This window comes from Halomonas urumqiensis (genome assembly GCF_003028575.1).
Classification (GTDB): domain Bacteria; phylum Pseudomonadota; class Gammaproteobacteria; order Pseudomonadales; family Halomonadaceae; genus Halomonas; species Halomonas urumqiensis.
This window is the reverse complement of the sequence record NZ_PYUD01000001.1, coordinates 1496139-1551998: the sequence shown is the minus strand read 5'-3', so window position 1 is coordinate 1551998 and position 55860 is coordinate 1496139. Positions and strand designations below refer to the sequence as shown.

The window sequence follows — 55860 nt, the reverse complement described above, 5'->3', positions numbered from 1 at the left end:
CCCCCCAGATGGTATTGAGCGAGAACTGCATCTGCGCAAAGACCGTGGTGGCACCGACCATCAACGCACCGAAACCGAGCAGCGTCGGCAGTACCCCTGACTCCTGAATGCGCGACTGCGCCACGGCGCCTTCGATCGCCGCCGCCGCATCCGAACCCATGGTGCCTTGTAGTTGGGCCACGATCTGCCCTTGGGCTGCTTCCTCGCCAAGCACCAGGCCGATCACCGTGACAGCGATAATCACCGTGGGCGCGAGCGAAAACAGCGTGTAGAAGGCCAAGGAGCCGGCATAGCTGAAGGCATTGCGCTCCAGCCAGAGCTTGATGGCCCCCCGGACCACTCGCCACCAGAAGAACAGTTGTTGCTTGATCATGATCTCCCTCTCATGTCCCTGATCCGTCATGGGTTTGCGCTATATCCAAGGCCTCAGGATACGCCATGTGATCGCTTGGCGTCGCGCATCCCGGGTTGATGGGCAATGGTTGACGATACGGCCAGGGGGGTCATTGCACCGTCATGCCACGCTGCCCATAATGGGCGCCGCGCCCACCCAGACGCTCTCTGCCTTCCAGGATTTGCCATGACCGCAAGCCCAGACCAGCCACACGACAACGAGAATTTCGACTTCGATTGTCTGGTGTTCATTGGTCGCTTCCAGCCGCCGCACCTTGGCCATCTGGCGGTGATCCACGAGGCGCTGAAGCGTGCAAGGCAAGTGATCGTGCTGACCGGCTCGGCCTGGCAGGCATGCTCGTTGCGCAACCCCTGGCGTTTCGAGGAACGCCTGTCGATGTTGCGCAGCGCCTTTGATGACGACGATAACGCGCGACTCGCCGTGGTACCGCTGCTGGATGCGCTCTACAACAACGACGTCTGGGTGCGCGATGTGCAGCGCAAGGTGCGCGATATCTCCAGGCCGCATCACGCGCGTCTGCCGCGTATCGGGTTGATTGGCGCCAGTCGCGGCCAATCGAGCTACTACCTGACGCTGTTTCCCCAGTGGGAATCGGTGAGCGTGCCACTGGTGGAAGGGATTTCGGCAAGCCAGATACGGGAACGGCTGTTTCGCTCGGCTTCCTCGGCTGCCGATTACCTGAGCACCGGTGCGGCACATGACCTGCCTCCCGGTGTTCTCGACGCGGTGCATGAATTCAGCCATGGCGAGAAGTACCGGCTATTGATCGAGGAGCAGCAACTGCTCGATCAATACCGCTCGGCCTGGGCCCAGGCGCCCTATCCGCCGATCTTCGTCACCGTCAACGCCGTGGTGGTGCAGTCAGGCCATGTGTTGCTGGTCAGGCGCACCGCAGCGCCCGGCAAGGGGCTGCTCGCCCTGCCGGGAGGGTTCATCAACCCCCATGAGCGATTGCTGGATGCCTGCCTGCGCGAGTTGCGTGAACGGGTCCGGCTCAAGGTGCCGGAGCCGGTACTCAAGGGCTCGTTGCGCGGCCAGCGGTTGTTCGACGAACCGCATCGCAGCTGGCGTGGCCGTACCCTGGCCGAAGCCTTCTACTTCGCGCTTCGCCCGGACCAGCAACTCCCCCAGCTCAAGCCGGTCAAGGGCGGCGATCACGCCCGCTGGGTGGCGCTTGCCGACCTGGACCCGGAAAGCCTGTTCGAGGATCACTTCTTCATCATCCAGAACTTCCTGGGGCTGCCCGCCGATTTCAGCGGTTAGGTCCGCCAACGTCTGCCTGCCGGTCACCAGCGGATGTCGCCTGGTGGCGGGTTCCCGGAATCCCTCGGGAGATCGTCAAGCCGATGGTCAATATGAGACGCCATCGGTCTGTCCACAGCTCGCTTTTGCGAAGACCATTGATGCGTCATGGCTCAGCAGATAAAGTGTACGGATTTACCGTACCATTGAGGCAAGCCCTATGGACTCTGTCAGCGTGAATCGATTCAGAGACAACCTGAAAGCATTGCTTCACCAGAGCGCCGATGACTGGGAGCGGGAGCAGGAAACTCTCTATGTTCTCCAGAACTGCAGCTTGATGCGCCAGTTGGCGGAATCCGCAGCCACCCATAACCAAGGCAATGGATATATCCCCAAGGAAGAGGAAATCCATGAGATCACTCGTCTTTGAGGGCAGTACCTGGGCTACCTATGAGCAGCCCCGCGAAAAGGACAAGAAACTGCATAAAGCGCTTTGCAAGTTGCTAAAAGAAATGCTCCGCGCCGACCCAGCAATGGGCATGGGAAAGCCCGAGCAACTAAAGCATAGCCTTTCAGGTCTCTGGTCACGTCGAATCTCCCAAAAAGATCGTGTGATTTACAAATTTGACGATCACTACGTCTACATCTTTGCCATCGGGGGGCATTACGACCAAAAACCATAACGAGCTCTCATTCTTTCAATTGGGGTCTCTCCCCGACTTTCCGATTTCCCCCTGCCGGCTGCCTTCCTGACGAACTATCCGGAAATCCCGGATCGTTGCTTCACTCTCCAGTTCACCCTCGGAATAAACGTTCTGGACATGCTCGTTGACGGTCTGAACGTCCTTGCCAAACAGTTCGGCCATCTGCCGTTGGTTGAGCCAGACGGTCTCCTTGTCTGCGTCCAGACATACCTCGACGATCTTTCGGAGAGCGGGTCTGTCCCCGATTATCGGTTGAAGTATTCAACCTGGTAAGTCTTGCCAGCTGCGGCAGTTGTTGCATGTCTTGCAACAACTGCCTCCCGGTCCAGCTCCGCGCTCTGGAAAATGAGCGACATTGGGGTCTGTCCCGGATTATCACGCCTGAAGAAAGTCTCGCGGTAACTTCATCATCTGCCGCCACAGCTTCTCGACGCCGGGCTTGTGGACCAGCGAGCAACGGTAGAGGCGAATTTCCAGCGGTACATCCCACTGCTCGCCACCCGCGCGGACCAGTCGCCCTCCCGCCAGTTCCTCGCGGATGCAGAAGTCGGGAATCCAGGCCATGCCCATGCCCTGCAGCACCATGCCCTTGAGTCCTTCCGCCATGGCCGTTTCGTAGACGGTGCGCAGGCGCAGGCGCAGCGGGTCGTTCTTCAGCAGCATGCGCACGCTTCGCCCGAGAAAGGCGCCTTGGGTGTACGCCAGGTACGGCAGACTCTCCTTACTCTCGAGCGCAAAGCGGGCGTTACCGGCGTCGTCAGGCAGGCTTACCGGCACCATCTTGACCTGGCCGATGGAGAATGAGGGGAAGACCTCGGGGTCGAGTTGCATGCTGGCGTAAGGGTCGTAGTAGGCCAGCATAAGGTCGCAGTTGCCTTCGCGAAGTACATGGATCGCCTCGCCGACATTCATTGCCACCAGGCGGGTCGGCAGCTCACCGAGTCCCTGCTGGAGCCGCGAGATCCACGGCGGGTAGAAACTCAGCGCCAGGGAGTGCGCAGCCACGATATCCAGCGCCTCATTGGCCATTGCCAGGCCGCGCAGATGGCCGATGCTCTCATTGAGTTGTTCGACGAGATTGCGCGCGGTGACCAGGAACAACTGCCCTTCCGGGGTGAGATCCACCGGCGTGGTGGAACGGTCCACCAGAGTGGCCCCCACCGCCTGCTCCAGGGCGCGGATACGCCGGCTAAAGGCGGGCTGTGTGACATGGCGCTGACGCGCCGACGCGGAAAAACTGCGGGTACTGGCCAGGGCAACGAAGTCTTCCAGCCACTTGGTCTCGAGGTTCACCGCGACTCCCGAACGCTAGAGGTGAACGGCCGGGTCCATCCGGCCGCAAGGTAGTACCGGGCCGCATCGTCTGGCAGCGCCGATGCGACCCATGAATATGGCGCATAATGTATCACTGGACCGGCGACAACAGGTAGGCGGCGCGTGACACCAGCTTTCGCCACAGCGCGCGCTCGGTGATCTCCTCGAGGCTGACCAGGCGGCAGTCGGCGAAATCCTCGTCGAGCATCTGCTTCACCTGGGCGGCGAAATGCCGGTCGGGCAACATGGCGGTGATCTCGAAGTTGAGCCGAAATGAGCGATTATCGAGGTTCACGGTGCCGACACTGGCGGCGCTGTCATCAATCAACATCACCTTCTGGTGCAGAAAGCCCGGCTGATAGCGGTAGACCTTTACGCCTGCCCTGAGCATGTCCGGCAGGAACGAGAACGCTGACAGGAACACCAGCAGATGGTCGGGGCGTTCGGGAATCATGATGCGTACATCAACGCCGCGCATGGCGGCCAGTCGCAACGCGTCCTGTACACCCTGATCCGGCACGAAGTAGGGGCTGGTCACCCAGAAGCGTTCGTGGGCACTGTGGATGGCGTGCTGGACGAGCAGACTTGCGGTATCGATGCGATCCGCAGGCCCGGACGGCACGATCACCACGTTCTGGTTCTCTTCGCAGGTGACGTGTGGTTCCCAGTCGAGATTGATGACCTCGCCGGTGGCCCAATGCCAGTCCTCCCAGAACGCTTCCTGCAGGCCCAGTACGCTGGGACCATCGAGCTTGAGATGCGTGTCACGCCAGGCACCATGGCGGCGATGCTGGCCAAGATATTCCACGCCGACGTTGAAACCGCCCAGCCACCCTTCTCGGCCATCCACCACCAGCACCTTGCGATGGTTACGGAAGTTCAACTGGAAACGGTGACGAAAGCCGCGTGATGAGCGGAAGGCACTGACTTCGATCCCCCCATCGCTCAGGTCGCGCAGGAATCCCTCGTTGAGCTGGTGACTGCCGATCTCGTCATACAGAAAGTAGACCCGCACGCCGCGGCTGGCGGCGCGCTGCAGGTGGTGCTTGAGTTGGTGGCCAAGGGAATCGTCTCGGACGATGAAGAACTGGATGAGGATATATGCCTTGGCGCGATCGATGCCGGCGAACAGGCTCTCGAAGGTAGCCTCGCCGTCGACCAGAAGCTGGGCGTGGTTGCCGCCGGTCATCGGCATCTGGGCTAGGCGCTCCACCGCGCGCACGTCCGGGTCACCAGGCGTAGCGAGATACGGCGTGACATGTTCGCGATAGCGGGCCAGCACGCGGCGCAGCACGGTATCGCGCTCGCCACGTGCCGACACATAGCCATAGAAGCGCGGCCGGCCGAAGACCCAGTAAATGGGCACCGCGACATAGGGCAGCAGCAACAGGGAGAGAATCCAGGCGATGGCACCCTGAGAGGTACGGCTCGACATCAAGGCCAACACCGCCGAAACGACGCCAAGGAAATGCACCAGAAAAATCGCCAGCCCGATCAGCCAAGACGTCATGCTCGCTCCCTGAGAATTCATGCCTGGTTCAGCATACCGTGATACGAAACGACCCCGCCAGTGGGCGAGGTCGTGAGGGCAACTATGGAGATGACATCATGCGCGCTCGGCGATGATCTCCTTCCACTTGGCCGGACCGGTTTGATGCACTGAGGTGCCCGCGCTGTCGACGGCAACGGTCACTGGCATGTCTTCCACCTCGAACTCGTAGATCGCCTCCATGCCCAGGTCCTCGAAACCCACGACCCGTGATTTCTTGATGGCCTGGGCCACCAGGTAGGCCGAGCCGCCGACCCCCATCAGGTAGACGGCCTTGTTGTCGCGGATCGCCTCGATGGCGGACTCGCCACGCTCGGCCTTGCCGACCATGCCAAGCAGACCGGTTTCCTCGAGCATGGTACGGGTGAACTTGTCCATGCGGGTGGCGGTGGTCGGGCCAGCCGGGCCGACCACCTCGTCGCGCACCGGGTCTACCGGGCCAACGTAGTAGATGAAGCGACCCTGCATGTCCACTGGCAGCGGCTCGCCTTTGGCGAGCATGTCGACCATGCGCTTGTGCGCCGCGTCGCGGCCGGTCAACAACTTGCCGTTGAGCAGCAAGGTGTCGCCTGGTTGCCATGTCTGCACTTCGGCCGGCGTGACGGTATCCAGGTTGACGCGCTTGACGTTGTCACCCGCTTCGCGAGTGATCTCAGGCCAATCTTCGAGCTTCGGCGCCGGCAGCGCGGCGGCGCCGCTGCCATCCAGAGTGAAGTGCGCATGGCGGGTCGCCGCGCAGTTGGGGATGATCGCCACCGGCTTGTTGGCGGCATGGGTCGGGAAATCCTTGACCTTGATATCGAGCACCGTGGTCAACCCGCCCAGGCCCTGGGCGCCGATGCCGCTCTTGTTGACGCGATCGAAAAGCTCCAATCGCAACTCCTCGGCACGATTGGACGCTCCACGGGCCTGCAGATCCTGGATGTCGATGGGATCGAGCAGCGCTTCCTTGGCGATCTCCATGGCTTTCTCGGCGGTGCCACCGATGCCGATGCCCAGCATTCCCGGCGGGCACCAGCCGGCGCCCATCTTCGGCAACTGCTCCATGACCCAGTCGACCACGCTGTCGGAGGGGTTGAGCATGGCAAACTTGGATTTCGCTTCACTACCGCCGCCCTTCGCCGCCACATGCACCTCGACGGTGTTACCGGGCACCAGCTTGTGGTGGATCACCGCTGGCGTATTGTCGCCGGTGTTCTTGCGGGCACCATCGGGGTCGGCCAGCACCGAGGCACGCAGCACGTTGTCGGGCAGCTGATAGGCACGCCGCACGCCCTCGTTGATCATGTCGTCGAGACTCATGGTGGCATCGAAGCGCACATCCATGCCGACATGCACGAACACGGTGACGATGCCGGTGTCCTGGCAGATCGGACGGTGGCCCATGGCACACATTCGCGAGTTGATCAGGATCTGGGCAATGGCGTCCTTGGCGGCGGGATTCTCTTCCCGTTCGTAGGCTGCCGCCATGGCGTCGATGAAGTCCTTGGGGTGGTAATAGGAGATGTACTGCAGGGCATCGGCGACGCTCTGGATCAGATCGTCCTGGCGAATCACGGTCATGGGCAAGGGGCTCCTTGGCGTTGTCGGCATACCCGCTCATGGTATCTGTCGACGGCGGCGGGCTTGAACGGTGACGAATTATACCCCAGTGACGAAGCCACGACATTCACTGGGTACAGGGTCTAGGCTTAACTGATATTCTGCATAGCAAGATAACGGTATAAATATCCGATAGGCATCCATGCTGCGCGGTCTGCTCGCCACCCAGGCCTGCCGCCTACAAAGTCCCCAGCGCCAGTTGGCGCGCCTGGAGCTTGTGCAACTGGTCACGCAGTCGCGCGGCTTCTTCGAACTCGAGATTCTGGGCCGCTTCGAACATCGCATCCTCCACTCGCGATACCTCACGGGTAACCTCCTGGGGCGACAGAGTATCGAGGTCGTAGCTGCCCTCTTGTTCGGCCACCTTGCGTTCTCCCCGCTTACCCTTGCTGCTCTTGCGACCGGGCGCCTGAGCGGCTTCGAGGATATCGGCAACGGAGCGGGTCACGGTGGTCGGGGTGATGCCATGTTCGAGATTGTGAGCGATCTGCTTGGCCCGCCGGCGGTCGGTCTCCTCCATCGCGCGACGCATCGAATCGGTGGTCCGGTCGCCGTAGAGAATCGCCTTGCCATGGGCATTACGCGCCGCTCGGCCCATGGTCTGGATCAGTGAACGCTCGTTGCGCAGGAAGCCCTCCTTGTCGGCATCGAGGATCGCCACCAATGACACCTCGGGAATGTCGAGCCCCTCACGCAACAGGTTGATCCCCACCAGCACGTCGAACTTGCCAAGGCGCAGGTCGCGAATGATCTCGACCCGCTCCACGGTGTCGATGTCGGAGTGCAGGTAGCGCACGCGCACATCATGCTCCGCCAGGTATTCGGTGAGGTCTTCCGCCATGCGCTTGGTCAGTGTGGTGACCAGGACCCGTTCGCCGACGTCGCTACGCAGCCGAATCTCGGAGAGCAAATCGTCGACCTGGGTGCTGGCAGGCCGCACTTCGATTTCTGGATCGAGCAGTCCGGTGGGACGTACCACCTGCTCAACCACCTGGCCCGCGTGCTCGGCCTCGTAGTGACCGGGAGTCGCCGAGACGAAGATGGTCTGCGGGCAGATCGACTCCCATTCCTCGAATTTCATCGGCCGGTTGTCCAGCGCCGAAGGCAGGCGAAAACCGTATTCCACCAGGGTTTCCTTGCGCGAGCGGTCGCCCTTGTACATGCCCCCCACCTGGGGAACGCTGACGTGGGACTCGTCGATGAACAGCAGCGCGTCGGCCGGCAGGTAGTCGAAGAAAGTGGGAGGTGGCTCGCCCGGCGCTCGGCCGGATAGATAGCGTGAGTAGTTCTCGATGCCATTGCAGTAGCCAAGTTCGAGCATCATCTCGATATCGTAAAGCGTGCGTTGCTCGAGGCGTTGCGCTTCCACCAGGCGATCATGCTTGCGCAGCCAGTCGAGCCGCTCGACCAGTTCCGCCTTGATCGAATCGATGGCACCGAGGATGGTCTCGCGCGGCGTGACGTAATGCGACTTGGGGTAGATGGTCATGCGCGGCACCTTGCCCCGCACCTCGCCTGTCAAGGGATCGAACAGGCTGATGGTGTCGATTTCATCATCGAACAACTCGACCCTGACCGCCTCGTCTTCGGCATCGGCGGGGAATATATCGATCACGTCACCCCGCACCCGATAGGTGCCGCGCTTGAAGTCCATGTCGTTGCGGGTGTATTGCAGCTCGGCCAGGCGGCGCAGGAAACTGCGCTGGTCGATCAACTCTCCGCGGGTGAAGTGCAGGCGCATCTTGAGGTATTGATCGGGGTCGCCCAGACCGTAGATCGCCGACACCGAGACGACGATCAGCGCATCGCGACGCTCCAGCAGCGCCTTGGTGGCGGAGAGACGCATCTGCTCGATGTGGTCGTTGATCGAGGCGTCCTTCTCGATGAAGGTATCCGACGAAGGCACATAGGCCTCGGGCTGGTAATAGTCGTAGTAGGAGACGAAATACTCGATGGCGTTGTCGGGGAAGAACGCCTTGAACTCGCCATACAGCTGGGCCGCCAGGGTCTTGTTGGGGGCCATGACGATGGTCGGCCGCTGCAGATGCTGCACCACGTTCGCCATGGTGAAGGTCTTGCCCGAGCCTGTGACGCCAAGCAGGGTCTGATGCGCCAGACCGGACTCGAGCCCGCCGACCAGGTTGGCAATGGCCGTGGGCTGGTCGCCGGCGGGCTGAAATTTGGAGGCAAGGCGAAACGGCTTGCTCATGGTGTCTCCTGACGGATGGGCGCGAGTCTGACGCGGCCGGGGGGGATCGCTCAGCGCTAGGCGAGACGCGTGGTAATTTCCACGGTGGATGCGGTCATCAGCCGGTGTATCGGACACTTGTGACTGATCTCCTCGAGCCGTTGGCGCTGCTCGAAGTCGTCTATGCCATGGAAGGTCATGGCCACGTCGAGCCGGTAGACCCCCTTGCGCTCCTGGCTCTCATCGCGGCTCACGGTGACACTGACGCCGTCGAGGGGCCATCCCTTGCGCTTGGCATACATCTGCGCGGTGATCGCCTTGCAGGCACCCAGCGAAAGATCGAAGTAGTCGTGGGGGTCCGGGGCGCTGTTCTCGCCGCCAAACGCCTCGGGTACATCGACGAAAACATCCTCGAAGCCGTCGAGTTCGACCCGCTGGCGCAATAGCCGGTTCCGCTCGCTGTTGATGACAATGCTTTTCTTCATGGTGCGACCTCACGACATCCGATTCGATATGAGCAAACGAGACAAGGGAACGAGACAGGGCAAGACGCGGCAAAGGCGGGTTCACGACACCTTTATCGGCAGCTTCAGGGCCTGTATCGCCTTGATCAAGGCATCCCGTCGGGTGCGACCCTCGACCTCGGCGCCATGCCGACCGACCTCGACACTGTCGACCCCGTCGAGCATCATCAGCGCGGTAGTGATGCGGTTGATCTGGTCGGCGTTCTCGACGCCCTTGAAGCTAAGCGACTGGTGCGCCATGGGTGACTCCGGCTCGGACAGGGGGGATGAATGGCCATTGAGTCTAGCATGCCAATCAATGCCCGGCAGCGGTTGCAAAGTGGCTCGATGGCCCGCATAACCCATCATGATACCAACACGAGGAGAACTTGATGACAGAGTGGACCACCGCCTTGGGTGGGCAACGGCTGGATGACGAGCGGATCACCTTTGATACCGCCGAGCCTGCGCGCCTGGCCATTGAGTCGACCGTGGTGAGCCCACTGGTGCATCTGGGCGTGCTCGACGTCAGCGGCGCGGATGCCGAGAGGTTCCTGCAAGGCCAGGCCAGTGCCCAGATGACGCTGGCCGATGGCGACTTCGCGCCCCTCACCACTTTCTGCACCCCCAAGGGGCGCATGCTGGCCAACGCGCAATTGTTGCGGATTGCCCCTGGGCATTTCCGCATGATCATGCACCGAGGGCTCGTCGAATCCCTTGCCGAGCACCTACGCAAGTTCGCGGCCTTCTACAAGGCGGAACTGGAGGTCCGCGATGATCTCGCCTTGATCGGGATGATCGGCCACGACGCCGAGGCGCTGGCGGAGGTTCGCTTCGACCTGCTGCCACCGGCCGTTTGGCACCAGGCCGGTGATGCCGAGACCCAACTGCTGACCCATCCCGGCCCGCAGCCACGCTTGATGGCCTGCCTGCCCGCCGAACAGGCACCGGCGCTCTGGGAGCGGCTGCTGGCACAGGCCGAGCCAGTCGGCAACAGTGTGTGGCGGCTCCAGGATATCCAGGCGGGGCTTGCCTGGTTGACCCCGGCCCATCGCGATGCCCTGCTGCCGCAGATGATCAACTGGGAAGCGCTGGGTGGCATCAGCTTCAAGAAGGGCTGCTACACCGGCCAGGAAGTCGTGGCACGTGCCCATTTCCGTGGCCAGGTGAAAAAGCGCCTGGTGCGCGCCCAACTCGATGGCGGGCTACTGCCTGAGCTCGGCAGCGATATCGTCGACCAGGCCGAAAAAGTGGTCGGAGAAGTGATCGCCGCCGAACTGGATGCTTACGATGAGGCCGAGATTCTGGCGGTGATGAGCACCAAGGAGGACCTGGGTCCGCTGCGGGTAGCCGGCCAACGCGTCAAGCTCCTGAAACTGCCTTACCCGCTCGAACGCCTCGACCCGGAACAACTTGCCGCAACTGGCCAGTGAGCCAAGGTCACTGATCGATGCCAAGCAGTCGACGAGCACTGGCGGTGCTGCTGGCCGCCACCTGCGCTGGCGTCTGGCCTCTCAGCTCCGCCACCACCCGACACACCTCGGCGATCCGCGATGGCTCGTTACGTTCTCCCTGATGACCCGCCAGTGGCATGTCAGGGCTGTCGGTCTCCAGCATGAAAGCGTCATCGGGCAACGCGGCCACCGTGCGACGCAGGCGTTTTGCGCGCGGATGGGTCACCGCCCCGCCCAGGCCCAGGGTGAATCCCAGCGCCAGGAACCGTCTGGCTTGCTCGAGAGAGCCCGCGAAGGCGTGAATCAAGCCACCCGCCGGCATGTCGAGCTGCCTGAGCCGCTTGGCGATCTGGTCGTTGGCGCGGACGCAGTGAATCACCACCGGCAATGATCGCCGCTTGGCCAGGCGCAGTTGTGCATCGAACAGCACCCATTGCGCCTCGAGCGTCTCGGTAAAACGCCCATCGATGCCGCACTCCCCAAGGGCGACGATCTCGGGGTTCGCCTCGAGCGCCTGGGCAAGCGCCTCGATATCGCCATCCTGATGCTCGTCCATGAAATAGGGATGGAGCCCGAGACAGACGCTCACATCTGTCCTTTTCCCCAGCGCCAGCACATCCGGCCAGCGCAGGCGGGTAGTCCCCGGCACCACGAAACGCCCGACACCCACCGCCCGCGCACGCGCGAAGACCGCATCGCGGTCAGCATCGAAGGCGGGGAAATCCATATGGCAGTGAGCGTCGATTAGCATCGGTTGCATCTCCGCAGGGCTTCCCGTCGCGGAATTGCCGGAGCCAGGCCTGTTCGGGGGCGCTGTAAATACCTCCTTGTACGCTACTTTTTCCCTGCGGCGCTCTCGCATCCTGCTCCGCTTGCAGGGCCGGTACTGGCCATCCCTGGCCAGCCCGTTCGGAGCGATGCTCCTCACCCCTGGAAAAAGACCCCCTCCAGACCTTTCCCCGGCACCGCGCAGCTTGGCTTCACCCTTTCGGGCTTCGGGCTCGCAGCGATCAGTGCTCCCGCGTCGGCTGGAAGCGTATCTCCGGCCAGCGCTCCTGGGTCATCTGCAGATTGACGCGGGTCGGGGCGATATAGGTCAGATAGCCGCCGCCATCGATGGCCAGGTTGGTGCTGGCCTTGCGCTTGAACTCCTCGAGCTTCTTGGCGTCGTCACTGTAGATCCATCGTGCGGTATTGACGTTGACGCCTTCGTAGAGGCAGTCGACCTTGTACTCCTCCTTGAGCCGGTGGGCGACCACATCGAACTGCAGGGTGCCCACGGCGCCGAGGATCAGGTCGTTGTTGTCCAGCGGCATGAACACCTGGGTGGCGCCCTCCTCGGAAAGTTGCTGCAAGCCCTTCTGCAGCGCCTTCATCTTCAGCGGATCCTTCAGGCGCACGCGCTTGAACAGCTCCGGGGCGAAGTGCGGTATGCCGGTGAAGCGCATGTCCTCGCCCACCGTGAAGGTGTCGCCGATCTGGATGGTGCCGTGGTTATGCAAGCCGATGATATCGCCGGGCCACGCCTCTTCGACCTGAGAGCGATCCGAGGCCATGAAGGTCAGGGCATCGGCGATCTTGACGTCCTTGCCCAGCCGCACATGGCGCATCTTCATGTTCTTGTCGTACTTGCCGGAGCACACTCGCAGGAAGGCGATGCGATCGCGGTGGTTGGGATCCATGTTGGCCTGGATCTTGAAAACGAACCCGGTAAAGCGCTCGTCGTCAGCCTTGACCGTGCGGGTATCCGTCTCGCGGGGTTGGGGGGGCGGCGCGAACTCGACGAAGCCGTCCATCATCTCGCGCACACCGAAGTTACCCATGGCCGTCCCGAAATAGACCGGGGTGAGCGTGCCGTTGAGGTAGGCATCGTGATCGAATTCATGGGACGCACCCCGCACCAGTTCGACTTCCATGCGCAACTCCTCGGCGACATCCTCGCCGAGCACCGCGTCGACCTCGGGGTTTTCCAGGCCCTCGATGCGCTTGTCCTCAGGTATGCGGCTGCCCTGGCCCTGGGTGTAGAGGTGAATCACGTCGTTGTAGAGATGGTAGACCCCCTTGAAGTGGCGACCCATGCCGATCGGCCAGGTCATGGGGGCACACTGGATATTGAGCACCGTCTCGACTTCATCCATCACTTCGATGGGGTCGCGGATATCGCGGTCCATCTTGTTGATGAAGGTGAGGATCGGCGTGGTACGCAGACGACATACCTCCATCAGCTTGATGGTGCGGTCCTCCACGCCCTTGGCGCCATCGATGACCATCAGTGCCGAATCCACCGCCGTCAGAGTGCGGTAGGTATCCTCGGAGAAGTCCTCGTGGCCCGGGGTATCGAGCAGATTGACGATGCGCCCGCCATAGGGGAACTGCATCACGGAGGTGGTCACCGAGATGCCCCGCTCCTGCTCCATCTTCATCCAGTCCGAGGTGGCGTGACGATCAGCACGCTTGCTCTTCACCGACCCCGCCATCTGGATGGCGTTTCCGAACAGCAGCATCTTCTCGGTGATGGTGGTCTTGCCGGCATCGGGGTGCGAGATGATCGCGAAGGTTCTGCGCAGCCCGACTTCACGGGCCAGTGTGGCGTCTGACATCGATTCGGATTCGTCTGAATGGCACCGCCGCGCGGTGCGTGAATGGGCAATACACGTATTGGCGCGCATTCTACGCGCTCGCACGCATGAAATGTAGGGCGAGACTCTTGCAGCCAGCCGCGGCCCTCAGGGCTATCTCCGAGGGAAGCACCGCTCAAGGCTTCCCGGCGCCTTTCGCTATCGCCGCATGGTTAACTGCGATAGCACTGCCGCGCGCCCGTACCCGCCCCCTCTGTGGCCCAGTTCGGGTATCATCGGAGCGAGACCAGACAGGAGTCCGCATGCCGATCGCCCAGCCCTTGCCTCTCTCCACCCCGAACCGCAACCTGGTTCGTCTGACCATCGTGCGCGGGATCACCTGGACCGGCTATCTCGCCGGTATCATCATCGGGGTCGAACTGCTGGGGTTCGAGCTTCAGGTGCCGGCGGTGATCGGGGTCATCCTGGCCATGGCGCTGATCAACATCGCCACCTGGTGGCGGCTGAGCCGACACCGCGCCGTCACCCATGGCGAATACCTGGTCCACCTGCTGGCCGATGTCACGGGCCTCACCTTGCTGTTCTACTTCACGGGCGGGGCGAGCAACCCCTTCATCACCTATTACCTGGTACCGGTGACCATCGCCGCGGCCACCCTACCGTGGCGCTATGCCTGGATCATCGCCATTACCTCGATGGCTGCCTACAGCCTGCTGCTGGGCTTCCACCAGCCAGTACCCCAGTTGACCCATGGCCACATCCCCGGCTCGCCTTTCAACCTTCACGTGCTGGGCATGTGGTTGAACTTCGGCCTGTCGGCGAGCCTTGTGACCTATTTCATCTTCAAGATGGCCCATGCCCTGCGCAGCCGCGAGCAGGCGCTATCGCGCACCCGTGAATCGGCGCTGCGCAACGAACAGGTACTGGCGGTGGCCACACAGGCGGCGGGCACCGCACACGAGCTCGGCACACCGCTCTCCACCATGGCGGTGCTACTTGCCGAGATGCGCGCCGACGCAGAGGACAACCCGACGCTTGCCAAGGACCTTGACCTGTTGCGTCGGCAAGTCGATACCTGCAAGTCGCGGCTGCACCAGCTGGTAGCCAATGCCGACCGCCGACGCATGGCCGAACCGGAGGTCGTCGATGGCGAAAGCTGGCTTGCCGCCGTCGTGCAACGCTGGTTGGTGCTGCGCCCCGATGTCAGTCACCACCTGGAGGTTGCCCAACGCCGTGGCCGGCCCTGGCTAGCGGTTGACACCACCCTAGACCAGGCGCTGACCAACCTGCTGAACAATGCCGCCGATGCCAAGCCCGATGACATCATGATCAACCTGGACTGGACACAGGATCAGGTGGTCATCGACATTCGCGACCACGGCCCTGGCGTGGCGCTCTCGATCGCTGACCAGCTTGGTGAGACGTTCGTGTCCACCAAGAACAAGGGCATGGGCATCGGCCTTTTCCTGACGCACGCCACCATCAACCGCCTGGGCGGAGGCGTGAGCCTGTACAATCACCCCCAGGGGGGGACGCTCACCGAGGTGGTACTGCCCCTGGCGCCCCCACGCGGCTGACCCTGACCGGATTCCCGAGGACACCATGCAAGACACTCCGCAACGCCTGCTGATCATCGACGACGACGAGATGCTGTGCCACGTGCTGGACCGTGCCATGACGCGTCGTGGCTATCAGGTGATAGTCGCCCATGATGCCGAGGAGGCGCTGGCGCTCGCCCACCGCCACCAGCCGCAACTGGCGACACTGGACCTCAAGCTCGAGCACGATTCCGGCCTGAAACTGCTGCCTGACCTGCTAGACGTGGTGCCCGACTGCCGGGTCGTGGTGTTGACTGGGTACTCGAGCATCGCTACCGCCGTGGAGGCGATCAAGCTAGGTGCGGTGAATTACCTGTGCAAGCCCGCCGATGCCGATGAGGTGCTGGCGGCGTTCGACAGGCAACAGGGCGACCCGGAAATCGAAGTGGCCGAGCAGCCACCGTCAATCAACCGCATCGCATGGGAACATATTCAGAAGGTGCTGCAGGAACACGACGGCAATATCTCCGCCACCGCGCGTGCCCTGGGCATGCACCGGCGCACCCTGCAGCGCAAGCTGCAGAAGCGGCCGGTGAGGCGATAAGCCGTTCCTGGCGAAGCCGGGTTATTGCGCCGTCCACCCCAGGTCGATGTTCCAGCTAGCGCCGGTCACCGCACCGGCAACATCCGAGGCAAGGTACGCGACCAGTTCGGCCACCTCGGAAGGCTCGATCAGGCGCTTGATGGCGGCATTCTTGAGCATGATGTTCTCGATCACCTGCTGCTCGTCCATGCCGTGCATCCTGGCCTGGTCGGCGATCTGGTTGTCGACCAATGGCGTTTTCACATAGGCCGGGCAAATGGCATTGGCGGTGATGCCCTGGCTACCGCCCTCCAGCGCCGCGGTCTTGGTGAATCCGATCATGCCGTGCTTGGCGCTGATATAGGCGGATTTACCCGGTGACGCCACCTGGGCATGCACCGAGGCGATATTGATGATGCGTCCCCAGCCATTCTCGCGCATCGAGGGCCACACTGCCTGGGTTAGCAGGAAGGGGGCAGTCAGCATCAGGTCGATGATCTGGCGCCACTTGGCCTCGGCAAACTCCTCGATGGGCGACACATGCTGGATCCCGGCATTGTTGACCAGGATGTCCACCCGCCCGAAGCGCTTGATCGCCTCTGCCACAGCGGCCTTGCAAGCCTCGCCATCGGTCAGGTCAGCAAGGAAGAAGGCCGCGCCGGCCTTCTCGGCGATCGCCTTGCCATCAGGATTGAAGTCCACCGCGAGGACCTGGTGCCCTTGCTCGCAGAAGTGGCGAACCACGGCCTCTCCGATCCCGCTGCTGGTACCTGTCACCAGGGCGACGCGAGGGGTGGGGGTTGCGGATGATGGCATGGACAACTCCTTGTTGGTTGATCATTGCGAAATGAATCGGCGACGTGAATCGGCGAAGTACCAGACTGAAACGGCCGACCCAGCATAAGTCGCCGCTCGGCCGGACGCTACCTCATGACGACTCTGCGGGCGTCATCACCCGCTCCATCAATTGCTGTGCCAGTCGGCTCGCTTGAGGACGATCGATGATGTCGGAGAGATCATCGAGAAGTTCTCGACGCCAGTACCAGTGCGCGTCATCGAGATGGTCTGCGATGAACTTATACTCGCCGGAGGGTAAGGGGATCCTGCACCGCTCACCTTCATCGGGCCGTGGCATGTCCGGGCTTGCCGGTAACATCACCAGCGCCAGGCTGGCCGGCGTCACCAGCACGCCTACCAGCATGTCATGCTGCCCCCCTGGATGGCGCTGGAAGCACAGGGCATCGGCCGCAAGCCTTGGGTTGAAGTTGGCGCTGGCCTTGGCCGCCTTCAAGTGGCGCTGGGTCCAGGCCTGGGCGAGTTCGCCCAACCTGGCATACTGTTCGGGAGACAAGCTCTGCATGGCACTCCTGACTGACTGGGCGTTGAGGCTGGCAGTATAACGACCCTCTCCAGGGTAGACAGCCCCGGGAAGCTGCTAGGCTTGTCAAACCACCTCGTGCCCTGCTCACATCGAAGGAGTCTCCATGACCGATGACGAACGACTCGCCCTCACCATCGAGATCGCCCAGGAAGCGGGTGAGATGATCCGCGACGCTCGCGAGCGCCAGACATTCGGACATCGCTACAAGAAGGGGCAAGAGCTGGTCACCGATGCCGATGTCGCGGTTGACACGCACATCAGCGAGCGACTGGCCAGCCACTTCCCTGATGAAGCGCGCCTCAGCGAGGAACTCGCCCCCACCGGTGACAGCCAGCAAGGCGACGCTCCCCTATGGGTGGTGGACCCCATCGACGGTACCGTCAACTTCGCCCATGGGTTGAGCCATGTCGCGGTATCCATCGCCTGGCTGGTAGAAGGCCGGGTCAGGGTAGGTGTGGTGCATGCCCCCTTTCTTGGAGAAACCTTCACCGCGCTGGCCGGACAAGGCGCCTGGAGAAACGGCATGCCCATCAAGGCAAGCAAGACCAGTGGCCTCGGCCACGCCCTGGTGGGCACCGGTTTCCCCTACCGGCGTGACAGTCGGCCACCTCTGATGCGCCGCCTGGCTGCCGTGCTCGAACACTGCCAGGACGTACGCCGCAACGGCTCCGCCGCCCTCGACCTGTGCGATGTGGCCTGTGGTCGCCTGGATGCCTACTACGAAAGCGTATCCGCCTGGGATTTCGCCGCCGGCTGGCTCATCGCACGCGAAGCGGGCGCCCACGCAGGCCATCTCTACCCCTGCCCGGAAGGCGTCGTGGAGGACCTGTATGGCGAGAACCTGCTGGTAACGAGCCCCGGCATCCACCGCGAACTCGGTGAGCTTCTGCGCCGCGCCGACGCAGGCGAGATCAGCGTGGGATGATGCAAGGGGCACATCATAGCCGGACACAATGGATCGACTTGAACCCGGCTATTGGCGCAGGCCCACGCCATCCTTCACAATAGCGTTAACGTTTTTTCTGACCTCTCTCATCATGTCGCGCTGGACAAGCGCTCAGGAGACCTCATGTTCGTCGTCATCTTCGGTCGCCCCGGCTGCCCATTCTGCGTGTTCGCCAATCAACTTGCCGACAAGCTCCATGCTGCAGGCGCCATCGAGGGGTTTCGCTATATCGATATCCAGGCCGAAGGCATCACCAAGGCCGACCTCGAGAAGACCATCGGCAAGCCTGTCACGACGGTCCCTCAGATTTTCGTCGACAAGACCCATATCGGCGGCTTCAGCGAGTTCGACCAGTACGTGCGCGAGCAAGATCTGCTGGCCACCGCCAACGCCAACTGATAGCGGCCAGACCGCTAGCCCACTTCGGTCTTCGCGCGTTTCTCGAGTTTCCTGGTCTAGACATCAGCATCTCGAGTCGATCGAGCCTTCAGTCTTGAGCCCCGCTTTATAGAGTCGCCCCTGGCCTCCAGTCAGGGGCTTTTTTGCGTGTGAGCGTCTTCCTCTCGTTGAAAGCCGCGCACATGGCTATGCCTATACTTTCTTTGAGCAAGGCTCAACGACATTCGCCCAGCATCTCGACAAGGGAACCGCCACGATGCAGAGGGAAGAATTCGTCCAGCAATTATGGCTGGACTACATACACCAGCACCCCGACATCGGCGGGCTTAGACTGTGGCCAGTGCAAGCCACGCCTGACTATCTGGCGCTACTCACCGTCAACCACGGTCCGTTCGGCATGGATGCCCTGCTGCCCACGCTTGCCCATTTCGGCTTTCGGCTCCGCTATCGCCACGCCATGGCGGATAGAGGGCTACTCGTGACACTGCTCTCCCCACCCGACGATGGCCCCTGGATGGTGCTTGGCGAATTGCAACTGGGCACCTTGCCACGCGGCCCAAGAGAGCAGCTCCAGACGCTGATCGAACAGACCCCCAGGGAGGATCGTCGCGGCCAGAACCTGCTCAGCCGCGGAAGGCCCTGGCCGATGCCCGACTGGGAGACCTATCGTCACCTGCAGCAAGCCCATCCGCTGGCGGGGTTGCTGTCGGTGAACGGTCCCCGAATGCACCATGCGGGTTTCGACTGCAACCGCCTGGGTGAAGACATCATCCACCTCGACAACCACCTGCGCCAGACCGGACTCACCGGCAATGCCGACCGGCACCATGGCATCTTTCCGGTATCGCCGCTGGTCGATTATCGCTTCTACCCAACCCGCTCTCCTCGCCTGGCATTTGCCGATGGTGATGAACACCGCATCGACCTCGGCGGGCTTGCCCTGGTTCAGAAGGAGGTCAATACCCATCAAGAGCGCGCTGTGGAACTCCTGCTTCCCCATCACACCCGTTGCGAAGTCTCCTGAACAGCACTCGTCCACAATTTCTGTGGATAACGCTGTGCAAGAACGTCCTGCAGGCCCCCTCACCCAAGTAGTCACCCGCGTTGAGCGCGAGTGGTCAGAAATTCGACACCCTCGGCGGGGGACAACAAGCTTGTCCCCATAGAAAAGCCCGAGACGCGAAAAACGCCCCGGGCTTTCTATTGACCTTGCCATGGACCTTGCTAAGTCCAGGCTATCAACCTTGGTCAAAGGCCATTCAGTCGAAGGTCATTTCGGGCACATGATCCGGAACGATCAGCTTGCCCGCGGTCTTCTCGACGATTTCCGCGACGCTGACACCCGGCGCACGCTCCTTGAGAATGAAGGCGCCCCCTTCGATCTCCAGGTAGGCAAGATCGGTCAGCACGCGATTGATGCACCCGGCACCGGTCAAAGGCAGGTTGCAGGACTCGAGCAACTTGGATTCACCGTGCTTGGAGGCATGGGTCATGGTGCAGATGATGTTCTCGGCACCCGCCACCAGGTCCATGGCGCCGCCCATGCCCTTGATCAGCTTGCCTGGCACCATCCAGGAAGCAATATTGCCGTTCTGGTCGACCTCGAAGGCGCCAAGTACGGTGAGATCGACATGTCCGCCGCGGATCATGGCGAAGGATTCAGCCGAATCGAAGATCGCCGCACCGGGCCTGGCCGTGACCGTCTGCTTGCCGGCGTTGATCATATCGGCGTCGACCTCGTCCTCGGTGGGAAAGCGCCCCATGCCGAGCAAGCCATTTTCGGACTGCAGCATCACGTCGATGCCGTCAGGGACATAATTGGCGACCAGGGTGGGAATGCCGATGCCCAGGTTCACATAGAAGCCATCCTGGAGTTCGCGCGCCACGCGCTGTGCCATCTGTTCGCGAGTCAGTGCCATCGTGTTGCCTCTTGTGTTCGGTGGAGAAGCGATCAATGAAGGTGCGTGGCCTCAGGCCTCGCGCACGGTGCGCTTTTCGATACGCTTCTCGAAGGTGCCCTGGATGATACGGTCGACAAAGATGCCTGGCGTATGGATCTGATCGGGCTTGAGCTCGCCCGGCTCGACGATCTCCTCGACTTCCACCACCGTGATCTTGCCGCAGGTGGCGGCCAGGGGATTGAAGTTCTGAGCGGTGTCACGATAGACGACATTACCGTAGCGATCCGCCTTCCAACCCTTGACGATGGCGAAGTCGGCGTGGAACGCCTCCTCGAGAATATAGTGACGGCCATTGAATTCGCGCACTTCCTTGCCCTCACCGATCGGAGTGCCATAACCGGTAGCGGTGTAGAAAGCCGGAATCCCCGCCCCGCCCGCGCGCATCTTCTCGGCAAGCGTCCCTTGGGGAGTCAGTACGACCTCGATCTCGTCATTGAGCATCTGCTTCTCGAACAGAGCATTCTCACCCACGTAGGAGGCAAAGATCTTGCTGATCTGCTTATCTTCGAGCAGCACACCAAGACCGAAACCATCAACGCCACAATTGTTCGAGATCACGGTGAGATCCTTGACTCCGCGACGTTTAATCTCATTGATCAAGTTCTCGGGAATGCCACAGAGGCCAAACCCCCCTGCCGCCACGGTCATGCCGTTCTCGATGCCTTGCATCGCCTCTTCATAGGAGTACACGCGTTTGTCGAATCCGGACATATTGGCGCCTCGCCTGTTGTTGATGTGAGTTGAAATGAGTGGAAATGGGTGGAAATGACGTTGAACTGCAAGCTGGAGATGAATGTTGAGTGATCTTGGGTATTGGCGGTCGTCCACGGTTCCTTAGGAGCGTAGCCGACAGTGTCAGAACAGTGTTGCGTCTGCCGATATATTTGTTAAGTTTGTTTTTCTTATCGATTAATTTATTTATTCTATAAATTTGACCTTAGTAGCATGCCATGACCGTCAAACAACTGCGCGCCTTCCTGGCCGTCGCCCAGACCCTCAGCTTCACCCAGGCCTGCGAGCGCCTGCATCTGTCGCAGCCGGCCTTGAGCCTTGCCATCAAGGGGCTGGAAGATAGCCTGGGGGGCCGCTTGTTGATCCGCAGCACCAGGAGCGTGCGCCTGACCCCCGAAGGCGAGTCGCTACTGCCGATGGCCAAACGGCTGCTGGCCGATTGGGACAATACCGAAGAACTCCTGCGCCAGCGCTTCACGCTGCAGTTGGGACGACTGGCCGTGGCGGCGATGCCCTCCTTCGCCAGCAACCTGCTGCCCCCCGTACTGATGGAATTCCGGCGCCGTCACCCGCGGGTCAACATCACGGTGCATGACGTGATCAACGAGCAGGTGATCGACATGGTACGCAACCGGCAGGTGGAACTGGGCATCGCCTTCGAACCCGAAGCCACCGGTAGCCTGACCTTCACGCCCCTGTTCCTCGATCGCTTCATCGCCGTGATGCCGCCCACGTCGCTGCTCTCTCAACATGACCGTCTCGACTGGCACACCCTGCTGACGCACGATTTCATCGCCCTGCAACGCCCATCCATGGTGCGTCGCCTGCTCGAACAACAACTCCAGGCACGCGGGATACCCCTACCCACCGCCTTCGAAAGCCATCAATTGGCAACCGTTGGCCGCATGGTGGCCAGCGGCCTGGGCGTCAGTGCCGTTCCTTCCCTTTGCAGGAAACAGATGGAGGCGCTGGGATGCCGTTGCCTGCCCCTCGACGAGCCGATTATCGAGCGTGCCGTGGGCACTCTCACCCATGGTGAATTGTCCGCCGCTGCCCGCGCCCTTCAGCAGGTGCTCATGGAGACATTCGATGATTCGACCACACCATGATGCGGGCCTCTGGGCAGCTGTCCAACGATCCTTTAGCATTGCGTGATCCTCACCCGTATACGAGCACGCATGCAAGCGTCCGGGAAACGACACGGAGAGATCGACATGTCGACCCTCAAGGGTCTCGTCAGCATCCTGCTGCTGGTAGTCACCACCCTGTCCTGGGGCGTACCGCTCGTCGCACTCACTCTTGTCAAGCTCGTGACACCGGGCCGTCGCCTGCGGCGTATCGTGCTCAAGGGCCTGAACGGCGTTGCGCTCAACTGGGTCGGCACCAATCTATGGTGGATCCGGCGTTGGCTGAATCCACCTCTTGAAACACGGCTTCCCGATGAATTGACGCGTGAGCAGTGGTGGCTGGTGCTCTCCAACCACCGCAGTTACACCGATATCTTCTTGCTGTTTCTTGCCCTGCATCGTCGCATCCCGATGCCGCATTTCTTCGTCAAGAGGCAGTTGATCTGGATTCCCATCGTTGGCCTGGCGTTCTGGGCAATGGAATTCCCGATGTTGCGGCGACTGACCCGCGAGCAACGCGAACGCAATCCGCATCTGGCCAGGCGTGATCAGGAAGCCACCGAGCGCATGTGCCGCCATGCCCGGGAGCGTCCAATCGCCATCTATAATTTCGTCGAAGGCACCCGCTTCACCCCGGTCAAGCAAGCAGCACAGGGCTCGCCCTATCGGCACCTGCTGAAACCACGTGCCGGCGGTATCGCCCAGGTCTTGAGCCTGCTCGGTGACAGGCTTGGCGGCATTCTCGATGTCACGCTTCACTACACCAACCCACGCCCCACCTTCTGGGGCTTTCTGTGTGGACGTGAAGCCCCTGTCACACTGCAAGCCCGCCGCCTGGAAGTTCCCGACTGGATGCTCGACGGCAACTATCACGACGACCCTGACTATAAGGAACGCTTCCACTCATGGCTCAACGCCCTGTGGCAGGAAAAGGACGACGCGCTCTCACGCTCCTGATCATCGCCATGCTGCTCGGTGGATGCGCCGCAAGCCCCGACCATTCGACGCATGACGATTCACCAACGGCCACCACGACCAGCAGCTGGGTAAGCGTCCAGCGCGGCGACACCCTTGGCGTAATCGCAAGGCGTGGTGGCGTGCCTCTCGAGCGCCTGCAACGCTTCAACCCGGAGGCCGACTCGCGGCGCCTGGCGGTCGGCCAGCGGCTGTTGATGCCGACTCAAAGAGAGCGAGCCCCCTCCGGTGGCCCGTATCGCTATGAAGTTCGACCGGGGGATACCTATTCGAGCATCGCCCGTCACCTGCAGACCCGCGCCTCTCGCATCCAGCAGGCGAACCCTGGCATCCAGCCGACAGCATTGCGTGTAGGCCAGATCATCCAGGTTCCAGTGAGCAGTGGCACGGCCAGCACTGCGTCCAGCGGCAACCGCACTAGCGGGCAGAGCGCGGCCTCCTCGAGCGCCCGCTCCGCGAAAGCTACCCCGCCCAAGGCTTCCGCCAGTTCCCCTGCCCCTGACAAGCTGCCCGGAAAGGCTCGCGATTGGCCATGGCCGCTGGACGACTACCGCGTTGTGCGTGGCTTCGGCACCGACAGTCGCGGCACCTTGCAACCCATGCTTCTGGCCGGCAGCCGAGGCTCACAAGCCAAGTCGGTTGCCGACGGAGAAGTGCGTTTCGCCGACAACATGCGTCAACTCGGCCAAGTCGTGATCGTGCACCATCCCGATAACCTGCAGAGTGTCTACGCGTTGTGCGAAAAGCCGCTGGTCGGCAGTGGTGACAAGGTGAAACGTGGAACGCCTGTGTGTGACGTCGGCTTGAGTTCCGCCACCGAGCGCTATGATTTGCTGTTCGACCTGCGACAAGGCGGCAAGCCCATCGACCCAAGAAAGGTACTGCGCTGACAAGGCTGCTGGGCTGAGCCCGATCGAAAGCGTCACCGACCGGTCACCCGGATGTCGCTTCGCTGTCATGGGGATACGGCATTCTCGTTGCTGACAGGACCCCTGTTGGTCCGCTACACAACGAGGAATGCCATGCGCATTTGCCTGGTCAGCGAGACCTGGTCTCCCGACATCAATGGCGTGGCCCACACCCTGGGGCACCTTGCCGTTGAATTGCGCGCAAGAGGCTGCCGGCTGCAACTGATCCGCCCGCAACCGGCACGCTCACCCGGCGAGTCTCCACCTGACACCGCAACCAGGCCAACGCGGACCGCAGGCATGGAAGCGGAGCTTCAGGTGCGCCCAGTCGCGGTTCCAGGCTATCGCGAAGTGCGTATCGGCATGCCCGCTACCCGTCGGATCACCCGCCTGTGGCGCGAACAACGCCCCGACGTGATTTATCTTGCGACACAGGGGCCGCTTGGCTGGTCGGCCCTGCGCGCGGCAAGGCGCATGGCCATTCCGGTAGTGACCGGATGGCACACCAACTTCGACCATTACTGCCGGGACTACGGAGTTGCCTGGCTCGCACCCTTCGTCACCCGTCGCCTGCGAACCTTTCATAATCGCGGCGCCGCCACTCTGGTACCCACCCATCAGCAGGCCACTGAACTGGGCGCCAAGGGATTCGAGAACCTTCGAGTGATGGCGCGCGGCATCGAAGGGGAGCGTTACTCGCCTGCCTTTCGTGACACGGCACTGCGACGCCAATGGGGAGCCGATGAGCATCGACCCGTCGCGCTCTACGTAGGCCGCCTTGCCGCAGAAAAGAATCTCACCCTGCTGCGCGATACCCTGCTGGCCATGCAGGCCGCTCGTCCCGACCTCGTGCTGGTGGTGGTGGGCGACGGCCCTGGCAGGCGCGCTCTGCAGCAGGCACTGCCTAGTGCCCATTTCACCGGCTTCATCGATCGGCAAGACCTGATTCGCCACTATGCCAGCGCCGATCTCTTCATTTTCCCCTCGCTGTCGGAAACCTGGGGCAATGTGGTGCTCGAGGCCATGGCAAGCGGGCTCGCGGTGGTGGCTTTTCGGCATGCCGCCGGCGCCGAGTTGATTGACCACGACAGCCATGGGTTGTGCCTGCCAGTGGATGATCCTGACGGCTTCCGCGATGCCGCCGTGACGCTCTGCCAACAGCCGGCTCGCTATGCTCGCCTGGGCCGAGCCGCTCGCCAGCGAGCCCTCCATTACACCTGGCCCGCAATCACCGATGACTTTGTTTCCGCCCTCGTTCATGCCCGGGAGAACGCCAATGAAACCGCGCGCACCTGCCGTATTTGACCGGCTCGACCTCGTCGAGTGGCAACTTTGCCAGCAAATCGGCCGACTGAACTTCTATCGGCCTTGGCTCGCTGCGCTCCGCCTTGCCAGCAAGCTGGGCGACTGGCCCGTCTGGGTGGCACTGATTCTGGCCCAACCGTGGATCGCACAGCAGGAGCCGGGGCTGCGCATCGCGCAATACACACTGACCGCCGGTATCGCGATCATCGTCTACCGCCTGCTCAAGACACGGCTGTGCCGCGAGCGGCCATTCATCACCTTTCATACCGCCATCACCTGCACCGAACCCGCCCGCGACCGCTACAGTTTTCCCAGTGGGCACACCATGCATGCCGTGATGTTCTGTGTGCTCACCTCGGTACACGCCCCCTGGCTGTTACCCATGCTGATTCCCCTTGCGCTGATGATCGCGATCTCCCGCGTGGGACTTGGACTGCACTATCTCAGCGATGTCCTGGCGGGCGCGATGCTGGGATTGGCCTTCGCTCAACTGAGCCTGGCCATCGGCGGCTGAACACCCATCTGTGGTCGTATCACGAGGGCCATGGCATGCTGATGGCATGCCAGATACCCCAACGAAAGCCGTCACGGAACGCCTGCTTGAGACCCCGTCGCTGTTGCGACTTGCTCCGCTTCTGGGAGAGCCGCGTGCGAGCCACATGCTGGCATGCCTGAGCCACGATCTCGCCTGGCAACGCCCGCACCTGCGACTGTACGGTCGTGAACACCCCATTCCGCGCCAGCAGGTCTGGATGGGGGATGTCGGCTATCGTTATTCGGGGCAAGACTTCACACCCGACCCCTGGCATCCCGCGGTACTGGCGCTCAGGCAGGCCGTGGTCGAGCGGCTTGCCAATGCCGGCATTCGGGCACGCTTCAATAGCGTGTTGCTAAACCGCTATGCCGATGGCCAGGACCGCATGGGCTGGCACAGCGACGACGAAACTGAACTCGGGCCAGAACCACTGATCGCCGCGGTGAGCCTTGGATGCGAACGACCGCTGCGCTTTCGCTGGCGCGACAAGCGTCAAGCGCCCTTCAATGTATGGCTGCCGCATGACAGCCTGCTGGTGATGGGACGAGGCGTACAACGCCAGTTACAGCACGCCCTGTTGCCGAGGAAAGTGCCCGGCGTGCGAATCAGCCTGACGTTTCGTTGGGTACACCCAAGCCAGATGCAGTGAAGACGCGAGGCAAGGCGGCATGCAAAACAGCGCGGGGAGGCATTGGCATGCCTCCCCGCGCGCTTTACACGTACTTGTGTGGGTTCCGCTCGTCTTACTCGGCGGCGGAAAGCCACTCACTGACAACGTCCTGGTTGTCCTCGACCCACGTCTTGGCGTTCTCGTAGGGATCGGCGTCGTCTTCCTGATTCATCAGCATGACTTCGCCCATCTGCTCGGGCGTCCACTCGAAGGCATCCAGGATGGCGTATGCCTCCGGCATGTCCTCGTCGAGCCCTTGACGAACCACCGTGTGGATCTGCTCGGCGCCACCATAAACGTTCTCGGGATCCTCAAGATACTTGACGTCCCAGCGAGCGAATTTCCAGTGCGGCGTCCAGCCCGTGACGACGATGTCTTCCTCATTACGGATGGCATTCGCCAGGGCTGCGGTCATGGTAGCACCACTGCCGCTGCGCAAAGAGAGGTCGAGGTCGTAGGTCTCGACCACTTCCTCGGTCAAACTCATCAGGCCGGCGCCGGGGTCGATGCCGATGATTTCGCCGTTGAACGCATCGGCGTTGTCATTGAGCTCGTCAATGGAATCGACATCGGTGTAGGCCGGAACCACCAGGCCTAGCTTGGTACCATCGAGGTTGACGCCGAGGTCGTCCACGTCATCTTCCACGCGTTCCATGTAATCGGCGTGGGTGGTGGGCAGCCAGGCGGCCACGATGGCATCGGCATCACCCGTGCCCAGCGACTGCCACATGGCGGCGGCGGACAGTGAGGTCATCTCGACCTCATAGCCGGCTTGTTCCAGCACGGCGCGTACCACGTTGGTGGAGGCGACCTCGGAAGACCACTCGACGTATGTGAGATGGACACTGCCCTTGTCCTGGGCCTGAGCGGCGCCGGCGGCAAGGCCTGCACCAGCGATCAGTGCCAGGCTGGCAAAACGGATGTGACGGCTAAGCGGCTGCTTGAGCATCAATCTACCTCTTTTGTGGTATGACAGTACGACAGTGGAGGTAGCCAATGGAGAATTCAACCGTTGTGGTCAACGGAGACTCCCCTGGACCACTCGCTGATCGATGGCAAGTAATCCAATGACGACCTCCTTCGGATCAGGACTTGCGCGTCTTGCGCATTGACTGGGTCAGCCGGTCGAGCAGCATGGCAAGGATCACCACCGCGATGCCTGCCTCGAAACCATCGCCAGGACGCAGACGCTGAATGGCGCGCCAGACTTCGCTGCCCAGACCATCGGCACCGATCATCGCGGCGATGACCACCATCGACAAGGCCAGCATGATCGTCTGGTTGATGCCGGCCATCACTGTGGGCAGCGACAGCGGCAATTGCACCTTGAGAAGCTTTTGGCGACGCGTGGCACCATAGGCGTCGGCGGCCTCGATCAACTCCAGCGGCACCTGGCGGATCCCCAGCGTCGTGAAGCGAATTGCCGGCGGCATGGAAAAGATCACCGTGGCGAAAATCGCCGAGACCGAACCGATACCGAAAAAGGGAATCGCCGGGATCAGATAAACGAACGCAGGCATCGTCTGCATGAAGTCGAGTACCGGCATGATCGTCTTGTAGAGCCGCTCGGAGAGTGCCGCGGCGATACCCACCGGGATCGCGATGACGACGGCCACCATTGTCGCGATCACCACCAGGGTGAGCGTTTCGATCATCGGCTCCCACAGCCCCAGATTCCAGATCAGCGCCAGGCCGATCGCCGCACCGATACCCAGGCGCGTGCCGGCGGCTTTCCAGCACAACAAGGCAATGATGGCCAGCAGCGCCCAGGGGGGAATCCACATCATGGCGTCATTGAGGCCATTGATGCCGGTCTGTGTCACGCGGGAAATCGCCCGCGTGACGAGCGAGTATTCACTGGTCAGCCAGTTGAGGCCGCCCTCGATCCAATCGCCCAGGGGAATTCTTGGTATGTCGATTGCCATCAGTTGTCTCCTGCCTGTGCCAGTTGGTCGAGAACGCCGCCCTTGACCACGACGCCGAGCAGTCGCTGATCGTCATCCACCACGGCGATGGGGAAGCTGCGTTCGCTGAACATCGCGAAGAGGTTATGCATCGGCTCGTCGGGTCCCACGGAGCGGAAATCCTGGGTCATGGAGTCGCGGATGGTGTCCTTGCCATCCTTGCTGGCCCGATCGGCGGCATCGACATCCACCAGCCCCAGGAGCTTGCGATCACGGCTGGTGACGTAGATCGAGTCGATTGAATTTTCCTTCATCTTGCGCAACACCGTGCGTGGGCCATCGTCTTCGCGGGCGATGGCGCGAACCGGACGCATGGCACTTTCGGCCGTCAAGATGCGTGACTTGTCGACCCCCTCGATGAAGCGGCGGACATAATCGTCGGCGGGCTGGGTAAGGATCTCTTCGGGAGTGCCGATCTGGACCACTTCCCCGTCCTTGAGCAACACGATGCGATCACCGATGGTCAGTGCTTCATCCAGGTCATGGGTGATGAACACAGTGGTCTTTTGCATGCGGCTCTGGAGTTCAAGCAGTTCCTGTTGCATGTCGCCACGAATCAACGGGTCGAGTGCGGAAAAGGCTTCGTCCATGAGAAGCACGGTGGCGTCGTTGGCCAGTGCCCTGGCCAGGCCTACACGCTGCTGCATGCCACCGGAAAGCTGGTTGGGCAAGGCATCTTCCCAGCCTTCAAGGCCCACCTGCTTGAGGGCATTTCGTGCGGTCTCGGCGCTTTGCCTCTTGTCGACGCCACGAACCTCCAGCCCGAACTCGGCATTCTGCTGGACCGTGCGGTGGGGAAACAGGGCGAAATTCTGGAACACCATGGAGAAGTGGCGACGACGGCATTCCAGCAGCGCCTTGTCGCCCAGCTCGGGAATGTTTTCGCCATCGATGACGATTTCCCCCTCGGTGGGTTCGATCAACCGATTCAGACAGCGAATCAAGGTTGACTTGCCGGAACCCGACAGCCCCATGATGACGAGCAACTCACCTTCGTGGACATCGAAATTGATATTCGACAAGCCGAGCGTCTGGCCCGTCTTCTCGAAAATATCGGCACGGCGCAATCCTTGATCACGCATCTCCAGGGCTTTCTTCGGGTTGTTGCCGAAGACTTTGGTCAGGTTGCGAACCCGAATCTTGACATTGCGGTTCTCGTTCATTGACTAAGCCTATTTTGTCAGCTCCCCTCATCACGCAAGCGCGCTCGAGGGATCGAGTGTCGAGACATGGCTCCATGGTGCCATTGTGGCTTTGGGCGCCAGTGAAGGCTCAAAGCGGCCTACCTTATTGAATTTCAACCAATCATACAAATGCGCTGCGTTGCAGCATGGTGGTATGCCTGCGCTTGGTTCGTACCGGCGTCAGTGTCGGACCTGCCTAAGAGTGCGCGTTGTCGCCGTTGGTTAGCGTGATTCTGATCCAGAAAGATAACGGTATAAATATTTCAGACAAGCGCAACGGATCCTGCGCCTCGACACGGGATCCATTGTCATTTCGCGGGAGGAAGGAACGCGACGTTACCACGCCGCGTCAAGCATTAACCGCGGTGATAACCGGGGGTGATGAAGGGTGTCTTGCTCACCGTCATTGGCAGGCGCTTGCCTCGCACTTCGGCATATACGGTGGTTCCCGGCTCGGCAAGCTCGATGCTGACATAACCCATGGCCACCGGGCTTCCCACTGTCGGGCCGAAACCACCCGAGGTCACGACACCGACATGACGGTCTTCGGCATCGAAGAGGTACGCTCCTTCGCGCACCGGAGCACGCCCTTCTCCCAGCAGGCCGACCCGCTTGCGGCGATGGTCCTTTTTCTCCACCTGGTGGAGAATCAGATCCGCACCCGGGAAGCCGCCCGGGCGCTCACCACCGCGCCGCCGCGCTTTGCCGATCGCCCAGATCAAGCCCGCTTCCACTGGCGTTGTCGTGGTATCGATGTCGTGGCCATACAGGCACAGGCCAGCCTCGAGACGCAGCGAGTCCCGCGCACCAAGGCCAATCGCCTCCACCTCCGCCTCGGCCAGCAGACGACGCGCCAGGGCCTCGGCTTGATCGGCGGGAACCGAAATCTCGAAACCATCCTCGCCGGTGTAGCCACTGCGGCTGATCCATACCGGGATGCCATCGATGCTGAAATGGCCATGCTGCATGAAGACCAGTTCACAGGCCTCGGGACACAGCCTCGACATGACGTCTGCCGTCTTCGGCCCCTGCAGCGCCAGCAGACCACGGTCGAGCACCTCGACCTCGTGGCTCTCGGGAATGCCCCTGCGTAAATGAGCGATGTCCTGATCCTTGCAGGCGGCATTGACCACCAGGTAAAGGTGGTCGCCGGCATTGACCACCATCAGGTCATCGAGGATTCCGCCCTCCTCGGCCGTGAACAGCGCATAACGCTGCATGCCCTCGGGCAGGCCGAGAATGTCGGCGGGCACCAGGGTTTCCAGCGCCTCGCCCGGTGCCGGGCCGCGCAGCAACACCTGCCCCATGTGAGAGACGTCGAACAGCCCACAGGCGGCACGGGTGTGCTCGTGTTCCTTCTTCACGCCGAGCGAATACTGGACCGGCATATCGTAACCAGCAAAGGGCACCATCTTCGCCCCCAGCTCCATATGCAGGCCATGCAGCGGCGTGCGGTTGAGATCGCTCATCTCGTCTCCCTCAATGGTTGGTGGATGGATCGGGTCAAAATACGAGAGGTGCCCACCTGGGGCACCTCACACACGCGATCGATACTCGATCAGTGCTTGTCGTGGTCCAGCTCCTCTCCTGGCAATACATCCTTGCCATCGAAGTAGTCACGCGCCAGCTTGAAGACCACCGGCGACAGCAGCGCCAGGGCAATCAGGTTGGGGATGGCCATCATCGCGTTGAAGGTATCGGCCATCAACCAGATGAAACCAAGGTTGGCCATGGCACCCAACGGAATCGCCAGTACGAACAGTACCCGATAGAGCATGATCGAGCCTGTACCGAACAGGAACTGGAAGCACTTCTCGCCGTAGAACGACCAGCCCAGAATGGTAGTGAAGGCGAATACGGCCAATGCCAGTGCCACGATCTGGTTACCGAACCCGGGCAATGCCGCATCGAACGACAGCGCAGTCAGGGAAGCCCCCGCTTCGCCATCCACCCAGACCGTCGAGGTCAAGATCACCAACGCCGTGACCGTGCATACCAGGATGGTATCGATGAATGTGCCGAGCATGGCAATCAGCCCCTGGCGTACCGGGTTCTTGGTCTGGGCCGCAGCATGGGCGATTGGGGCACTGCCAAGACCTGCCTCATTGGAGAAGATACCCCGCGCGACACCGAAGCGGATCGCCGCCATGACCGCCGCTCCAGCAAAGCCACCCATAGCCGCATGCGGGTTGAAGGCATAGTAGAAGATCATGCTGAATGCCTCACCCAGCTGGCCAGCGTTGATGAACAGAACCAGAAGGCCGGCCACGACATAGGCAATCCCCATGATCGGCACCAGCTTGCCGGCCACCTTGCCGATCCGCTTGATCCCACCCAGTATGACCGCACCGGCCAGTACCATCAGCACCACGCCGGTCAACCAGGCAGGAATCCCGAAGGTGGAGTTCATGGCATCGGCCACCGAGTTGGATTGCACGGTATTGCCGATACCAAACGCCGCTACCGCCGCGAAGAACGCGAACACACCACCAAGCCACAGCCACTTGCGTCCCAGGCCATTCTTGATATAGAACATCGGCCCGCCGACGTGGTAGCCGGTGCTGTCCGTCTCGCGGTAGCGCACGGCCAACACCGCCTCGGCGAACTTGGTGGCCATGCCTACCAGGGCGGTGATCCACATCCAGAACACCGCGCCTGGACCACCCAGAGCAATGGCCGTGGCAACGCCTGCGATATTGCCCGTTCCGATGGTGGCGGAAAGCGCGGTCATCAAGGCGTTGAAGGGCGAGATTTCACCATCCTTATCATCGGATGCGGCCTCACCCTTGGCTACCTTGCGATCGCGCCCCGCCCACATCAACTTGAAGCCGGTTCCCAGCTTGCGAATCGGCATCAGCTTGAGACCGATCTGCAGGTACAAACCCACCCCAAGCAGCAGGATCAGCATGAGTGGCCCCCAGACCACCCCATTGATTGCACCGAAAATACTGTTCAAGGTTTCCACGAGAATCTCCCTTTTCGCTTGTTGTTGTGCCTTGAGCACTACTGGCGACATCGCCAGACCAGTGGATTATGCCGTTTAACGTCGGTCTTATCGAGTTATCACTACAGCAAGCTTGCGTAACATAGCGGATCCTGGCCCCGAACATCGCTCAAGTGGTCGCATGCGCTGCCCCGCTTAGCAGGCAAATCCGCCCGAGGTCTGTTTCCTATCGGAAACTTGCATCCCCTCCTCCTGCTGCCAAACTCCATCAACATTCGCATCGATCTCCCCTGGGCCGCCCCGGTTGGCAAGCCTTGGTGAACGCAGCGCCACCTATAGCGTAGGAAGGCCATGGGCAGACGTCGATGATGGCGTCTAGAGTTCTTGCGATGGCCTGCCGGCGGCAGACAATCGGTCAAGGGACACAATCTTGGCACTGGACGATATCACCCTGGCGAGCCACCCTGAACGACGGCATGGGTCCCGGCAGTGCTGCATGACGACATGCCAAGGCGGACTCGCCAAACGTCGCCAATGGCGTTAGCATTCGCGAATCCAGAAAACCTTTTTCGTATAGGAAAACGAGATGAGCTCAATTCCCGCCAACCTGCGCTATGCCGAGAGTCATGAATGGGTGCTGGACAACGGTGACGGCACCGTGACCATCGGCATCACCGACCACGCCCAGGAGGCGTTGGGTGACGTGGTGTTCGTCGAACTGCCAGAGGTAGGCCGTTCACTCGAGCACAAGGAAGAGTTCGGTGTCATCGAGTCGGTCAAGGCCGCCTCCGATCTCTATGCACCTGTGGCCGGTGAGATCATCGAGGTCAACGACGCACTGGAAGACGCCCCCGAAACCGTCAACGAATCGCCCTATGAAGATGGCTGGATCATGAAGGTTCGGGTGAGCGACACGGCTGACCTCGATGCATTGATGGATGCCGATGGCTACCAGGCCGTGGTAGACAGCGACGACTGATCGCACAACGCCTCTGCTCCCCGGTCGTCTGGCCGGGGCTTTCCATTTCCGACCCGGTCGCTTGCGACCGGCTCCGTTACACGTACAGGGTGTTCCATGGCTTTCGACAACCGCCGCCTGGCCGATCTGGCCGCTCATGATGCCTTCATCCAACGCCACAACGGCCCCGGTGACGAGGATGTCGCCACCATGCTGGCAAGCCTGGACATGGACAGTCTGGACACCCTGGTGCAACGCACGGTGCCTGCGGACATCCGCATGGACCGCGAACTGAATCTCGATCCCCCGCGCAGCGAGGCGGAGGCACTCGATTACCTCAAGCGCCTGGCCCGGCAGAATCGCGTGGCCAAGAGCTACATCGGCCAAGGCTACCATGACACTCACCTGCCTCAGGTCATCCAGCGCAACGTGCTCGAGAACCCTGGCTGGTACACGGCCTACACCCCTTACCAGCCCGAAATCGCCCAGGGTCGTCTCGAGGGATTGCTCAACTTCCAGCAGATGGTCATGGACCTTACGGGCATGGATCTCGCCAATGCCTCGCTGCTCGATGAAGCCACCGCCGCCGCTGAGGCCATGGCGCTATGCCGTCGGGCCAACAAGAAGGCGAAGAGTGACGTGTTCTTCATTGCCGATAACGTACTGCCCCAGACCCTGGATGTGGTGCGCACCCGTGCGGCCTACTTCGGCTTCGAACTGCTGGTCGCGCCGGTGGAGGAACTTGCCGACGCCGATGTCTTCGGCGCACTGCTGCAGTATCCTGGCGATGGCGGCCAGGTAAGGGATATGGCGCCGTTGCTCGAAGCCGCCAAGGATCGGGGCGTGATGACCTGTGTTGCCGCCGATATCATGAGCCTGGTGCTGCTCAAGGAGCCTGGCGCCCTGGGCGCCGATATCGTGGTGGGCTCCAGCCAGCGTTTCGGGGTGCCAATGGGCTATGGCGGTCCGCATGCCGCTTTCTTCGCCACCACCGACAAGCTCAAGCGTTCGATCCCTGGACGTATTATCGGCGTCTCACGCGATACCCGCGGCAACCCCGCACTGCGCATGGCCATGCAGACCCGCGAGCAGCACATCCGCCGCGAAAAGGCCACGTCCAACATCTGTACCGCCCAGGCGTTGCTTGCCAACATTGCGGGGTTCTATGCCGTCTACCATGGCGCCGAAGGCCTGCGCACCATCGCTGGGCGCATTCACCGGCTGACCACACTGCTGGCCATGGGGCTTGAGGAAAAGGGTGTGGCATTGGCGCACGACAGCTGGTTCGACACCTTGCGCCTGACCGGTGTCGATGCCGGCAAGATTCATGGCCGCGCCATGACCCACGAGATCAATCTGCGCTACTTCCCGGGTGGCGACGTGGCGGTCAGCCTCGACGAAACCACCACCGCACATGATCTCGATACGCTCTTCGATGTGCTGCTCGGCGAGGAACATGGCCTGTCGGTCAGCGGACTGGACGAACGCGCCATTGCGGAATCGCGCACCGGGATTCCCGCCGCCTGTCGTCGCGAGTCCGCCTTCCTGACCCATCCGACCTTTCAGCGTTACCGCAGCGAGACCGAGATGCTGCGCTATCTCAAGCGCCTCGAGAACAAGGACCTCTCGCTGACCCACGCGATGATTCCGCTGGGGTCCTGCACCATGAAACTCAACGCAACAAGCGAAATGGTGCCGATCACCTGGCCGGAGTTTGCCGGCATCCACCCGTTCGCCCCGCGCGACCAGGTCGCTGGCTATCGGCAGATGATCGATGAATTGGCCGCATTTCTGGTGGAGATCACCGGCTACGACCACATTTCCATGCAGCCCAATTCGGGTGCCCAGGGCGAATATGCCGGGCTGGTGGCAATCCGCCGTTATCAGGCGTCGGTCGGCGAAGGGCATCGCGATGTCTGCCTGATCCCCAGCTCCGCCCACGGCACCAACCCGGCATCGGCTGCCATGGTGCAGATGAAGGTCGTGGTCGTTGAATGCGACACCTTCGGCAACATCGATCTGGCTGACCTGCGCCGCAAGGCGGAGGCCCACAGCGCCAATCTTTCCGCCATCATGATCACTTACCCTTCCACCCACGGGGTGTTCGAGCAGAGCGTGCGCGAGGTCTGCGAGATCGTTCACCAGCATGGGGGCCAGGTGTATGTCGATGGTGCCAACATGAATGCCCAGGTGGGCCTGACCCGCCCCGGCGACTTCGGCGGTGATGTCAGCCATCTCAATCTGCACAAGACCTTCTGTATTCCCCACGGCGGCGGCGGCCCGGGCATGGGCCCGATCGGCGTCAAGGCACACCTGGCGCCTTTCGTCTCCAACCACGTGGTGACCCCGATCGACGGCGTCAATGCCGATTGCGGGGCGGTTTCCGCGGCGGCATTTGGCAGCGCGGCGATCCTGCCTATCTCCTGGGCCTATATCAAGATGATGGGCGCCAAGGGGCTACGGCGCGCCACCGAGCTTGCCATTCTCAACGCCAACTATGTGGCCAAGCGCCTGGAGGACCACTACCCGGTACTCTACAAGGGCGTCAACGGCACAGTGGCACACGAGTGCATCATCGACATCCGGCCGCTCAAGAGCAGTTCGGGTATCAGCGAGGAAGATATTGCCAAGCGCCTGATGGACTATGGATTTCACGCGCCTACCATGTCGTTCCCGGTGCCGGGCACGCTGATGATCGAGCCTACCGAATCGGAATCGCGTTACGAGATCGACCGTTTCTGTGACGCGATGATCGCGATTCGCGAGGAAATCGCCAACGTGGAGCGAGGCGAGTGGCCGGTCGACGACAATCCACTCACTCGCGCTCCGCATACCATGGCCGACCTGATGGACGCCGCCTGGAAGCGCCCCTACTCCCGTGAGCTGGGTGCCTTTCCAAGCCCTGCGGTCAAGGCCGCCAAAATCTGGCCCGCCGTCAACCGGGTCGATAATGTCTTTGGTGACCGTCAGCTGATCTGCTCCTGCCCGAGCATCGACGAGTACCGAGACTAAGACAGGTTGCCCAGAACCTGCGGCAACGCACCCCGTCTTGACTTAGCCCCGTCGAACGGGGCTTTTTTGTGCCTTGACCGTGGCACCAATAACTACTTATATAAATATGTTACATCCGTCTATCGTGCGGACCACACACGCCACTGACGTCCCTCCCCAGGATCTTTCTGCCGGCTTTATCTGCCTGGGTGATACCTCTCTACCAACAATGATAACCACCAGGAGACGCTAGATGTCCACGCAGCCCAGCGAAACGACAGCAACACTGGACAATCCAGCACGACGGCTGTTGCTGAAAGGCAGCGCCGGAGTGCTCGCGGCCTATGGCCTCATGCACCTGGTACCCACCAGCCGCGCCGACACACTCGAGACACTTCCCGATTACGTATCATGGAAGCGCCAGCAAGACCTGATCCTGCACGGCAGTGAAACGATAGAGACCCGGCGCGATGCCATTCGCAGCGGTGTGATCACGCCCTCACGCACACTGTTCGTACGCAATAACCTCCCTGCGCCAGATCCCGCGATCACCGAAGATCCGGATGCCTGGGAGATATCCATCGAAGGCGTCGGTAACCCACGCACCCTGAGCCTCGGCGAGCTCAAGAGGATGCAAGTGACATCCGTCGCCTCGGTGCTGCAATGTTCCGGCAATGGTCGCGCCTTTTTTCCGCATGGCGCGAGCGGCACCCAATGGAGTGTCGGTGCCGCCGGTTGCGTGGTGTGGACGGGGGTACCGCTCAAGGCCGTGATCGACGAACTCGGCGGCAGCGCCGACGGTGCCCGCTATATCACTGCCACGGGTGGCGAGACGATTCCAGAGGGGCTGGAACCCAAGGACATCATGGTCGAGCGCTCCATCCCTACGGAAGCACTGGAGTCCGCCCTGCTCGCCTGGGAAATGAATGATGAGCCCCTGGACCGCGCCCATGGCGGACCGTTACGCCTGGTGGTTCCTGGCTACTATGGTGTCAATAACGTCAAGTACGTCAGACAGCTGGCAATGACCGAAGAGCAAACGGACGCCAAGATCCAGGTATCGGGGTATCGGGTGCGTGATGTCGGCGTTTCCGGTTCGTCGGACCAGCCCTCCATGTGGGAAATGAATGTCAAATCCTGGGTCACACTGCCACTCGACACCACCCACGAAGGCCGCAACCTGATTTACGGGGTCGCCTTCGGAGGCACCAAGGCGATCGACAAGGTCGAGGTATCCGTTGACGGTGGTGAGTCCTGGCAAGAAGCTGAGATCATTGGTCCGGATCTTGGTCCCTACGCCTGGCGTCCCTTCGTACTGGCCACCGAATTATCATCAGGCGAACACCGCATCGTCTCGCGGGCCACCGATATGGATGGCAATAGCCAGCCGCGTGAGCGCACCGACAACGAACGTGGTTATGGCCATAATGGCTGGGAAGACCATGGGGTAAGCGTCAACGTTGGTTGACGATCTGGTGTGCGGCGTCAGCTGGCCAAGCGCCAGCCGTCGCCGCACGCTCCTATCCTTGACGAGAGCAACCGATGACCAAACCACCTGTGACATACCTGTTTTTAAGCGCCATGCTAGCCAGTGGTTCGACCCTGGCGGGAGACGATATGCTGGCGCTCGGCAAACAGGTCTTCACCGAGCAGGCCGCCCCTTCCTGCACTATATGCCATACATTATCCGATGCTGGATCCACTGGGGCCATTGGCCCTAATCTGGATGACCTCAAGCCGACTGCCGACATGGTGCGAAACGCTGTCAAGAACGGGGTCGGGGTGATGCCGGCTTACCGCGAATCCCTCGATGAAGCGCAGATCGACGCACTCGCCGCCTACCTCGTCAGCACTCAGAACGATGAATAGGTGGGATGAGTTCAATCCTGCCTCGACCACTCTGTGTAGCCATGCAGCGCCTGGCGGCGCTGCTCTCGGAAGTCCTCGAGCAGACGCGCGTAGCGGCGCGGTGTTTCCACTCCGGTACGGGTCACCAGGTGCAAGGATTCATGCACCGCCACCGGCAGATCGAGCTCCTTGACCTGGCGCTGCCAAGGCGAGGTCTCGAGCACCAACCGCGAGACGACGGTGAAACCGAGGCCTCGGGCCACCGCATCCAGTACCATCCCGACCTCATTGGTGAATCCCTGGCGGCGAAAATGGCTCATTGAACGGAATTCGTCCGGGAAATTGCTGCGCAACAGCGCACTGGCATGACTCGCCCCATCCGAATAGTTGATGAAGCCGATGCCCATCAATTCAGAAAGCCCCGTACCCACGAAATCCGCCGGGACAACAAGACATAGGGGCTCGCGATGCCAGGGTTCGACCTTCACGTCAGGCTGACGGATCTGCTCGGTGACGATGCCAAGATCAAAGCGGTCGGCAAGCACGTCCTGAACGATCTCTTGGTTGAAGGCAAAGCTGTAATTGACCGAAAGCCCAGGGTGCATCTGCTGCTGGCCGAGAATGAATGGGTACAGCATCAGACCCACGCTGCCTGGAGACGCCAACCGACACTCGCCGGAATACAGCGAATCGGCATCCAACGAGTGGCGAAACTGCTCATGCTCGGCAAACAACTTCAAGGCATAGTCATAAGCCCGTCGTCCAGCTTCAGTTAGCGTGAAGCGTCGGCCATGGCGCTCGAGCAACGACTTGTCGAGATACTTTTCCAGCTTGCGAACATGCTGACTTACCCCTGGCTGGGTCATCTCGAGGCGCCGTGCGGTCAGGGTAAAACTGCCGGTCTCGACCAGGGTGATGAAGGTGCGGAAATACAGAGCATTGAACATGGTGCGGAACGTCACTGACGATTTCCCGACCGTCAGTTGGGCGCGGGATTGAAGGCATCATGTTAGCAGCTCCGACCTGACGGTGCAGCGCTGCGCGAGTCACGGTGGCGTGGTAGCATCCGATACTATCCGTTCGAACCACGACCCTGGTCGAGCCTGGAGTTTCATGGACTCCGCTCTTGTACCCTACTCTGGTCTTGTACCTTACAAGGACGCTCTGAATGCCCAACACCATTTCCAGTATCATCTCCCCTGAAGGGAGCCTGGAGATCCTTTCCCAACACGAGGTCAGCCGTCTCCACGACACCTCGAAATCCGGCCTGCATGACCTGCTCCGGCGTTGTGCACTGGCGGTGCTCAACTGCGGCTCGCCAACCGATGACAGCGTCGCACTGATGGAGACCTACAAGGACTTCGACATCGAGGTGATTCCCCAGGATCGCGGCGTACGCTTGAAACTCACCAATGCGCCTGCCGAGGCCTTCGTCGACGGCAAGATGATCCGGGGCATCCGTGAGCACCTCTCGGCGATCCTGCGCGACATTGTCTATGTCTTCAACGAGATCCAGACCCAGCGTCGCTTCGACCTTGGCACTGCCGAAGGTACCACCAACGCGGTGTTCCACATCCTGCGCAAGGCCGGGACCCTGAAGCCCGGCCGCGACCCGAGCCTTGTGGTCTGCTGGGGCGGCCATTCGATCTCACGCGAAGAGTATGAGTACAGCAAGGACGTTGGTTACCACCTGGGGCTTCGCGAACTCGACATCTGTACCGGATGTGGCCCCGGGGCCATGAAGGGGCCCATGAAGGGCGCAAACGTCGCCCATGCCAAGCAGCGGCGACGCGAGGGGCGTTATCTTGGTGTGTCCGAACCGGGCATCATCGCCGCGGAAGCTCCGAACCCGATCGTCAATGAACTGGTGGTCATGCCGGATATCGAGAAGCGCCTAGAGGCCTTCGTGCGGCTGGGTCATGGCATCATCGTGTTTCCGGGCGGTGTCGGTACCGCCGAGGAGATCCTCTATCTACTGGGGATCCTGCTGCACCCAGCCAATAGCGATGTGGCGCTGCCGGTGGTCTTCACCGGGCCTGCCAACAGTGCCGACTATTTCAAGCGCATCGACGAGTTTCTCACCTACACCCTGGGTGAGCAGGTTCGCTCGCTTTACCAGATCATCATCGACGACCCCACCGACGTGGCAAGGCATATGCGCAAGGGTATCGACAAGGTGACCGAGGATCGCCGTGGTCGCCAGGATGCCTTCTACTACAACTGGCGGCTGGCCATCGACCGGCACTTCCAGGAACCTTTCGAGCCCACTCACGCAGCGATGTCGTCACTTGCCCTGCACCGCAACCAACCGGTTCATGAACTGGCGGCGAATCTGCGCCGAGCGTTTTCGGGGATTGTCGCCGGTAACGTCAAGGAACAGGGTATTCGCGCCATCAAGGCCAACGGCCCCTTTCGCCTGCATGCTGAACCCGAGTTGATGGCTCGCCTCGACGAACTTCTCGGCTCATTCGTCGCGCAGGGCCGCATGAAGCTGGATGGCGAGTACGAACCCTGCTACACCCTGGGCTGAGTCTCGCTAGAGTATGGCGTGATCCTGCGGGGGAGAGTCGTTATCCCTCGTAGGGTCGCACCCACAACCACAGGGCATGCAGCAGCAGCCCCAGTGTTGCTCCATGGGCCAGCAGCAACTGCCAGCTCAGCCAGTCGGAGAAAACGGCATGCCACGCCCCCATACCGAGCATCCCGGCAACGAGACACAGCCCCAGGCGCTTGAAGAGTTCGGGCAGACGCTGACGCGACGTGATGGACAGCATGCGCCAGTTAGCCACCGCCACGACAACGACAACGGCAAGCGCCACGAGGATAAGGTTCAGTCGCGTGGCGTGTCCGCCCGCTACATAGCGCGGCAGTGTCGCCAGCATCAAGCCGACCAGGCCAATCAGCAGGCTCAACCGCTCAGCCGTTGGTTGCGATCCCATCGTCACGCGACCTTCAACTGTTGGGTTTCGATCCATTCCTCAACCCACGGCAAGGCGGCGTCGTCGGCCATGAAGGTTTCCATGGCATCGACTTCGAGCCGCTCGCCGAGGCGCTTGCCGCCTTGCTCGGAAAGCAGATGATCGAGATGGCGCCCAGCGCCACAGAAGGTCTCGCCGTAAGAGCTGTCGCCCAGGGCGATGATCCCGTAGCGAAGCGAAGCAAGCCCGGGGCTTTGCTCCTCGAGCTCACGGGCGAAAGGCACGAAGTTGCCTGGGAAGTCTCCGCTGCCGGTGGTGGAGACGCAGAACAGCGCCACGTCGGTTGGCGAGCCGAGCAGATCATCAAGAGACGGTTGATCGTAGATGGCGACCTCAAAACCCGCATTCTCGAAAAGCGGTTTGACTTGTTCGGCCACATCCAGCGCGCCGCCGTACATGGTTCCGACGAAGATTTTCAGCATTGGCATGTCATGGATTTACCTGAGAATTTAGCGCGGATTTTATCATGCAAGCCCCACAGGCTGCACCCTGGCTAACCGCCAGAGCGAGACATCCTGACGCAGGCATGGACCTGCACCCGAGTACATGACCCAGTATAATACTCAGGTTTGTCCCAGCACGGAGGCATCATGCAGCAAACGTTCGAGGCATGGATCACACCGATCATGATTGGTGGCCTGATCCTGTTCATGGGATTCATCATCTGGGATCTGGCTAGAAAATCGAATGCCGGACGTTTCGGCACGATCATGCTGTTCGTGGTGCTGGGTGCCGGAATCCTGGGATATATCCTCAAGGTGGTGATCACCTGGATACTCGAGAGAGGTGGCAGCGTTTAACACGCAAGCGACCGCCATTTCGACCTCAACCGATCCCCCTCGCCAAGCTGTTCGGCCACCCAACGACAATCGCCACCCAATGGGTGGCGATTGACGTTACAACGGATCACGACATCTCTACGGGGGTTACAAGACGGGAGTTACAAGGCCTCGCCACGATAGCTCTCGACCTGGCTCTTGAGCTTCTGCCCTGGCCGGAAGGTCACCACGCGACGCGCCGATATCGGAATCTCCTCACCCGTCTTGGGATTACGGCCCGGCCTTTCACGCTTGTCTCGCAGGTCGAAGTTACCGAAACCGGACAACTTGACCTGCTCGTTCTCGCGAAGGCAAGCACGAATCTCCTCAAAGAACGCTTCCACCATCGTCTTGGCTTCACGCTTGGAGAGGCCAAGTTCGGTGTGCAGGTGTTCAGCAAGTTCCGCCTTGGTCAGTGCACCCATGTTCACTCCCTCGTGTGGGGTCCGCCATGCCGCCTGTCAAAAGCCCCGCAGCACTCTATCCGCGCAATTCCGCGCCCAGATGCTGGCCCGTCTCGGTGACGATGGCATCAACCAACTGATTGATTTCCTCATCATTCAGCGTGCGCGAAGGATGCTGCCAGGTCAAGCCCAGGGCAATACTCTTGCAACCCTCAGGAACCCCCTTGCCCTGATAGACATCGAACAGTCGATGCTCGATCAGCCACTCACCGGCCCGGCTGCCGATGGTATCGAGCAGTGCCTGTACCGGTAGATCCTCGGCCACCAGGAACGCCAGGTCGCGGCGCACCTCGGGATAGCGTGACAACGGCGTAAAGGCTGGAACGCGACCATGCGTCAGTCCGTCCAGGCGTACTTCGAAAAGGATGGCATCGACCTTCAAACCCAGTCTGCTGCGTACCGCGGGGTGCAAGGTACCGATCCAGCCCGCCTCCTCACCGCGGTGCAGAATCCGCGCACTTTGCCCTGGGTGTAGCGCCGAATGCTCGGCGGGTTCGAAACGCCAGGCATCAGGTTCGCCGCTCATCGAAAGCAGGCTCTCGAGATCACCCTTCAGGTCGAAGAAGTCCACGCTGTCACGGCCACCAGACCAGCCTTCCGGATCACGCGAGCCACACACCAATGCACCAAGCATCGGTATCTGTTGCAATTCGTCGAGCTCTCCGCGGAACACGAGTCCCGTCTCGAACAACCGCACGCGTGTCTGCTGGCGATTGAGGTTATGCGTGAGAGCTCGAACCAGCCCCGGAAACAGGCTGGCCCGCATCACCGAAAGGTCGCTGGAGATAGGGTTGGCAAGCACCGGTGACACCGCCTGCGGCAGCAGTGCCTGCTGAAGGTCGGGGGCAACGAAGCTGTAGGTCACCGCCTCCTGGTAGCCCCGCGCCACCATCTGCCGCCGCAACCTACCCAGCGGCGTGTGTGCCTCATGATCGGGACGCAGCGCCAGGCGCGCGGCAGGACGGCGAACCGGCAAGCGGTTATAGCCGTGGATTCGGGCCACCTCCTCGATCAGGTCCTCTTCGATGGCTATATCGAATCGCCAGCTGGGAATGCTGGCAAGCCAGCCTTCGGCGGTTGGCTCGACCCCCATGCCGAGGCGCTCGAGAATCTCGCCGACCTCGTCAGCAGGCAGCGCCTTGCCGAGAGCCTGCTCAAGCCGCGTGGCACGCAGCAGCACATCCCGCCCAACCGGCAGATGCGCATCGCTTGACACTTCGATGAGAGGTCCCGGCTCGCCACCGGTGATCTCGAGCAGCAACGCCGTGGCTCGCTCGGCGGCCTCACGTGCCAGGCGCGAATCGACGCCGCGCTCGAAGCGATGCGAGGCATCGGTGTGCAAGCCGTAGAGGCGCGCCTGCCCCGCCACCGCCAGCGGCGAGAAGAACGCCGACTCGAGGAAGATGTCACGGGTGTCAACATTGACGCCGGAGTGCTCTCCCCCCATGACCCCTGCTATCGCCAGCGGCCCACGCTCATCGGCAATCACCAGCGTATCACCGCCCAGGGTGATCTCCTGGCCATCGAGCAGTACCAACCGCTCACCCTCACGCGCCAGGCGCACGATCACCGCACCGTGCAAATTGGCATGATCGAAAGCATGCAGCGGTTGGCCAAGTTCCAGCATGACGTAATTGGTGATATCAACGACAGCGTCAATGGAGCGGATGCCGCTGCGGCGTAGCCGCTCGACCATCCACAGCGGCGTCTCGGCAGCGAGGTTTACCCCCTTGATCAGTCGCCCTATGTAGCGCGGGCAGCGCTCGGCATCCTCGACACGCACCGGGAAGGTCTGATCATGGGTGGCAGCCACGGGGGCGACCCCAGGCCCGTTGACCGGCAGGCGATTGAGTACGCCCACTTCGCGCGCCATGCCCTTCACGCTCAGGCAATCGCCGCGATTGGGTGTCAGGTCGACCTCAATGGTAGCGTCATCAAGCCCCATCCAGGCACGGAAGTCCTCGCCGACCGGGGCCGTCGCGGGCAGTTCGAGAATGCCTGCGGAGGTCTCCTCCTCGAGACCGAGTTCCGAGGCCGAGCAGATCATGCCACGCGATTCAGCGCCGCGAAGCTTTGCCTTGCGAATCTTGAAGTCACCCGGCAACACCGCGCCGACGCGTGCAAAGGGCACCTTCTGACCGGCCGCGACATTGGGTGCCCCGCATACCACCTGCACGGGGTCGCCGCTGCCATCATCGACCTGGCAGACGCTAAGCTTGTCGGCATCGGGATGTGGAGCCTTGCCGACCACCACGGCCACCACCACGCCTTCGAAGGGCGCGGCGACAGGCTCGACGGCATCCACTTCCAGGCCGGCCATGGTGATCTGGTCGGCCAGCGCCTGGGTGGCAAGCTGAGGGGACACCCAGTCACGCAGCCATTGTTCGGAAAATTTCATGGTCAATCCTGTGTTCAGCAAGCAACGGTTTAGGTCGGCGATCAGGCGAATTGGCGAAGAAATCGCAAATCATTGTCGAAGAACAGCCGCAGGTCGTTGACCCCATAGCGCAACATCGCCAGCCGCTCGGCCCCCATGCCGAAAGCGAAGCCCTTGTAACACTCGGCATCGATGCCCGAGTGACGGAACACCTCGGGGTGCACCATGCCGCAGCCCATCACTTCAAGCCAGCCACTATGCGAGCAAACCCGACATCCGTCACCGGCACACATCACGCACTGAATGTCGACCTCGGCGGATGGCTCGGTGAACGGGAAGTAGGAAGGACGGAAACGTACCGAGAGGTCATCACGCTCGAAAAACGCGTGCAGGAAGTCCTCGATGGTGCCCTTGAGGTCGGCGAAACTGACATCTTCGTCAACCAGAAGTCCTTCCACCTGATGAAACATCGGGGTGTGCGTCAGGTCGGAGTCGCTGCGATATACACGCCCCGGGCAGACGATGCGGATGGGTGGCTGACTCGCCTTCATGGTGCGCACCTGTACCGGCGAGGTATGCGTGCGCAGCAGACGCGTAGCATCGAAGTAGAAGGTATCGGCCATTCCACGTGCCGGATGATGCGCCGGGATGTTGAGCGCTTCGAAGTTGTGATAGTCGTCCTCGATTTCAGGGCCGACCGCCACATCATAGCCAATACGGGTAAACAGCCCCTCGATGCGCTCCAGGGTGCGCGTGACCGGGTGCAGCCCGCCACTTGGCTGGCCACGCCCCGGCAAAGTGACATCCACACGCTCGGCGGCAAGTCGTGCCTCGAGGGCCGCTTTCTCGAGGTCCTGGCGACGGACATCAAGCTCCTGCGCCAGTGCCTGCTTCGCCTGGTTGATATGCTCGCCGGCAGCCGGGCGCTCATCGGCCGGTAACTTGCCAAGACCCTTGAGCAACGCAGTGAGCTCGCCTTTCTTGCCGAGGTAGCGCACACGCAGCTCATCCAGCGCCTGGATGCTGTCGGCGGCCTGGATGGCCTGGCGGGCCTCGGAAACCAGGGTAGGAAGGTGGTCCATCCGTTGCGCTCCGAATTCGGTGGTCATTAACCAAAAAAACAGGGGAAGAGCGGCTGCTCTTCCCCTGCGACGTCAACTCCCGACCGGACTTCGCCGGGCGGACTGGCTTGACGGTGTCACTTACTGGGCAGCCTTGGCCTTCTCGACGATGGCAGCAAACGCTGCCTTCTCGTTGACGGCCAGGTCAGCCAGGACCTTGCGGTCGATCTCGATACCGGCTTTCTTCAAGCCACCGACGAAGCGGCTGTAGGAAAGGCCGTTCACACGAGCACCCGCGTTGATACGCTGAATCCACAGCGCACGGAATTGGCGCTTGCGCTGACGGCGATCGCGGTAGGCATACTGACCGGCTTTGATAACGGCCTGCTTGGCTACGCGGAACACACGCGACCGGGCACCGTAGTAACCCTTGGCCTGCTTGAGAATCTTTTTGTGACGACGACGGGCGACAACGCCCCGCTTGACACGAGTCATAGCTTACTCCTGACGTTAAATGGGTCTACCAAGGGTTACAGGTTGGGCAGCATGCGCTGAATCAGCTGCTTGTCCGCGTCGTGAATCTGCTTCATGCCACGCAGTTGACGCTTACGCTTGGTGGACTTCTTGGTCAGGATGTGACTACGAAACGACTGCTTGTGCTTGAAGCCATTGGCCGTCTTCTTGAAGCGCTTGGCAGCACCACTGTTGCTCTTGATTTTCGGCATGAGTCTAACTCCGCTCGAGGTTTTTCAGAAAATTCGGGGCCAACGAGAAAGTCTTTGCCTTCCCGCCCGTTTAACCGGCCGTCGAATCACTTATTTTCTTGCAGTTACTTTTTCTTGCACTTACTTCTTCTTGGGGGCAATGATCATGATCATCTGGCGCCCTTCCATCTTGGGAAAGGCCTCCACGGTCCCGATTTCCTCGAGATCGGCGGCAATCCGTTCCATCAGCTTGCGGCCGATGTCCTGGTGCGCCATTTCCCGACCACGGAAACGCAACGTGACCTTGCCCTTGTCACCACCTTCGAGGAAACGCGTCAGGTTCTTGAGCTTGACCTGATAGTCGCCTTCGTCGGTGCCAGGCCGGAATTTGACTTCCTTGACCTGAATCTGCTTCGTCTTCTTCTTCTGAGCAGATTTCTGCTTCTTCTGCTCGAAGACGAATTTGCCATAATCCATGATCTTGCAGACGATCGGGTCGGCATTGGAAATCTGCACGAGATCCATCCCGGCTGCTTCGGCACGTTCCAGTGCATCACTGGTGGGCACGACGCCCAACTGTTCGCCGTCGCTGTCGATCAGGCGAACCTGATCCTCGGTGATGCGCTCGTTCATTGGGGGGCGCTTGTCTTGAACGCGCCCTCTTGGGTTGCTTCGCTTGATCGTTCCGTCTCCCTAGACAATTGACGATGTCGTCAGCCGAGTTCGGCACTCAGACGCTCGATGAGGTCGTCGACCCGCATGATGCCAAGATCCTCGCCGGTACGCGTACGCACGGCCACCGAGTCGGCCTCGACTTCCTTATCTCCTACTACCAGCAGATAAGGAACTTTCTGCAACGTATGCTCGCGGATTTTAAAGCCGATCTTCTCATTCCTCAAGTCCGCCTTGACGCGAAGACCGCTTTTTTGCAGACGTTTTTCCAGATTCGTCGCAAAATCACGCTGGGCATCGGTGATATTGAGGATGACCGCCTGCTGCGGTGCCAGCCAAAGGGGCATCGCGCCGGCGTAGTGTTCGATGAGGATGCCGATAAAACGCTCCATCGAACCGACGATGGCTCGGTGCAGCATCACCGGGGCACGCCGATCACCTTCCGCGGTGACATATTGGGCACCCAGTCGCGTGGGCATCATGAAATCGACCTGCATGGTGCCTACCTGCCACTCGCGTCCGAGGCAGTCACGCATATGATACTCGATCTTGGGGCCATAGAAGGCGCCCTCGCCCGGCAGCTCTTCCCACTCTACGTCACAGGCCCTTAGGGCGCTGCGCAGCGCATCCTCGGCACGATCCCAAATCGCATCCTCACCCAGCCGCTTCTCCGGGCGCAGGGCCAGCTTCACGGCAATCTCGTCGAAACCGAAATCGCCATACACCTGCTGTGCCTGCTGGTGGAAACGGGTGACTTCCGCCTCGACCTGCTCCTCGGTGCAGAAGACGTGGCCATCGTCCTGAGTGAAAGCGCGCACCCGCATGATACCATGCAGTGCACCGGAAGGCTCGTTGCGGTGGCAACCGCCAAACTCGCCGTAACGCACCGGCAGCTCGCGATAGCTTCGCAAGCCGGAATTGAATACCTGCACATGGCCGGGGCAGTTCATCGGCTTGAGCGCATACTCACGCTTCTCCGATTCAGTGAAGAACATGCCATCGGCATAGTTGTCCCAGTGGCCGGACTTCTTCCAAAGCGAGACGTCCATAATCTGGGGACAGCGAATCTCCTGGTAGCCGCCCTCCTCGTAAACCCGGCGCATGTACTGCTCGACAACCTGCCACAGCTTCCAGCCACGCGGATGCCAGAAGACCATGCCCGGCGCCTCTTCCTGCATGTGGAAGAGGTCTAGCTTGCGTGCCAGCTTGCGGTGATCGCGCTTCTCGGCTTCCTCGAGACGCTTCAAGTACGCCTTGAGCTGCTTCTTGTCGGGCCAGGCGGTGCCATAGATGCGCGTCAGCATCGGTTTTTCGGCATCACCACGCCAATACGCACCGGCAAGCTTGGTCAGCTTGAAGGCTTTCAGGTGCCGGGTGTTGGGCACATGCGGCCCACGGCACATGTCGGTGTACTCTTCATGATGATAAAGACGGATGGTCTCGCCTTCAGGAATCTCTCGGACAATTTCCTGCTTGTATGGCTCGTTACGATGCAGGAACGTCAGCATGGCCTTGTCACGATCGACATAATCTCGCACGACGTCATAGTCGTGATCGATCAACGCTTTCATGCGTTTCTCGATGGCCTCGAGATCCTCGGGCGTCACCGATCGACCGAAATCGATATCGTAGTAGAAGCCGTCGTCGATGACCGGACCAATGGCCATCTTGGCATCGGGATAGAGCTGCTTGACCGCATGACCGATCAGGTGAGCACAAGAGTGACGGATCACCTCCAGGCCTTCTGGGTCTCGGGCGGTCAGAATGGCAACCGTGGCGTCATGATCGATGATGTCGGCGGCGTCTACCGCCACCCCGTCGATCTTGCCAGCAACGCACGCCTTGGCGAGACCAGGGCCAATGCTTTCGGCAAGCTGCATGACGCTCAGGGGTTCGTCGAAGGTTCTCTGGCTGCCGTCCGGCAGGGTCACGATGGGCATGAATGGGTCCTTGTGCGCAGTGGTGGCCCATACGAAAGACCACATGTCGCGATGAACAGAATGAAAAATATGTCCCTGCACTACCCGCCATCACACTCAGGCATCATGGACGCTAGAGGAGAGATGCTGCGTTAGGCAGGCCAGTATCCTAGCAGAATCCTCGGTTTGACAGAATCCCGGGGGCTTAGGGCAATTATTGCAGTTTGGGTCACCAACGCAGCGGGGGTGCCCTAAGGCACCCCCGCTGGCGTCAGGCGATTGCTCACCCGGCGATTCGAAAGACCAGCATTTACTGGCGATCGATCTCGACACGACGGTTGAGGGCACGGCCCTGGTCGGTCTCGTTGGTAGCCACAGGGCGCTCTTCACCGTAACCGGTAGCCATCATGCGGCTGCCGGAAACACCCTGAGACATCAGGTAGCTACGAACCGAATCAGCACGCTCCTGTGACAGGCCCATGTTGTACTGGTTAGAGCCGACAGAATCGGTGTGACCATCGATGCGGATATTGACGTCGGTGTGCTCGCGCAGGCGACGGGCCACCTCATCAAGGGTCGATTCAGCTTGCATGGTCAGGTCCGCAGAGTCGAACGCGAAGTTGACTTCACTGGACAGCACCACCGGCTCGAAGTCCGGCACCGGCTCGGGTTCCGGCTCCGGCATCGGCTCAGGCTCGGCCACAGGCTCAGGGCTACGGTCAGCGCACAGCAGAGCACCTGCCGCGGCACCGATAGTCGCACCACCCGCTGCGTGGTTCTCTTCATCGGCATCGCTGGCGGTCGCATAACCAATACCACCACCGATCAGGCTACCTGCGATACCACAGACGATAGGCTGCTGGTACCAGGCACGATCGGATGAGGGATCGGTGTTAGGCGTGGCACATCCAGCCAAGCCGACTACCAGTGCAGATCCGAGCAACAAGCCAGTCGTAGAATTTTTCATTTTGCAAACTCCTTCTTCTTGATTCAGTTCCTGGGGAGGAAGCAAAAGTCCCCGATCCCAAGTGATCCAAACGATCGGAAGGCGCGGGGCGTTATTCCCTTGCCCACCTGATACAACCGTTACGTCGAACTCGACAAGCAACGCCGCCTTCCTGGCGCGAGGCAAGCTTGCCCGAGCTCGGCTAATCTTTCAATCAACATCTTATGACATAAATGGTAGATGATGCCATTGATAATCGAACAGTGTGCGATCAACGCCGTATTCACGCATCAGCGATGCAGGCTCTCTGGCCACTCTCGGCGAAACACCAGTGCCGCCCTGGCCGCCTCGATGACCGGCTGTCGGTACTCGTCTTCCACCGCGATGCGCTCTTTGTCTTCCTTGAAACGCTCCTTTGGCGACAATGCCATACGAGCATCGTGAGTGTGCAGATGACGAGTGCGATCATAGACTTCGACGAACGGGCGAAAGGCATCCCGCTCGAGCAGCGTGGCATCGATGATTTCCAGTGACACCTTGCACCGCCAGGCGCCTTCGGTGATATCCACCTGCTGCTGCACCAGCGCCGAGGCAACAAGCTCGAGGTTCTCGAGGCAATTGTCACGTGCTCGCTGCGCTTCTTCATCACGCAGGGCCTCTCGTCGCCGCACTTCCTTGTTGAGCCTGAAAGCGTAGGCGGCGAGTCCGGCAATGATTGCCAGCGCAATGCCGACAAGTATTGCGGCGGTCATCGTAGTCATGGGCTTTCCCAAAGTCGGTAGGTCAATATCTGTCAAAGCCATTCTACATGGACAAGCCATATGCAACGAGCCCGGCCATGGCCGGGCTCGTTGCGTCGGGTCACTACGCGCCTGTCAGAACCCCAGGCTTGCCGCATAGTGATCGAGCAGCAACACACCGAATACCCCGAGAATATAGCGAATGGAGAACCAGAAGGCCGCCAGTGGCGCCTTGGGATCCTGACCTCGCCATACCTTCCAGTTCCAGAACATGAAACGCGCATTGAGCAGGCAGACACCCACCAGATAGACCGCACCGCTCATCCCGATGACGAACGGCATCAGGGTAACCGCCACGGTGAGCCAACCATAGAGCCATACCTGGAGTCGCGTGAACGCCTCACCATGGGTGACAGGCAGCATGGGCACGCCAGCGCGCGCGTATTCGTCCCGCTTGTGCAAAGCCAAAGCCCAGAAGTGCGGCGGTGTCCAGGCGAATACGATCAACATCAAAAGTAACGGCTCAGGGCTCAACTGACCGGTGACTGCCGTCCAGCCGAGCAGCGGTGGTGCGGCACCCGCCACGCCACCAATGACGATATTCTGGGGAGTCGCGTGCTTTAGAAACGTTGTATAGACCAGTGCATAGCCGATCAACGAGCCCAGTGTCAGCCAAGCCGTCAGTGCATTGACCTGCCACAACAACAACCCAATGCCACTCACCGACAGTAACGTGGCCCACACAATCGCCAGAGCACTGGGCATGCGCTGTGTCGCCAGAGGCCGGCGCGATGTACGCACCATCATGGCATCCAGCCTGCGATCCACCACGTGATTGAAGGCCGCCGCTCCACTCGCCGCAAGACCTATGCCCAATAGCCCATAGCCAACGACCCATAGGGAAGGCAATACAGGGCTCGCCAACGCCATGCCCACCAGCGCACAAACCAGCATAACCACTACTACACGAGGCTTGCAGAGGGTCAGCAGGTCCCGCCACCCCCAGCTAACGGCACCCGGTGCGCCGCCCCGCACCAATCCGGTGCGCGATGTCAGTGCCTCAGACATGCACCCACTCCTTACGTTGTCATTATCGTCTGGTTTCTGTTTAGCACCGCGGGCTCGACAGGCAACGTTCGCCAGTTCCACACGGACAGTGTCATGGCTACCACCATGGCCACGGCGCCCGCGGTATGCAAGAGCGCGAGCCACAAAGGCAACCACATGACGACATTGGCCACACCCAAGCCAAACTGCAGTGTAAACACCAATACCAACCCTGCAAGCCAGGGGCGCATGCGCGTTTCTTGCCAATGACGGGCCACCAACACTATCAACATCAGCCCCAACACCATGGCGCCCAACCGGTGGCCGAGCTGAATGGCCGAACGCGCATCGGCATGCAGTTGACCATGCAGGTAGTTGGGGCCGACGCTCTGGGTGATATGAAACCCTTCACTCCAATCCGTTGAGGGCCACCATTGCCCGTTGCATGTAGGGAACCCTTGGCAGGCAATGCCCGCGTAATTGCTCGATACCCACCCGCCGAGGGCCAGCTGCAACACCAGCACCAGCACGGCAAGGCCCCACAGGGGCGACAAGGGACGACGCGGCGCGGGGACTCCACCCAGCGTCAGGTCACCTTTGACAAACCGTCGAAGCCTCAGGTGCAGCCACAGAAACAACACCATCACGGTAAGCCCGCCAAGCAGGTGTAACGTGACGACCTGTGGCCAGAGTTTCAACGTGACCGTGAAGGCGCCGAACGCCCCTTGTACGATGATAGCTGCCAGCAGCGACAGACTCACCAGCCATGGAAACCCTGGTTGGTGGCGAAGCGAGACACCCATCACCACAATGGCAATTACCAGCAGACCAAGGGCAGAAGCAATGTAGCGATGAAACATCTCCACCCAGGCCTTGAACACTTCAAGAGGAGTATCGGGGGTGTGCATCATGGCATGTTCCGCATCTGGCACCACCAGACGTCCGTAACAGCCTGGCCAGTCGGGGCAGCCAAGGCCAGCATCAGAGAGGCGTGTCCAGGCGCCCACCAGGATGACCAGGCCGGTAAACACCACACCGATCAAGCTCAAGGTCTTGAGCAACCGCAACCTACCCTCGGTACCCATCATCTTCCTCTTATCCCCCATAGTTCGATCAGATCAACGCTGAGCTACGTCCTGCACATCACGCGACCCGACTTCCGGGTTCATGCGCAGCAGTTGATTGAGATCATCCAGTACCTCACTGGGGTCGGCTTCGGGTGTATAGGTCAGCACCGGATGTCCGGCGGGGTCTAATATCCAGAGTGTGTCGGCCTTTCGCCATTGTGGAGCATTCGACCACTGGACGATGCGCTCACCCGGCAAGGCGTCGGCAGGTCCACCAATACGCAGCCGGCTGACACGCGGCGCCTCGCGCCCAAGTGCACGATGCACACGCCACCACTGGTCTGTCAGTACCTCGCACCGCTCTCCGCAATCGAATGCCAGCACCCAATCCCCCTCCACCAGCGGACCGGCCTGTTCCGACAAGGGCCACTCGGCAAGCATCGGTATGTCAGGTGACAACTCCCCATGGGCGGTCCGCTCTTCGGGGATGCCGACACCCCAGAACACCATCCCCCATGCCACAAGCATCGGCAAGGCAAAGATTGCCATCAGCGCCACTAGCTTCAGGCGCGCCTGGCTCACGGTGCGAATTGATGTCATGTCTGCTTGTTCCTTAAATACGCGGAAAATAGTGTATACGCGGAAAAATAGTGTGTACGCAGAAAAGTGCGTGCGTCGAAGGAAAATGAGTTCATCACAAGAAAATTCATCACCGAATGCGTCTGGAAAAACGGCGCGAACCAACCAGCATCACTACCAGGGCGGCAAGGGAAAGTCCCCACCACTGCACGGCATACCCCAAATGACGACTAGGCGGCATGACACTCGGGGTCCACCACGACTCAAGGTGACCCGGCCCCTGCTCGAGATGCAACCAGCCATCATGAGCAAAGTCGCTTGACCAGGCGTCAAGCGCCATTCGCTGCAATCGCTGGCCCTCGCGATTCTCGCCAAAAACTGGCGTGCCCTCGTTGGCGGTCTGCCATCTGCCAGCCAGTGTCACGCGTCCATCCGGAGTTTCCACTTGGGGTGTCTCGCGGCTAGTACCAGTCTCCAGAAAACCGCGCTGTATGAGCCAAAAGCGACCATTCTCGTCTTCAAATGGAGTCAACGGAGCGACACCAAGCCTACCGTCAAAGGTCCGGTTATCCAGAAAAAGTGTCTCAGCGGCCAGGTAAGTGCCGGTAAGCGTGAGAAAACTGCCATCCGGAGGTGTTTGGGCGGGGGACTCGAGACGAGGGGCGGCATCAAGACGGGCCAGATACTCTCGCTTGTCATCGGCACGTTCCCACTGCCAAATGCCCAGAACAATGCCAAGCACCACCAATATGGACCAGAATGTCCACCACAACCATTGCCGACGATTGCCCGGAGAGGCATCCTGAGAGCCATCGCGATTCAAGGAGTGTCCCATGTTGCTGAAGGTTCTCATCGCCCTGGTATTCCTGGCCATGCTGTCAAGCCTTGCCGCTGGCGCCGGATTCCTGCTGAAGGACGGTGGCCAATCACGCCGCCTGCTCGTATCGTTGAAGCTCAGAGTGGCGCTGGCCGCCACTCTTCTAGCGTTGCTCTTCTACGGATTCTATCTTGGCACCCTGGGTTAGCTGATCATGCACAGATCCACTTGCAGGCCCTCTGGCAGGGCCGTCTTGCAGAGCATCTTGACAATCAACTAGAAGACATAGACGAACAGGAACAGTCCGATCCATACTACGTCCACGAAGTGCCAGTACCAGCTTGCGGCTTCAAATCCGAAATGCTGATCTCCCGAGAAATGCCCCTTCTGGATACGCCAGAACATCACCGCCAGGATGGTGGCTCCAATGATCACGTGCACGCCATGAAAGCCTGTCAACAGGAAGAATGTCGCCCCATAGATACCGGCCTGCAGGGTGATGCCGTAATGATTGTAGGCCTCGTAGTACTCAACACCCTGGATGATGATGAAGGTGATCGCCAGCAGCAGTGTTGCGAACAGCCAGTTGCGAGTGACATGGCGCTCGCCTTCTTTCAGCCCTTCATGGGCGACTGTCAAGGTGATGCTTGAGGCCACCAGTATCAACGTGTTGACCAGCGGCAATTGCCACGGACTGAAGGTTGCCGCGGGACCCGAAATGGAAGAATCAGGCGGGCTCATCAGTGGCCAGCTGGCGGTGAAGTCAGGCCACAACAATGCAGCGACGCCTTTGGCCCCCTCACCATCCAGCCAAGGCAATGCAAAGGTACGCACGTAGAAAAGCGCCCCGAAGAAGGCTGCAAAGAACATCACTTCCGAAAAGATGAACCACCCCATCCCCCAGCGAAATGAACGATCCATCTGCGCATCGTAAAGCCCTTGTCGAGACTCCTTGATGACATCGTAAAACCACAATGCCATGACCCCCAACACGCCCAGCATCCCGATAATCACCATCGGAGTACCACGATCATGCACCAGCAACATACCAGTGCCAATCATCATCACCCCTACGGCGACCGATCCAAGGATCGGCCACTTGCTGGACTCAGGAACGTAGTAGCTGCCACCACTCATGTCTCTTCTCCATTGCCGGTAGTCGCCCGGGCCTG

Annotated in this window: 58 protein-coding genes (2 of these 58 running past the window's edge); 22 read left to right on the top strand and 36 right to left on the bottom strand. The window is 60.9% G+C overall.

Annotated elements, in window-relative coordinates; translation table 11 throughout:
* Window positions 1-373, bottom strand: partial view of a YihY/virulence factor BrkB family protein gene (locus C6V82_RS06760; protein WP_102586525.1) — the beginning only. 533 nt of this gene lie to the left of the window's left edge; the window shows 373 of its 906 coding nt (coding positions 1-373); it begins with the start codon at window positions 371-373; its stop codon lies off the left edge, out of view.
* A gap of 207 nt (window positions 374-580) precedes the next feature.
* Here C6V82_RS06760 and C6V82_RS06755 point away from each other — a divergent pair, with 207 nt between their 5' ends.
* The 3 genes from C6V82_RS06755 to C6V82_RS06745 all read left to right on the top strand — a co-directional run bounded on the left by C6V82_RS06755 (window position 581) and on the right by C6V82_RS06745 (window position 2340).
* Complete coding sequence (locus C6V82_RS06755) at window positions 581-1678, top strand: bifunctional nicotinamide-nucleotide adenylyltransferase/Nudix hydroxylase (protein WP_102586526.1); 1098 nt, start codon at window positions 581-583, stop codon at window positions 1676-1678.
* 214 nt (window positions 1679-1892) lie between these two features.
* Complete coding sequence (locus tag C6V82_RS06750; RefSeq protein ID WP_229843000.1) at window positions 1893-2087, top strand: prevent-host-death protein; 195 nt, start codon at window positions 1893-1895, stop codon at window positions 2085-2087.
* The gene (locus C6V82_RS06745) at window positions 2068-2340 is read left to right on the top strand and encodes a Txe/YoeB family addiction module toxin (RefSeq protein WP_102586528.1); all 273 of its coding nucleotides are present in this window, start codon (window positions 2068-2070) and stop codon (window positions 2338-2340) included. The genes C6V82_RS06750 and C6V82_RS06745 overlap by 20 nt, the downstream gene beginning before the upstream one ends.
* 396 nt (window positions 2341-2736) lie before the next feature.
* Here the strand turns inward: C6V82_RS06745 and C6V82_RS06730 are convergent, their stop codons facing one another.
* From C6V82_RS06730 to C6V82_RS06705, 6 genes are all read right to left on the bottom strand, one after another.
* On the bottom strand, window positions 2737-3654 hold the full coding sequence (locus tag C6V82_RS06730) for a LysR substrate-binding domain-containing protein (protein WP_102586530.1): 918 nt from the start codon (window positions 3652-3654) through the stop codon (window positions 2737-2739).
* A 112-nt stretch (window positions 3655-3766) separates the two neighbouring features.
* Entirely contained in the window at window positions 3767-5185 is a 1419-nt protein-coding gene (gene cls / locus C6V82_RS06725; RefSeq protein WP_102586531.1) for a cardiolipin synthase, read from the bottom strand.
* A 96-nt stretch (window positions 5186-5281) separates the two neighbouring features.
* Window positions 5282-6787, bottom strand: a complete 1506-nt coding sequence (locus tag C6V82_RS06720) for a fumarate hydratase (protein ID WP_102586532.1) — start codon at window positions 6785-6787, stop codon at window positions 5282-5284.
* Window positions 6788-7004: 217 nt separating this feature from the next.
* Window positions 7005-9035, bottom strand: coding sequence for an excinuclease ABC subunit UvrB (uvrB, locus tag C6V82_RS06715; protein WP_102586533.1), 2031 nt, complete (start codon window positions 9033-9035; stop codon window positions 7005-7007).
* A 56-nt stretch (window positions 9036-9091) separates the two neighbouring features.
* On the bottom strand, window positions 9092-9499 hold the full coding sequence (locus tag C6V82_RS06710) for an OsmC family protein (protein ID WP_102586534.1): 408 nt from the start codon (window positions 9497-9499) through the stop codon (window positions 9092-9094).
* A gap of 81 nt (window positions 9500-9580) precedes the next feature.
* Window positions 9581-9778 (bottom strand): hypothetical protein, encoded by a 198-nt coding sequence (locus tag C6V82_RS06705; protein WP_102586535.1) that lies wholly within the window; start codon window positions 9776-9778, stop codon window positions 9581-9583.
* Between the two features lie 131 nt (window positions 9779-9909).
* On the opposite strand from C6V82_RS06705, the gene ygfZ reads away from it, so the two are divergent.
* Window positions 9910-10950, top strand: coding sequence for a CAF17-like 4Fe-4S cluster assembly/insertion protein YgfZ (gene ygfZ / locus C6V82_RS06700; protein ID WP_102586536.1), 1041 nt, complete (start codon window positions 9910-9912; stop codon window positions 10948-10950).
* A gap of 7 nt (window positions 10951-10957) precedes the next feature.
* Here the strand turns inward: ygfZ and C6V82_RS06695 are convergent, their stop codons facing one another.
* Complete coding sequence (locus tag C6V82_RS06695) at window positions 10958-11722, bottom strand: TatD family hydrolase (protein WP_102586537.1); 765 nt, start codon at window positions 11720-11722, stop codon at window positions 10958-10960.
* A 259-nt stretch (window positions 11723-11981) separates the two neighbouring features.
* A complete protein-coding gene (locus C6V82_RS06690) occupies window positions 11982-13571 on the bottom strand; it encodes a peptide chain release factor 3 (protein WP_102586538.1) in 1590 nt (529 codons plus the stop codon).
* A 281-nt stretch (window positions 13572-13852) separates the two neighbouring features.
* Here C6V82_RS06690 and C6V82_RS06685 point away from each other — a divergent pair, with 281 nt between their 5' ends.
* Complete coding sequence (locus tag C6V82_RS06685) at window positions 13853-15127, top strand: ATP-binding protein (protein ID WP_102586539.1); 1275 nt, start codon at window positions 13853-13855, stop codon at window positions 15125-15127.
* 25 nt (window positions 15128-15152) lie between these two features.
* The gene (locus C6V82_RS06680; protein ID WP_102586540.1) at window positions 15153-15692 is read left to right on the top strand and encodes a response regulator transcription factor; all 540 of its coding nucleotides are present in this window, start codon (window positions 15153-15155) and stop codon (window positions 15690-15692) included.
* 21 nt (window positions 15693-15713) lie between these two features.
* On the opposite strand, the gene C6V82_RS06675 is transcribed toward C6V82_RS06680, so the two are convergent.
* Window positions 15714-16487 carry a 3-hydroxybutyrate dehydrogenase gene (locus C6V82_RS06675; protein WP_102586541.1) on the bottom strand — a complete coding sequence of 258 codons (774 nt, stop codon included), beginning with the start codon at window positions 16485-16487 and terminating at the stop codon, window positions 15714-15716.
* 112 nt (window positions 16488-16599) lie between these two features.
* Window positions 16600-17031, bottom strand: a complete 432-nt coding sequence (hybE, locus tag C6V82_RS06670; RefSeq protein WP_102586542.1) for a [NiFe]-hydrogenase assembly chaperone HybE — start codon at window positions 17029-17031, stop codon at window positions 16600-16602.
* Between the two features lie 124 nt (window positions 17032-17155).
* On the opposite strand from hybE, the gene C6V82_RS06665 reads away from it, so the two are divergent.
* The 3 genes from C6V82_RS06665 (at window position 17156) to C6V82_RS06655 (ending at window position 19421) form a co-directional block, all read left to right on the top strand.
* A complete protein-coding gene (locus C6V82_RS06665) occupies window positions 17156-17977 on the top strand; it encodes an inositol monophosphatase family protein (RefSeq protein WP_102586543.1) in 822 nt (273 codons plus the stop codon).
* 144 nt (window positions 17978-18121) lie between these two features.
* On the top strand, window positions 18122-18397 hold the full coding sequence (locus C6V82_RS06660; RefSeq protein WP_102586544.1) for a GrxA family glutaredoxin: 276 nt from the start codon (window positions 18122-18124) through the stop codon (window positions 18395-18397).
* Window positions 18398-18653: 256 nt separating this feature from the next.
* Window positions 18654-19421, top strand: coding sequence for a VOC family protein (locus C6V82_RS06655; RefSeq protein ID WP_102586545.1), 768 nt, complete (start codon window positions 18654-18656; stop codon window positions 19419-19421).
* 235 nt (window positions 19422-19656) lie between these two features.
* Here C6V82_RS06655 and C6V82_RS06650 read toward each other — a convergent pair whose 3' ends face one another.
* Window positions 19657-20316 (bottom strand): CoA transferase subunit B, encoded by a 660-nt coding sequence (locus C6V82_RS06650; RefSeq protein ID WP_102586546.1) that lies wholly within the window; start codon window positions 20314-20316, stop codon window positions 19657-19659.
* A 51-nt stretch (window positions 20317-20367) separates the two neighbouring features.
* A complete protein-coding gene (locus C6V82_RS06645) occupies window positions 20368-21069 on the bottom strand; it encodes a CoA transferase subunit A (RefSeq protein ID WP_102586547.1) in 702 nt (233 codons plus the stop codon).
* A 239-nt stretch (window positions 21070-21308) separates the two neighbouring features.
* Between C6V82_RS06645 and C6V82_RS06640 the strand changes: the two genes are divergently transcribed.
* The 6 genes from C6V82_RS06640 to C6V82_RS06615 all read left to right on the top strand — a co-directional run bounded on the left by C6V82_RS06640 (window position 21309) and on the right by C6V82_RS06615 (window position 26589).
* Entirely contained in the window at window positions 21309-22199 is an 891-nt protein-coding gene (locus tag C6V82_RS06640; protein WP_102586548.1) for a LysR substrate-binding domain-containing protein, read from the top strand.
* A gap of 105 nt (window positions 22200-22304) precedes the next feature.
* Window positions 22305-23174 (top strand): acyltransferase, encoded by an 870-nt coding sequence (locus C6V82_RS06635; RefSeq protein ID WP_102586549.1) that lies wholly within the window; start codon window positions 22305-22307, stop codon window positions 23172-23174.
* Window positions 23123-24082 (top strand): LysM peptidoglycan-binding domain-containing protein, encoded by a 960-nt coding sequence (locus C6V82_RS06630; protein WP_102586550.1) that lies wholly within the window; start codon window positions 23123-23125, stop codon window positions 24080-24082. Before C6V82_RS06635 ends, C6V82_RS06630 begins: the two co-directional genes overlap by 52 nt.
* A gap of 132 nt (window positions 24083-24214) precedes the next feature.
* A complete protein-coding gene (locus C6V82_RS06625) occupies window positions 24215-25405 on the top strand; it encodes a glycosyltransferase family 4 protein (protein ID WP_102586551.1) in 1191 nt (396 codons plus the stop codon).
* Window positions 25377-25919, top strand: a complete 543-nt coding sequence (locus tag C6V82_RS06620; protein WP_102586552.1) for a phosphatase PAP2 family protein — start codon at window positions 25377-25379, stop codon at window positions 25917-25919. Before C6V82_RS06625 ends, C6V82_RS06620 begins: the two co-directional genes overlap by 29 nt.
* A gap of 46 nt (window positions 25920-25965) precedes the next feature.
* Window positions 25966-26589 (top strand): alpha-ketoglutarate-dependent dioxygenase AlkB family protein, encoded by a 624-nt coding sequence (locus C6V82_RS06615; RefSeq protein ID WP_102586553.1) that lies wholly within the window; start codon window positions 25966-25968, stop codon window positions 26587-26589.
* Between the two features lie 94 nt (window positions 26590-26683).
* On the opposite strand, the gene C6V82_RS06610 is transcribed toward C6V82_RS06615, so the two are convergent.
* The 5 genes from C6V82_RS06610 to C6V82_RS06590 all read right to left on the bottom strand — a co-directional run bounded on the left by C6V82_RS06610 (window position 26684) and on the right by C6V82_RS06590 (window position 32723).
* Complete coding sequence (locus C6V82_RS06610) at window positions 26684-27559, bottom strand: glycine betaine ABC transporter substrate-binding protein (protein ID WP_102586554.1); 876 nt, start codon at window positions 27557-27559, stop codon at window positions 26684-26686.
* 136 nt (window positions 27560-27695) lie between these two features.
* The gene (locus C6V82_RS06605) at window positions 27696-28529 is read right to left on the bottom strand and encodes an ABC transporter permease (RefSeq protein ID WP_102586668.1); all 834 of its coding nucleotides are present in this window, start codon (window positions 28527-28529) and stop codon (window positions 27696-27698) included.
* Between the two features lie 5 nt (window positions 28530-28534).
* On the bottom strand, window positions 28535-29737 hold the full coding sequence (locus tag C6V82_RS06600; protein ID WP_102586555.1) for a quaternary amine ABC transporter ATP-binding protein: 1203 nt from the start codon (window positions 29735-29737) through the stop codon (window positions 28535-28537).
* 377 nt (window positions 29738-30114) lie between these two features.
* On the bottom strand, window positions 30115-31227 hold the full coding sequence (gcvT, locus tag C6V82_RS06595; protein ID WP_102586556.1) for a glycine cleavage system aminomethyltransferase GcvT: 1113 nt from the start codon (window positions 31225-31227) through the stop codon (window positions 30115-30117).
* 89 nt (window positions 31228-31316) lie between these two features.
* Window positions 31317-32723: an alanine/glycine:cation symporter family protein gene (locus tag C6V82_RS06590; protein WP_102586557.1), complete on the bottom strand. Its 1407-nt coding sequence runs from the start codon at window positions 32721-32723 to the stop codon at window positions 31317-31319.
* A gap of 565 nt (window positions 32724-33288) precedes the next feature.
* On the opposite strand from C6V82_RS06590, the gene gcvH reads away from it, so the two are divergent.
* The 4 genes from gcvH (at window position 33289) to sorU (ending at window position 38520) form a co-directional block, all read left to right on the top strand.
* Window positions 33289-33681 carry a glycine cleavage system protein GcvH gene (gene gcvH, locus C6V82_RS06585; protein ID WP_102586558.1) on the top strand — a complete coding sequence of 131 codons (393 nt, stop codon included), beginning with the start codon at window positions 33289-33291 and terminating at the stop codon, window positions 33679-33681.
* A gap of 96 nt (window positions 33682-33777) precedes the next feature.
* On the top strand, window positions 33778-36672 hold the full coding sequence (gcvP, locus tag C6V82_RS06580) for an aminomethyl-transferring glycine dehydrogenase (protein WP_102586559.1): 2895 nt from the start codon (window positions 33778-33780) through the stop codon (window positions 36670-36672).
* Between the two features lie 232 nt (window positions 36673-36904).
* The gene (gene sorT, locus C6V82_RS06575; RefSeq protein ID WP_102586560.1) at window positions 36905-38119 is read left to right on the top strand and encodes a SorT family sulfite dehydrogenase catalytic subunit; all 1215 of its coding nucleotides are present in this window, start codon (window positions 36905-36907) and stop codon (window positions 38117-38119) included.
* A 74-nt stretch (window positions 38120-38193) separates the two neighbouring features.
* Window positions 38194-38520 carry a SorU family sulfite dehydrogenase c-type cytochrome subunit gene (gene sorU, locus C6V82_RS06570; RefSeq protein ID WP_219724465.1) on the top strand — a complete coding sequence of 109 codons (327 nt, stop codon included), beginning with the start codon at window positions 38194-38196 and terminating at the stop codon, window positions 38518-38520.
* Between the two features lie 11 nt (window positions 38521-38531).
* Here sorU and C6V82_RS06565 read toward each other — a convergent pair whose 3' ends face one another.
* Window positions 38532-39446, bottom strand: coding sequence for a LysR family transcriptional regulator (locus tag C6V82_RS06565; RefSeq protein WP_102586670.1), 915 nt, complete (start codon window positions 39444-39446; stop codon window positions 38532-38534).
* A gap of 221 nt (window positions 39447-39667) precedes the next feature.
* Between C6V82_RS06565 and ppnN the strand changes: the two genes are divergently transcribed.
* Window positions 39668-41029, top strand: a complete 1362-nt coding sequence (gene ppnN, locus C6V82_RS06560; RefSeq protein ID WP_102586561.1) for a nucleotide 5'-monophosphate nucleosidase PpnN — start codon at window positions 39668-39670, stop codon at window positions 41027-41029.
* 40 nt (window positions 41030-41069) lie between these two features.
* Here the strand turns inward: ppnN and C6V82_RS06555 are convergent, their stop codons facing one another.
* Together C6V82_RS06555 and C6V82_RS06550 are read right to left on the bottom strand one after the other, a co-directional pair.
* Window positions 41070-41438 (bottom strand): hypothetical protein, encoded by a 369-nt coding sequence (locus C6V82_RS06555; RefSeq protein ID WP_102586562.1) that lies wholly within the window; start codon window positions 41436-41438, stop codon window positions 41070-41072.
* A 2-nt stretch (window positions 41439-41440) separates the two neighbouring features.
* Window positions 41441-41905, bottom strand: coding sequence for a flavodoxin domain-containing protein (locus C6V82_RS06550; RefSeq protein WP_102586563.1), 465 nt, complete (start codon window positions 41903-41905; stop codon window positions 41441-41443).
* Window positions 41906-42067: 162 nt separating this feature from the next.
* On the opposite strand from C6V82_RS06550, the gene C6V82_RS06545 reads away from it, so the two are divergent.
* Window positions 42068-42277, top strand: coding sequence for a DUF2788 domain-containing protein (locus tag C6V82_RS06545; protein WP_102586564.1), 210 nt, complete (start codon window positions 42068-42070; stop codon window positions 42275-42277).
* 140 nt (window positions 42278-42417) lie between these two features.
* On the opposite strand, the gene ihfA is transcribed toward C6V82_RS06545, so the two are convergent.
* The 13 genes from ihfA to C6V82_RS06480 form a co-directional block, all read right to left on the bottom strand.
* A complete protein-coding gene (gene ihfA, locus C6V82_RS06540; protein ID WP_102586565.1) occupies window positions 42418-42720 on the bottom strand; it encodes an integration host factor subunit alpha in 303 nt (100 codons plus the stop codon).
* 55 nt (window positions 42721-42775) lie between these two features.
* Window positions 42776-45157: a phenylalanine--tRNA ligase subunit beta gene (gene pheT, locus C6V82_RS06535; protein WP_102586566.1), complete on the bottom strand. Its 2382-nt coding sequence runs from the start codon at window positions 45155-45157 to the stop codon at window positions 42776-42778.
* A 41-nt stretch (window positions 45158-45198) separates the two neighbouring features.
* Window positions 45199-46218: a phenylalanine--tRNA ligase subunit alpha gene (gene pheS / locus C6V82_RS06530; RefSeq protein WP_102586567.1), complete on the bottom strand. Its 1020-nt coding sequence runs from the start codon at window positions 46216-46218 to the stop codon at window positions 45199-45201.
* Between the two features lie 120 nt (window positions 46219-46338).
* The gene (gene rplT / locus C6V82_RS06525; RefSeq protein ID WP_102586568.1) at window positions 46339-46692 is read right to left on the bottom strand and encodes a 50S ribosomal protein L20; all 354 of its coding nucleotides are present in this window, start codon (window positions 46690-46692) and stop codon (window positions 46339-46341) included.
* 35 nt (window positions 46693-46727) lie between these two features.
* Window positions 46728-46922: a 50S ribosomal protein L35 gene (rpmI, locus tag C6V82_RS06520; protein WP_102586569.1), complete on the bottom strand. Its 195-nt coding sequence runs from the start codon at window positions 46920-46922 to the stop codon at window positions 46728-46730.
* A gap of 120 nt (window positions 46923-47042) precedes the next feature.
* Window positions 47043-47582 (bottom strand): translation initiation factor IF-3, encoded by a 540-nt coding sequence (infC, locus tag C6V82_RS06515; RefSeq protein WP_102586570.1) that lies wholly within the window; start codon window positions 47580-47582, stop codon window positions 47043-47045.
* 32 nt (window positions 47583-47614) lie between these two features.
* On the bottom strand, window positions 47615-49513 hold the full coding sequence (gene thrS, locus C6V82_RS06510) for a threonine--tRNA ligase (protein ID WP_102586571.1): 1899 nt from the start codon (window positions 49511-49513) through the stop codon (window positions 47615-47617).
* Between the two features lie 289 nt (window positions 49514-49802).
* The gene (locus C6V82_RS06505; RefSeq protein WP_102586572.1) at window positions 49803-50459 is read right to left on the bottom strand and encodes an OmpA family protein; all 657 of its coding nucleotides are present in this window, start codon (window positions 50457-50459) and stop codon (window positions 49803-49805) included.
* Between the two features lie 269 nt (window positions 50460-50728).
* Window positions 50729-51199, bottom strand: coding sequence for a DUF2489 domain-containing protein (locus C6V82_RS06500; protein ID WP_102586573.1), 471 nt, complete (start codon window positions 51197-51199; stop codon window positions 50729-50731).
* 114 nt (window positions 51200-51313) lie between these two features.
* Window positions 51314-52246, bottom strand: coding sequence for a heme o synthase (gene cyoE, locus C6V82_RS06495; RefSeq protein ID WP_102586574.1), 933 nt, complete (start codon window positions 52244-52246; stop codon window positions 51314-51316).
* Between the two features lie 11 nt (window positions 52247-52257).
* Complete coding sequence (locus C6V82_RS06490; RefSeq protein ID WP_102586575.1) at window positions 52258-53313, bottom strand: COX15/CtaA family protein; 1056 nt, start codon at window positions 53311-53313, stop codon at window positions 52258-52260.
* Between the two features lie 30 nt (window positions 53314-53343).
* A complete protein-coding gene (locus tag C6V82_RS06485) occupies window positions 53344-53892 on the bottom strand; it encodes a hypothetical protein (protein WP_102586576.1) in 549 nt (182 codons plus the stop codon).
* A gap of 109 nt (window positions 53893-54001) precedes the next feature.
* Complete coding sequence (locus C6V82_RS06480; protein ID WP_102586577.1) at window positions 54002-54706, bottom strand: SURF1 family protein; 705 nt, start codon at window positions 54704-54706, stop codon at window positions 54002-54004.
* Between C6V82_RS06480 and C6V82_RS06475 the strand changes: the two genes are divergently transcribed.
* Window positions 54705-54896 carry a DUF2909 family protein gene (locus C6V82_RS06475; protein WP_102586578.1) on the top strand — a complete coding sequence of 64 codons (192 nt, stop codon included), beginning with the start codon at window positions 54705-54707 and terminating at the stop codon, window positions 54894-54896. The genes C6V82_RS06480 and C6V82_RS06475 overlap by 2 nt on opposite strands.
* Before the next feature lie 68 nt (window positions 54897-54964).
* Here the strand turns inward: C6V82_RS06475 and C6V82_RS06470 are convergent, their stop codons facing one another.
* Together C6V82_RS06470 and C6V82_RS06465 are read right to left on the bottom strand one after the other, a co-directional pair.
* Complete coding sequence (locus tag C6V82_RS06470) at window positions 54965-55825, bottom strand: cytochrome c oxidase subunit 3 (RefSeq protein ID WP_102586579.1); 861 nt, start codon at window positions 55823-55825, stop codon at window positions 54965-54967.
* Window positions 55822-55860: the 3' end of a cytochrome c oxidase assembly protein gene (locus C6V82_RS06465; protein ID WP_102586580.1), read on the bottom strand. The gene runs 561 nt beyond the window's last position; 39 of the gene's 600 nt are visible here — the last part of the coding sequence; the start codon falls outside the window, past its right edge; it ends in the stop codon at window positions 55822-55824. The genes C6V82_RS06470 and C6V82_RS06465 overlap by 4 nt, the downstream gene beginning before the upstream one ends.

What these genes read in the sequence shown, in the direction of transcription:
- ygfZ (WP_102586536.1), top strand. Translation starts at nt 9,910, where the DNA reads ATGACAGAGTGGACCACCGCCTTGGGTGGGCAACGGCTGGATGACGAG.
- C6V82_RS06640 (WP_102586548.1), top strand. Translation starts at nt 21,309, where the DNA reads ATGACCGTCAAACAACTGCGCGCCTTCCTGGCCGTCGCCCAGACCCTC.
- C6V82_RS06635 (WP_102586549.1), top strand. Translation starts at nt 22,305, where the DNA reads ATGTCGACCCTCAAGGGTCTCGTCAGCATCCTGCTGCTGGTAGTCACC.
- C6V82_RS06485 (WP_102586576.1), bottom strand. Translation starts at nt 53,892, where the DNA reads ATGACATCAATTCGCACCGTGAGCCAGGCGCGCCTGAAGCTAGTGGCG.
- thrS (WP_102586571.1), bottom strand. Translation starts at nt 49,513, where the DNA reads ATGCCCATCGTGACCCTGCCGGACGGCAGCCAGAGAACCTTCGACGAA.
- C6V82_RS06665 (WP_102586543.1), top strand. Translation starts at nt 17,156, where the DNA reads ATGACCGATGACGAACGACTCGCCCTCACCATCGAGATCGCCCAGGAA.
- gcvT (WP_102586556.1), bottom strand. Translation starts at nt 31,227, where the DNA reads ATGAGCGATCTCAACCGCACGCCGCTGCATGGCCTGCATATGGAGCTG.
- uvrB (WP_102586533.1), bottom strand. Translation starts at nt 9,035, where the DNA reads ATGAGCAAGCCGTTTCGCCTTGCCTCCAAATTTCAGCCCGCCGGCGAC.
- C6V82_RS06550 (WP_102586563.1), bottom strand. Translation starts at nt 41,905, where the DNA reads ATGCCAATGCTGAAAATCTTCGTCGGAACCATGTACGGCGGCGCGCTG.
- C6V82_RS06565 (WP_102586670.1), bottom strand. Translation starts at nt 39,446, where the DNA reads ATGTTCAATGCTCTGTATTTCCGCACCTTCATCACCCTGGTCGAGACC.
- C6V82_RS06470 (WP_102586579.1), bottom strand. Translation starts at nt 55,825, where the DNA reads ATGAGTGGTGGCAGCTACTACGTTCCTGAGTCCAGCAAGTGGCCGATC.
- C6V82_RS06650 (WP_102586546.1), bottom strand. Translation starts at nt 20,316, where the DNA reads ATGGCACTGACTCGCGAACAGATGGCACAGCGCGTGGCGCGCGAACTC.
- pheS (WP_102586567.1), bottom strand. Translation starts at nt 46,218, where the DNA reads ATGGACCACCTTCCTACCCTGGTTTCCGAGGCCCGCCAGGCCATCCAG.
- C6V82_RS06675 (WP_102586541.1), bottom strand. Translation starts at nt 16,487, where the DNA reads ATGCCATCATCCGCAACCCCCACCCCTCGCGTCGCCCTGGTGACAGGT.
- C6V82_RS06695 (WP_102586537.1), bottom strand. Translation starts at nt 11,722, where the DNA reads ATGCTAATCGACGCTCACTGCCATATGGATTTCCCCGCCTTCGATGCT.
- hybE (WP_102586542.1), bottom strand. Translation starts at nt 17,031, where the DNA reads ATGCAGAGCTTGTCTCCCGAACAGTATGCCAGGTTGGGCGAACTCGCC.
- C6V82_RS06720 (WP_102586532.1), bottom strand. Translation starts at nt 6,787, where the DNA reads ATGACCGTGATTCGCCAGGACGATCTGATCCAGAGCGTCGCCGATGCC.
- C6V82_RS06480 (WP_102586577.1), bottom strand. Translation starts at nt 54,706, where the DNA reads ATGGGACACTCCTTGAATCGCGATGGCTCTCAGGATGCCTCTCCGGGC.
- C6V82_RS06615 (WP_102586553.1), top strand. Translation starts at nt 25,966, where the DNA reads ATGCCAGATACCCCAACGAAAGCCGTCACGGAACGCCTGCTTGAGACC.
- sorT (WP_102586560.1), top strand. Translation starts at nt 36,905, where the DNA reads ATGTCCACGCAGCCCAGCGAAACGACAGCAACACTGGACAATCCAGCA.
- C6V82_RS06755 (WP_102586526.1), top strand. Translation starts at nt 581, where the DNA reads ATGACCGCAAGCCCAGACCAGCCACACGACAACGAGAATTTCGACTTC.
- C6V82_RS06685 (WP_102586539.1), top strand. Translation starts at nt 13,853, where the DNA reads ATGCCGATCGCCCAGCCCTTGCCTCTCTCCACCCCGAACCGCAACCTG.
- ihfA (WP_102586565.1), bottom strand. Translation starts at nt 42,720, where the DNA reads ATGGGTGCACTGACCAAGGCGGAACTTGCTGAACACCTGCACACCGAA.
- C6V82_RS06620 (WP_102586552.1), top strand. Translation starts at nt 25,377, where the DNA reads ATGAAACCGCGCGCACCTGCCGTATTTGACCGGCTCGACCTCGTCGAG.
- gcvH (WP_102586558.1), top strand. Translation starts at nt 33,289, where the DNA reads ATGAGCTCAATTCCCGCCAACCTGCGCTATGCCGAGAGTCATGAATGG.
- C6V82_RS06630 (WP_102586550.1), top strand. Translation starts at nt 23,123, where the DNA reads ATGGCTCAACGCCCTGTGGCAGGAAAAGGACGACGCGCTCTCACGCTC.
- C6V82_RS06490 (WP_102586575.1), bottom strand. Translation starts at nt 53,313, where the DNA reads ATGATGGGTACCGAGGGTAGGTTGCGGTTGCTCAAGACCTTGAGCTTG.
- C6V82_RS06745 (WP_102586528.1), top strand. Translation starts at nt 2,068, where the DNA reads ATGAGATCACTCGTCTTTGAGGGCAGTACCTGGGCTACCTATGAGCAG.
- C6V82_RS06555 (WP_102586562.1), bottom strand. Translation starts at nt 41,438, where the DNA reads ATGGGATCGCAACCAACGGCTGAGCGGTTGAGCCTGCTGATTGGCCTG.
- C6V82_RS06600 (WP_102586555.1), bottom strand. Translation starts at nt 29,737, where the DNA reads ATGAACGAGAACCGCAATGTCAAGATTCGGGTTCGCAACCTGACCAAA.
- gcvP (WP_102586559.1), top strand. Translation starts at nt 33,778, where the DNA reads ATGGCTTTCGACAACCGCCGCCTGGCCGATCTGGCCGCTCATGATGCC.
- C6V82_RS06625 (WP_102586551.1), top strand. Translation starts at nt 24,215, where the DNA reads ATGCGCATTTGCCTGGTCAGCGAGACCTGGTCTCCCGACATCAATGGC.
- sorU (WP_219724465.1), top strand. Translation starts at nt 38,194, where the DNA reads ATGACCAAACCACCTGTGACATACCTGTTTTTAAGCGCCATGCTAGCC.
- C6V82_RS06705 (WP_102586535.1), bottom strand. Translation starts at nt 9,778, where the DNA reads ATGGCGCACCAGTCGCTTAGCTTCAAGGGCGTCGAGAACGCCGACCAG.
- C6V82_RS06475 (WP_102586578.1), top strand. Translation starts at nt 54,705, where the DNA reads ATGTTGCTGAAGGTTCTCATCGCCCTGGTATTCCTGGCCATGCTGTCA.
- pheT (WP_102586566.1), bottom strand. Translation starts at nt 45,157, where the DNA reads ATGAAATTTTCCGAACAATGGCTGCGTGACTGGGTGTCCCCTCAGCTT.
- C6V82_RS06690 (WP_102586538.1), bottom strand. Translation starts at nt 13,571, where the DNA reads ATGTCAGACGCCACACTGGCCCGTGAAGTCGGGCTGCGCAGAACCTTC.
- C6V82_RS06660 (WP_102586544.1), top strand. Translation starts at nt 18,122, where the DNA reads ATGTTCGTCGTCATCTTCGGTCGCCCCGGCTGCCCATTCTGCGTGTTC.
- C6V82_RS06655 (WP_102586545.1), top strand. Translation starts at nt 18,654, where the DNA reads ATGCAGAGGGAAGAATTCGTCCAGCAATTATGGCTGGACTACATACAC.
- C6V82_RS06610 (WP_102586554.1), bottom strand. Translation starts at nt 27,559, where the DNA reads ATGCTCAAGCAGCCGCTTAGCCGTCACATCCGTTTTGCCAGCCTGGCA.
- C6V82_RS06545 (WP_102586564.1), top strand. Translation starts at nt 42,068, where the DNA reads ATGCAGCAAACGTTCGAGGCATGGATCACACCGATCATGATTGGTGGC.
- rpmI (WP_102586569.1), bottom strand. Translation starts at nt 46,922, where the DNA reads ATGCCGAAAATCAAGAGCAACAGTGGTGCTGCCAAGCGCTTCAAGAAG.
- C6V82_RS06505 (WP_102586572.1), bottom strand. Translation starts at nt 50,459, where the DNA reads ATGAAAAATTCTACGACTGGCTTGTTGCTCGGATCTGCACTGGTAGTC.
- cyoE (WP_102586574.1), bottom strand. Translation starts at nt 52,246, where the DNA reads ATGTCTGAGGCACTGACATCGCGCACCGGATTGGTGCGGGGCGGCGCA.
- C6V82_RS06680 (WP_102586540.1), top strand. Translation starts at nt 15,153, where the DNA reads ATGCAAGACACTCCGCAACGCCTGCTGATCATCGACGACGACGAGATG.
- C6V82_RS06710 (WP_102586534.1), bottom strand. Translation starts at nt 9,499, where the DNA reads ATGAAGAAAAGCATTGTCATCAACAGCGAGCGGAACCGGCTATTGCGC.
- rplT (WP_102586568.1), bottom strand. Translation starts at nt 46,692, where the DNA reads ATGACTCGTGTCAAGCGGGGCGTTGTCGCCCGTCGTCGTCACAAAAAG.
- cls (WP_102586531.1), bottom strand. Translation starts at nt 5,185, where the DNA reads ATGACGTCTTGGCTGATCGGGCTGGCGATTTTTCTGGTGCATTTCCTT.
- C6V82_RS06500 (WP_102586573.1), bottom strand. Translation starts at nt 51,199, where the DNA reads ATGACTACGATGACCGCCGCAATACTTGTCGGCATTGCGCTGGCAATC.
- C6V82_RS06645 (WP_102586547.1), bottom strand. Translation starts at nt 21,069, where the DNA reads ATGTCCGGATTCGACAAACGCGTGTACTCCTATGAAGAGGCGATGCAA.
- ppnN (WP_102586561.1), top strand. Translation starts at nt 39,668, where the DNA reads ATGCCCAACACCATTTCCAGTATCATCTCCCCTGAAGGGAGCCTGGAG.